Annotated in this window: 47 protein-coding genes (1 of these 47 running past the window's edge); 15 read left to right on the plus strand and 32 right to left on the minus strand. The window is 68.9% G+C overall.

What is annotated here, in order from left to right; translation table 11 throughout:
• The 5 genes in view from EUA94_RS16755 to EUA94_RS16775 are tightly spaced (at most 47 nt apart) and all read right to left on the minus strand, a layout consistent with a single transcriptional unit that may run on beyond the window.
• A protein-coding gene (locus EUA94_RS16755; RefSeq protein WP_129428039.1) for a GMC family oxidoreductase crosses the window boundary here: on the minus strand, nt 1–1,247 show its 5' portion. It extends 394 nt beyond the left edge of the window; 1,247 of the gene's 1,641 nt are visible here — the first part of the coding sequence; it begins with the start codon at nt 1,245–1,247; the stop codon falls past the left edge of the window.
• On the minus strand, nt 1,237–1,914 hold the full coding sequence (locus EUA94_RS16760) for a gluconate 2-dehydrogenase subunit 3 family protein (protein WP_129428040.1): 678 nt from the start codon (nt 1,912–1,914) through the stop codon (nt 1,237–1,239). Before EUA94_RS16760 ends, EUA94_RS16755 begins: the two co-directional genes overlap by 11 nt.
• 47 nt (nt 1,915–1,961) lie before the next feature.
• Complete coding sequence (locus EUA94_RS16765) at nt 1,962–2,882, minus strand: sugar phosphate isomerase/epimerase family protein (RefSeq protein WP_129428041.1); 921 nt, start codon at nt 2,880–2,882, stop codon at nt 1,962–1,964.
• A complete protein-coding gene (locus EUA94_RS16770) occupies nt 2,879–3,976 on the minus strand; it encodes a Gfo/Idh/MocA family protein (protein ID WP_129428042.1) in 1,098 nt (365 codons plus the stop codon). The genes EUA94_RS16765 and EUA94_RS16770 overlap by 4 nt, the downstream gene beginning before the upstream one ends.
• A gap of 2 nt (nt 3,977–3,978) precedes the next feature.
• Entirely contained in the window at nt 3,979–4,806 is an 828-nt protein-coding gene (locus EUA94_RS16775; protein ID WP_129428043.1) for a sugar phosphate isomerase/epimerase family protein, read from the minus strand.
• 381 nt (nt 4,807–5,187) lie between these two features.
• Here EUA94_RS16775 and EUA94_RS16780 point away from each other — a divergent pair, with 381 nt between their 5' ends.
• Together EUA94_RS16780 and eda are read left to right on the plus strand one after the other, a co-directional pair.
• Nucleotides 5,188–6,162: an ROK family protein gene (locus EUA94_RS16780; protein ID WP_207210591.1), complete on the plus strand. Its 975-nt coding sequence runs from the start codon at nt 5,188–5,190 to the stop codon at nt 6,160–6,162.
• Between the two features lie 5 nt (nt 6,163–6,167).
• Entirely contained in the window at nt 6,168–6,803 is a 636-nt protein-coding gene (gene eda / locus EUA94_RS16785) for a bifunctional 4-hydroxy-2-oxoglutarate aldolase/2-dehydro-3-deoxy-phosphogluconate aldolase (RefSeq protein ID WP_129428045.1), read from the plus strand.
• Between the two features lie 15 nt (nt 6,804–6,818).
• On the opposite strand, the gene EUA94_RS16790 is transcribed toward eda, so the two are convergent.
• From EUA94_RS16790 to EUA94_RS16810, 5 genes are read right to left on the minus strand one after another with little or no spacing between them, the layout of a single operon-like run.
• On the minus strand, nt 6,819–8,891 hold the full coding sequence (locus tag EUA94_RS16790) for an oxidoreductase (RefSeq protein WP_129428046.1): 2,073 nt from the start codon (nt 8,889–8,891) through the stop codon (nt 6,819–6,821).
• Nucleotides 8,875–9,660 (minus strand): SDR family NAD(P)-dependent oxidoreductase, encoded by a 786-nt coding sequence (locus EUA94_RS22225; RefSeq protein ID WP_165356943.1) that lies wholly within the window; start codon nt 9,658–9,660, stop codon nt 8,875–8,877. Before EUA94_RS22225 ends, EUA94_RS16790 begins: the two co-directional genes overlap by 17 nt.
• 2 nt (nt 9,661–9,662) lie before the next feature.
• Entirely contained in the window at nt 9,663–10,649 is a 987-nt protein-coding gene (locus tag EUA94_RS16800) for an ABC transporter permease (RefSeq protein WP_129428048.1), read from the minus strand.
• On the minus strand, nt 10,646–12,199 hold the full coding sequence (locus EUA94_RS16805; protein ID WP_129428049.1) for a sugar ABC transporter ATP-binding protein: 1,554 nt from the start codon (nt 12,197–12,199) through the stop codon (nt 10,646–10,648). Before EUA94_RS16805 ends, EUA94_RS16800 begins: the two co-directional genes overlap by 4 nt.
• Before the next feature lie 52 nt (nt 12,200–12,251).
• On the minus strand, nt 12,252–13,310 hold the full coding sequence (locus EUA94_RS16810; protein ID WP_129428050.1) for an SIS domain-containing protein: 1,059 nt from the start codon (nt 13,308–13,310) through the stop codon (nt 12,252–12,254).
• 119 nt (nt 13,311–13,429) lie between these two features.
• On the opposite strand from EUA94_RS16810, the gene EUA94_RS16815 reads away from it, so the two are divergent.
• The 4 genes from EUA94_RS16815 to EUA94_RS16830 are packed head-to-tail and all read left to right on the plus strand — an operon-like array spanning nt 13,430 to nt 17,532.
• The gene (locus EUA94_RS16815) at nt 13,430–14,809 is read left to right on the plus strand and encodes an aminotransferase family protein (RefSeq protein WP_165356944.1); all 1,380 of its coding nucleotides are present in this window, start codon (nt 13,430–13,432) and stop codon (nt 14,807–14,809) included.
• Complete coding sequence (locus EUA94_RS16820) at nt 14,799–16,010, plus strand: aminotransferase class V-fold PLP-dependent enzyme (RefSeq protein ID WP_129428052.1); 1,212 nt, start codon at nt 14,799–14,801, stop codon at nt 16,008–16,010. Before EUA94_RS16815 ends, EUA94_RS16820 begins: the two co-directional genes overlap by 11 nt.
• A 20-nt stretch (nt 16,011–16,030) precedes the next feature.
• The gene (locus EUA94_RS16825) at nt 16,031–16,594 is read left to right on the plus strand and encodes a glucose-6-phosphate isomerase family protein (protein WP_165356945.1); all 564 of its coding nucleotides are present in this window, start codon (nt 16,031–16,033) and stop codon (nt 16,592–16,594) included.
• Nucleotides 16,591–17,532, plus strand: a complete 942-nt coding sequence (locus EUA94_RS16830) for a phosphoglycerate dehydrogenase (RefSeq protein WP_165356946.1) — start codon at nt 16,591–16,593, stop codon at nt 17,530–17,532. Before EUA94_RS16825 ends, EUA94_RS16830 begins: the two co-directional genes overlap by 4 nt.
• Before the next feature lie 85 nt (nt 17,533–17,617).
• Here EUA94_RS16830 and EUA94_RS16835 read toward each other — a convergent pair whose 3' ends face one another.
• Genes EUA94_RS16835 through EUA94_RS16855 form a run of 5 tightly spaced genes read right to left on the minus strand, consistent with a single transcriptional unit; the run spans nt 17,618 to nt 21,110 of the window.
• Nucleotides 17,618–17,896: an HPr family phosphocarrier protein gene (locus EUA94_RS16835; RefSeq protein ID WP_129428055.1), complete on the minus strand. Its 279-nt coding sequence runs from the start codon at nt 17,894–17,896 to the stop codon at nt 17,618–17,620.
• Nucleotides 17,893–19,107 (minus strand): alanine racemase, encoded by a 1,215-nt coding sequence (locus EUA94_RS16840; RefSeq protein ID WP_129428056.1) that lies wholly within the window; start codon nt 19,105–19,107, stop codon nt 17,893–17,895. Before EUA94_RS16840 ends, EUA94_RS16835 begins: the two co-directional genes overlap by 4 nt.
• On the minus strand, nt 19,092–20,297 hold the full coding sequence (locus EUA94_RS16845) for a phosphopentomutase (RefSeq protein ID WP_129428057.1): 1,206 nt from the start codon (nt 20,295–20,297) through the stop codon (nt 19,092–19,094). Before EUA94_RS16845 ends, EUA94_RS16840 begins: the two co-directional genes overlap by 16 nt.
• Complete coding sequence (locus EUA94_RS16850) at nt 20,294–20,713, minus strand: PRD domain-containing protein (RefSeq protein WP_129428058.1); 420 nt, start codon at nt 20,711–20,713, stop codon at nt 20,294–20,296. The genes EUA94_RS16845 and EUA94_RS16850 overlap by 4 nt, the downstream gene beginning before the upstream one ends.
• A gap of 4 nt (nt 20,714–20,717) precedes the next feature.
• The gene (locus tag EUA94_RS16855) at nt 20,718–21,110 is read right to left on the minus strand and encodes a DUF2620 family protein (RefSeq protein WP_165356947.1); all 393 of its coding nucleotides are present in this window, start codon (nt 21,108–21,110) and stop codon (nt 20,718–20,720) included.
• 115 nt (nt 21,111–21,225) lie between these two features.
• On the opposite strand from EUA94_RS16855, the gene EUA94_RS16860 reads away from it, so the two are divergent.
• A complete protein-coding gene (locus EUA94_RS16860) occupies nt 21,226–22,011 on the plus strand; it encodes a GntR family transcriptional regulator (protein WP_242494938.1) in 786 nt (261 codons plus the stop codon).
• 19 nt (nt 22,012–22,030) lie between these two features.
• Here EUA94_RS16860 and EUA94_RS16865 read toward each other — a convergent pair whose 3' ends face one another.
• The gene (locus EUA94_RS16865; RefSeq protein WP_207210592.1) at nt 22,031–22,969 is read right to left on the minus strand and encodes a shikimate dehydrogenase family protein; all 939 of its coding nucleotides are present in this window, start codon (nt 22,967–22,969) and stop codon (nt 22,031–22,033) included.
• A gap of 54 nt (nt 22,970–23,023) precedes the next feature.
• On the opposite strand from EUA94_RS16865, the gene EUA94_RS16870 reads away from it, so the two are divergent.
• Nucleotides 23,024–23,959: a phosphotriesterase family protein gene (locus EUA94_RS16870; RefSeq protein WP_165356948.1), complete on the plus strand. Its 936-nt coding sequence runs from the start codon at nt 23,024–23,026 to the stop codon at nt 23,957–23,959.
• A 52-nt stretch (nt 23,960–24,011) separates the two neighbouring features.
• Here the strand turns inward: EUA94_RS16870 and EUA94_RS16875 are convergent, their stop codons facing one another.
• The 7 genes from EUA94_RS16875 to EUA94_RS16905 form a co-directional block, all read right to left on the minus strand.
• The gene (locus tag EUA94_RS16875; protein ID WP_129428062.1) at nt 24,012–24,473 is read right to left on the minus strand and encodes a hypothetical protein; all 462 of its coding nucleotides are present in this window, start codon (nt 24,471–24,473) and stop codon (nt 24,012–24,014) included.
• Nucleotides 24,470–26,101, minus strand: a complete 1,632-nt coding sequence (locus EUA94_RS16880) for a GMC family oxidoreductase (protein WP_207210593.1) — start codon at nt 26,099–26,101, stop codon at nt 24,470–24,472. Before EUA94_RS16880 ends, EUA94_RS16875 begins: the two co-directional genes overlap by 4 nt.
• Before the next feature lie 39 nt (nt 26,102–26,140).
• Nucleotides 26,141–27,079 (minus strand): electron transfer flavoprotein subunit alpha/FixB family protein, encoded by a 939-nt coding sequence (locus EUA94_RS22775; RefSeq protein ID WP_129428063.1) that lies wholly within the window; start codon nt 27,077–27,079, stop codon nt 26,141–26,143.
• Entirely contained in the window at nt 27,079–27,840 is a 762-nt protein-coding gene (locus tag EUA94_RS16890; RefSeq protein WP_129428064.1) for an electron transfer flavoprotein subunit beta/FixA family protein, read from the minus strand. The genes EUA94_RS22775 and EUA94_RS16890 overlap by 1 nt, the downstream gene beginning before the upstream one ends.
• 164 nt (nt 27,841–28,004) lie before the next feature.
• Entirely contained in the window at nt 28,005–28,601 is a 597-nt protein-coding gene (locus EUA94_RS16895; RefSeq protein ID WP_129428065.1) for a bifunctional 4-hydroxy-2-oxoglutarate aldolase/2-dehydro-3-deoxy-phosphogluconate aldolase, read from the minus strand.
• Nucleotides 28,598–29,341 (minus strand): IclR family transcriptional regulator, encoded by a 744-nt coding sequence (locus tag EUA94_RS16900; RefSeq protein ID WP_129428066.1) that lies wholly within the window; start codon nt 29,339–29,341, stop codon nt 28,598–28,600. Before EUA94_RS16900 ends, EUA94_RS16895 begins: the two co-directional genes overlap by 4 nt.
• Nucleotides 29,338–30,309, minus strand: a complete 972-nt coding sequence (locus EUA94_RS16905) for a sugar kinase (protein ID WP_165356949.1) — start codon at nt 30,307–30,309, stop codon at nt 29,338–29,340. The genes EUA94_RS16900 and EUA94_RS16905 overlap by 4 nt, the downstream gene beginning before the upstream one ends.
• 204 nt (nt 30,310–30,513) lie before the next feature.
• Between EUA94_RS16905 and EUA94_RS16910 the strand changes: the two genes are divergently transcribed.
• The 6 genes from EUA94_RS16910 to EUA94_RS16935 are packed head-to-tail and all read left to right on the plus strand — an operon-like array spanning nt 30,514 to nt 35,233.
• Nucleotides 30,514–30,825 (plus strand): NIPSNAP family protein, encoded by a 312-nt coding sequence (locus EUA94_RS16910; RefSeq protein WP_129428068.1) that lies wholly within the window; start codon nt 30,514–30,516, stop codon nt 30,823–30,825.
• Between the two features lie 14 nt (nt 30,826–30,839).
• Complete coding sequence (locus EUA94_RS16915; RefSeq protein WP_340640866.1) at nt 30,840–31,814, plus strand: aldo/keto reductase; 975 nt, start codon at nt 30,840–30,842, stop codon at nt 31,812–31,814.
• A 17-nt stretch (nt 31,815–31,831) separates the two neighbouring features.
• Entirely contained in the window at nt 31,832–33,463 is a 1,632-nt protein-coding gene (locus EUA94_RS16920; RefSeq protein ID WP_129428070.1) for an AMP-binding protein, read from the plus strand.
• Between the two features lie 5 nt (nt 33,464–33,468).
• The gene (locus EUA94_RS16925; protein ID WP_242494939.1) at nt 33,469–33,888 is read left to right on the plus strand and encodes a MaoC family dehydratase; all 420 of its coding nucleotides are present in this window, start codon (nt 33,469–33,471) and stop codon (nt 33,886–33,888) included.
• 1 nt (nt 33,889) lies between these two features.
• Nucleotides 33,890–34,801 carry a cyclase family protein gene (locus tag EUA94_RS16930; RefSeq protein ID WP_207210594.1) on the plus strand — a complete coding sequence of 304 codons (912 nt, stop codon included), beginning with the start codon at nt 33,890–33,892 and terminating at the stop codon, nt 34,799–34,801.
• 30 nt (nt 34,802–34,831) lie between these two features.
• Nucleotides 34,832–35,233, plus strand: a complete 402-nt coding sequence (locus EUA94_RS16935; RefSeq protein WP_129428073.1) for a thioesterase family protein — start codon at nt 34,832–34,834, stop codon at nt 35,231–35,233.
• Here the strand turns inward: EUA94_RS16935 and EUA94_RS16940 are convergent.
• The 9 genes from EUA94_RS16940 to EUA94_RS16980 form a co-directional block, all read right to left on the minus strand.
• Nucleotides 35,224–35,931, minus strand: a complete 708-nt coding sequence (locus EUA94_RS16940) for an HAD family hydrolase (RefSeq protein ID WP_129428074.1) — start codon at nt 35,929–35,931, stop codon at nt 35,224–35,226. The genes EUA94_RS16935 and EUA94_RS16940 overlap by 10 nt on opposite strands.
• Nucleotides 35,928–37,016 (minus strand): mandelate racemase/muconate lactonizing enzyme family protein, encoded by a 1,089-nt coding sequence (locus EUA94_RS16945; protein ID WP_129428075.1) that lies wholly within the window; start codon nt 37,014–37,016, stop codon nt 35,928–35,930. The genes EUA94_RS16940 and EUA94_RS16945 overlap by 4 nt, the downstream gene beginning before the upstream one ends.
• Nucleotides 37,013–38,113, minus strand: coding sequence for an Ldh family oxidoreductase (locus EUA94_RS16950; protein WP_129428076.1), 1,101 nt, complete (start codon nt 38,111–38,113; stop codon nt 37,013–37,015). The genes EUA94_RS16945 and EUA94_RS16950 overlap by 4 nt, the downstream gene beginning before the upstream one ends.
• Nucleotides 38,110–38,574, minus strand: a complete 465-nt coding sequence (locus EUA94_RS16955) for a hypothetical protein (RefSeq protein ID WP_129428077.1) — start codon at nt 38,572–38,574, stop codon at nt 38,110–38,112. The genes EUA94_RS16950 and EUA94_RS16955 overlap by 4 nt, the downstream gene beginning before the upstream one ends.
• Nucleotides 38,571–40,199, minus strand: a complete 1,629-nt coding sequence (locus EUA94_RS16960; RefSeq protein WP_129428078.1) for a GMC family oxidoreductase — start codon at nt 40,197–40,199, stop codon at nt 38,571–38,573. The genes EUA94_RS16955 and EUA94_RS16960 overlap by 4 nt, the downstream gene beginning before the upstream one ends.
• Nucleotides 40,200–40,308: 109 nt before the next feature.
• Entirely contained in the window at nt 40,309–41,688 is a 1,380-nt protein-coding gene (locus tag EUA94_RS16965) for a YhfT family protein (RefSeq protein WP_165356950.1), read from the minus strand.
• A gap of 82 nt (nt 41,689–41,770) precedes the next feature.
• Complete coding sequence (locus EUA94_RS16970) at nt 41,771–42,496, minus strand: SDR family NAD(P)-dependent oxidoreductase (RefSeq protein ID WP_129428080.1); 726 nt, start codon at nt 42,494–42,496, stop codon at nt 41,771–41,773.
• Between the two features lie 157 nt (nt 42,497–42,653).
• Complete coding sequence (locus EUA94_RS16975; protein ID WP_207210595.1) at nt 42,654–43,865, minus strand: substrate-binding domain-containing protein; 1,212 nt, start codon at nt 43,863–43,865, stop codon at nt 42,654–42,656.
• 174 nt (nt 43,866–44,039) lie between these two features.
• Nucleotides 44,040–44,996, minus strand: coding sequence for an alpha/beta hydrolase (locus EUA94_RS16980; protein WP_129428082.1), 957 nt, complete (start codon nt 44,994–44,996; stop codon nt 44,040–44,042).
• A gap of 112 nt (nt 44,997–45,108) precedes the next feature.
• Here EUA94_RS16980 and EUA94_RS16985 point away from each other — a divergent pair, with 112 nt between their 5' ends.
• Nucleotides 45,109–45,570, plus strand: coding sequence for a hypothetical protein (locus EUA94_RS16985; protein ID WP_129428083.1), 462 nt, complete (start codon nt 45,109–45,111; stop codon nt 45,568–45,570).
• Nucleotides 45,571–47,237 lie beyond the last annotated feature (1,667 nt).

The raw sequence follows: 47,237 nt of genomic DNA on the forward strand, positions 1-47,237 counted from the left end.
CGGTTGTCGTGCTGGGGCATGTCATGGAGCACCATGGCCACGGCCATCGAGTGGCTGAAGTAGTCGCGGTCGATCTGCTTGGCCTCGGCTCCCCAGGTCGGTTTCCCGGGCAGCCCCCAGTTGATGGGCAGCGGGATGCCGACGCCGGCCGCCGCGATGTGACCGCCGCTGACGAACCCGCGGCTCGCGTCGTTCTCGTAGAACTCGAAGCTGCTCGCCGAGACGTATCCACCTCCGGCCCAGGCGTAGATGGGGTCGTCGAAGGTGGCGACCGAGGCGCTGTACTCGTGGAAGGTCACGTTGCGACCCACCAGGTCGTTGGTGTTGGCCAGTCCGGCGGGGAACCGTCCCGACGTCGACATCAACATCAGTCGGGCGGTCTCGACCGCTCCACAGGCGAGCAGGAACACGTCCGCCTTCTGCTCGAAGACGACGCCGTCGGCGTCCTCGTAGACCGCACCCTTGATCCGCCCGCGTTCGTCGAGCACCAGCTCGCGGACGTAGCTGTCTGCCCGTAGCTCGTATCGGCCGGTGGCGAGCGCGTCCGGGATGAACACGTTGAGGGCGCTCGAGCGGGTGCCGGTCGGGTCGCCGTGCTGCTGCGCGAACGCGCTGACCACGGTGGCCGGGCGACCGTTGAACGGCTGTGACAGCGCGGCTTGGGGGGTCGGGAACGAGTTCCACCCCAGCTTCTCGCAACCCTCGTGGAACTTCTGGGCGTATCGGGACTGCGGCATCGGCGGACACGGATAGCCCCGCGTGCGCGGACCCTCGTACGTGTTGGCCCCCGCCTGGCCGGACACGCCAAAAGCCCACTCGACCCGGTCGTAGTACGGCTCGAGGTCGTCGTAGCCAATCGGCCAGTCGGCGAGGGTGGTGCCGGGCAGCTCGCCGGCGATGCTGCGCAGGCGGAAGTCGCTCGGGGTGAACCTGGGCAGCCAGCCCTGCCAGTGGACCGTCCCACCTCCGACCATCTGCGGGACCGGGCAGAACAGGTCCACCTCGGCCTCGTCGGCAGCCGACCTACGCGACGTCCTCGGGTTAAGGATCGGATCTGGCCACAGGTTGTAGCGGTTCACGTTCGCGAGCTCGTCGCCACCGAAGGACTCCTTAGTGCGCCACGGCCCCTTCTCGAGGGCTACCACCCGGAGTCCGCGTTCGGTCAGGACCTTGGCGGCGGCGGCCCCGGAGGCGCCGGCCCCGATGATGACGGCGTCGACCCGTTCGGGCGTACGGCTAGACGTCATGGCTGTCCTCCAGGGGTCGGTGCGTGCGGTTGTCGGCGAAGTACTCGAGGGTGGAGTAGCGGCCGGTGAAGACGTCGGCGAGATTCGCGGGCCCCGGGAAGCCGATCGCCTGCCAGCCCACCTGCCCCCGGTTGCCGCCGTAGATCGGGTCGGCCAGGAAGCCCTGCCGGGTGTGGATGACGAGCAGGTTGAAGAAGTCCAGGTCCGCCTCGGCGCTCGTCTGCTGCAGCGCCGGCTCGACGGGTCCGCCGTAGGCGATGGCCGGGGTGTCGCGCCACGCCTGCTCCGCCTCGGGACTGCCGGCCCGCTCGATGACGCGCAGCATCTCGTCCTGCTGGTCCTCGGTCAGCTCGACGAAGTCGGCGTCGTGGCGCGCCCGGCACAGCCTGTCGAGCTCGACGATCCCGTCGGCGTACTTCGATCGGGCCACGTCGACGCGCACCTGCCAGGCGTCGGCGCGGCGGCCCTCGAGCCTCTCGAAACCGGTGCCGTCCGGCAGGGCATAGATGTATCCGATGCCCGACAGGTAGCGGTCCACGAAGTCGACGGCTCCGGCCTCCCGCGCGCCGGGGGTCTGATCGGTGGGGATGATGCGCGCCATCGCCGCCTCGACCGTCGCACGCTGGTGCGGGTCGAAGAACGTGTCCGGCTGGGCGGTCTCGGTCATGTCAGTCCTCCTGGGTGTGGGCCTGATGACGTGGGTCGGGTGTCGGCTCAGGCGACGATCAGTGGGCGGAGCGTGCGGTGGGCGACCTCCAGGCCGGTCTCGATCCTGGCCTCGCTGCCTCCCCAGACCGGGTCCTCGTGCTCTACGGACAGCACGCCGTCGAAGCCGCCCTCGTAGAGCACATCGACCACGCGTACCCAGTCCACCTGGCCGAGGCCGGGCACGCGGTAGCGCCACCAGCCGACATCCCAGGGGTCCTCGCGACCCACGGCTATTCCGGGCCAGCCGTAGCGGTTGCGCTTCTCCGGGAAGATCTGGATGTCCTTCGCCTGCGCGTGCGCGACCTTGTCCACGTAGGGCCGGACCGCCTCGACCGGGTCGATGCCCATCCAGAGCAGGTGTGAGGGGTCGTAGTTGAGGAAGAGCCCGAGGTCGAACATCCACTCCCACAGCTCTGGGCTGTAGGCGAGGTTCCCGGGGTACCCGTCGGGATGCCAGCCCTCCATCACGCAGTTCTCTATGACGAGCTTCACGCCCCGCTCGCCCGCATGGTCGACCAGCCTCGGGAAGAGCTTCTCGGCGGCGCGCAGGTTCTCGGCCACCGACATCCCGGGGTCCCGGCCGACGAAGGTGCCGACGGTCGGGCAGCCCACCAGCGCTGCCACGTCGATCAACGCCATCACGTGGTCGTTGACGCCACGACGCTCGTCGGGGTCGGGGTGGAGGTTGTTGTCGTAGAACGCCAGGGAGGACAGGGTCAGGTCGTGCTCGTCGAAGAGGCGGCGCACCCGGTCGGCGTCCTCCTCGCCGAAACCCTCCGCCTTGACGTGGGTGGCGGTGAAGGGTCGGTTGCCGAGATCGGGCCAGGCCGCGACCTCCAACGCCTCGAAATGGTGCTGCGACGCCCACCTCACGATCTCTTCGAGTGAACGCCCTGGCAGGCAGGCGGTCAGGAATCCGAGCTTCATGCGGGGACCTCGACCCAGGACTCGTTCTTGGCGGAGACAAGCACCGCTTCGGTGATCATGGCGCTGCGGCGACCGTCGGTGAAGGTGGGCAGGCCGTCGGGGGACTCTCCCGCAACCGCGCCGTAGACGTCGGCCACGAACGCGTTGAAGCAGTCCTGGTAGCCCTGCGGGTGTCCCGCCGGCAGGTAGGAGTACCCGCGTCCCTGAGCGGTGCTCAGGGTGCCCGGGCCACGGGGCACGACCCGGTTCTCGACAACCCCGCCGATCCAGAGCGAGTCCGGCTGCTCCTGGTCGAACACGTACGAGGCGTCCGTGCCGTCGAAGGAGAACCACAGCTTGTTCTTGCGGCCGAGCGAGACCTGGCTGGCGACCAGGCTGCCGGTCGCCCCCTGGTCGGTCTCGAAGATGACGGTGGCTCCGTCCTCGGTGCCGACTGCCTGCATGCCGTCCGCGGTCGCCCGCTGGCTGTACGCGTTCGACATCCGGGCGTGCAGGCGGGTGATGCGATGACCGGTGGTGAACTCCATCAGGTCGCACCAGTGGACTCCGATGTCCCCGAAGGCGCGGGACACGCCACCCTGGCTAGGGTCGACCCGCCAGTTGGTCTGGGAGCTTCCAGCCAACCAGTCCTGCAGGTAGGAGCCGTGGAGGAGCCACAGGCGTCCGGCCTGACCGTCCGCGATGAGCGACCTGGTCTCACGGACAGTCGGGTAGTAGCGGTAGACGAAGGGGACGGCTGTCACGACGCCGGCCCGTTCGGCGGCCGCGACGAGCCGGTCCGCGTCCTCCCACGACGTGGCAAGCGGTTTCTCGCACACGACCGCCTTCCCGGCCGCGATCGCCTGGTCGGCCAGTGCGGCATGGGTGGCATTGGGAGTGCAGATGTGCACGACGTCGACGTCGTCGGCGGCGATGAGGGCCTCTGCCGACTCAGAGGCAGCCTCGGCGCCGAGCCGTCGGGCCGCCTCATCCGCGCGCTGAGGTGTTGAGTCCGAGATCCGGGTGAGCCGTGCTCCAGCGGATCTGATGGCGTGGGCATGCACACCACCGATGAAGCCGGCGCCGATGAGCCCGGCGCGCAGTGGGGTCGACACGGTCACTCTCTCCCGGCGAGGAGGGTGTCCAGGAAGGTCTTGCTCAGCGCTGCCGCGTCTCGGGGATCGCCGTCGTAGGCATCCAGCTCCACGACGATCCACCCGTCGTACCCGGACTCCTCGAGAGCCGACGCGACCTCGACGAAGTCGATCTGGCCCTGCCCGAGCGGGACGAACTGGAACGGGTCCATCCGAACATCCTTGAGGTGGACGTGACGGATGCGGTCGGAGTATCGACGAATCAGCTCGGCAGGATCGCCACCCCCGGCTACGAGATGGCCCGTATCGGGGCAGAATCCGATCCTGGTGTGCGGCATCAGCCTGTCGAGATCGTCGGGACCCTCCACGATGGTGGTCAGGTGGGGGTGGTAGCACGCGTCGAGCCCGTGGGCAGCGGCGATGTCGGTGACAGCGTCCAAGGCGCCGGCGAGGGCGAGATAGTCCGAGTCGCGTGTCCCCGACGCTCGCCTGGCCCCGCCGCCCACCACGAGGCTGCTCGCACCGAACTGCTGCGCGAGCTCCGCTGCCCTGGTCACTCGGTGGAGCTCCTCGGGCAGGATCTCGTCATAGATGAAGCTGCCGCCCGTGTAGACGCTGACCAGCTCGACACCGGCCTCGTCGAGGACGCCCAACAGCTCCTGGGGCCGGTCGGCGAAGTCGGCCACGTTGCCGTCGAACATCTCCACGCCCTCATAGCCCAGTGCGCCGATCTCGCGGATGGCGCGGGCCATCGGGCCGTTCACCCGATAGACGAGGTCCTTCACGCTGGTGACCCCGACGGCGTCGCCGACGACGCCCCCCCAGGTGATCGTGTGATAGCCGAGTCGCATGCGTTTCTCCTGACCGAGGGCGTCGTTTCAGGTTAGGCACGCATCATGCATAAGTCAACACGTATCGTGCGTCAGCACGCATGAAACAGAGATACCATGCGTGGAATGGACGAGGTCAGACCCGGCAGAGAGCCCTCCCCTCCCGCACTGCCAGCCGAGCACGTGGAGTCGCTGGTGCGCGTGCTGGATGTCGTACGAGACACCACCGCGACAACGCGCCCCGATATTGCCCGGCGGACGGGACTGGGTCGCAACGTCGTGAGCGACCGGGTTCGTCAGCTGTCGGCGGTCGGATTACTCACGGAAGGGGACCTCGCGCGCTCGACGGGGGGCCGTTCCCCTCGCCAGGTCCGCTTCCGGGCGGAGGCGGGAGTGGTCCTGGTGGCGGACGTGGGCGCCACCAGCATCGAGGTTGCCCTGTCCGACCTCGCGGGCAACCTGTCGCACACCCATGACGAGATCGCCGACGTGACGGTCGGACCGACCGAGGTCCTCTCCCGCGTAGCCGCCCTCTTCGATGAGTTGATCGCTGCTCTGCCCGACGGCACGAGGGTGTGGGGCGTGGGCCTCGGCCTCCCCGGGCCCGTGGAGTTCGAGACCGGCCGTCCCGTCGCCCCTCCCATCATGCCGGGGTGGGACGGCTACGGCGTGCGCGAGTTCATGGCGGCGCGCTTCGGGGTCCCGGTGTGGATCGACAACGACGTGAACCTCATGGCGCTGGGCGAGCTGCGCGGTGGCCTCGCGGCGGGCCACCGCGACGTGGTGCTGGTGAAGGTCGGCACAGGCATCGGCGCGGGCCTTGTCTCCCACGGGCTGCTGCACCGCGGCGCCCAGGGGTGCGCGGGCGACATCGGTCACACCGCAGTGCGCGGCAGCACGGCTCTGTGCCGATGCGGCCAGCACGGCTGCCTGGAGGCCCTCGCCGGTGGAGCGGCGTTGGCGCGCGACGGTCTCGCGATGGCCATCGCCGGCACCAGCCCCGCCCTGGCGCGCGCCCATGCCGAGGGACATGAGATCTCGGCCGAGACCGTCATCAGGGCCGCCCACCACGGGGACGTGTCATCGCGGGCGCTGGTCATCGACTCGGCGAGGCTGCTGGGCGAGGCACTCGCCCGGGTGGTCAACTTCTTCAACCCCTCGCTGGTGGTGATCGGGGGCGGGGTCGCGGCGGCCGGGGACCTCTATCTCGCCGAGCTGCGGCAGTCCGTCATCGGACGTTCACTTCCCCTTGCGACGAGGACCCTCGACATCATCCTTTCCCCCCTCGCTGACCGGGCCGGGCTGCGTGGGGCGGCCTTCATGGTGGTCGACGAGCTGCTCTCCCCGGCCCGACTCTCCGCGCCGTCCCACGGATAGATCACATGAAAGGCACCGTGAACCACTCCCTGCTCGACCGCACGCCCGTCATCCCGGTCGTCGTCCTCGATGACCCCGCGAAAGCCGTACCGCTGGCCCGTGCGCTGGTTGCCGGTGGCGTCCCCGTCATCGAGCTCACGTTACGGACTGGCTCGGCACTCGAGTGCGTACGCCGTATCGCGGCGGAGGTGCCGGAGATCCTAGTGGGCGCGGGCACCATCGTACGCCCCGGCCAGGCGGCGCAGGCCGCTCGAGCGGGGGCGCAGTTCCTCGTCTCGCCCGGCAGCACTCCAGACCTGCTGGCCGCGATGACGGGCACCGGGCTGCCCCACCTGCCGGGAGTCTCGACGGTCTCCGAGATCCTCGCGCTGCTCGAACGTGGCTACCGGGAGCTGAAGTTCTTCCCGGCCGAGAGCCTGGGCGGAACACCGTTCCTCAGGGCCCTCCACTCCCCCCTGCCCGAGGCCCGGTTCTGCCCGACCGGTGGCATCACCGCCGCCACTTCCGGCAGCTACCTTGCCCTGCCGAACGTCGGGTGCGTCGGCGGCTCGTGGCTCACCCCGACGAGTGCGGTTGCTGCGGCCGACTGGGAGCGCGTCACCGCGCTCGCGGCCGCGTGCGCGGCGCTTCGCGCCACCTGACCAGTCCGCATCCGTTCACATCGATGCCGCGAGCTGGTGGGCCTCCAGCAGCACGGCCTGGATCAGACGGGCTGCCGACGCGTCGCCCACCCTCTCGACGGTCACGTCGCGACCGGACTCTGCGACCAGGTCTACGAGCTGGTGGTAGAGGTCGTCGCGGGACCGGCGTGCGTGCACCGGGACGACGGCATCGGCCGGCAACCATTCCTCGACCTCGGTGACGACGTCGACCACGAGAACTCCCCCGGTCTCGATGCGCCGCACGGCGGTCGACGGTCGCAGCGCGATCTGCTTCTGACCCACGCGCTGCATGAACAGGGCGAGATTCGTGCCTTCGAGCTCTCCCGCGACCACGGGCCTGGCCGAGACGACCGTGACCCGGTTCCCCGCGTCGGCCAGGAACTCCGCCGTGCCCGCCGCCTCCCAGTGACCCTGCGCATCGATGACCACCACCCGGCTGTCGCGGACGACAGGGTCACGCAGCACCTCGTCGACCGCGTAGACGCAGTCGAGCTCCAGCCCCTCGACGTCGGGAAGCACCTGCAGGCCGCGGGCGCGGGCGACCCCGCCGGCATCAGGGTCGGCCCGACTCTGTCGATGACCGGGCGGGAGATTCGGCTGCGAGCCCGTGGCGATGACCACGACATCGGGATCCAGCTCCAGCACGTCGTCCTTGACGGCGTCGACACCGGTCCACACCTCGACCCCCAGGCGGCGGACGGCAGCCTCGAGGTAGTGGGTGACCTCGGCGATCTCGTCGTGGTGGGGTTGGCGGGCCGCGAGACGCACCTGGCCACCGAGGTGCCTGGACCGCTCGAGGAGCGTGACGCTGTGCCCGCGCCTGGCCGCGATCTCGGCGACCTTGAGGCCGGCCGGCCCACCTCCCACGACCACGACGGTGCGAGGTCGGGTGGCCCGCACGAGCAACCGCTCGCTCCAGAACCGCTCCTGTCCCGCCCCGGGGTTCTGCACGCACCGGATCGGCTTCTCCTGGGCCACTGCGTGCAGGCAGCCGTCGTTGCAGCCAATACAGGGCCGCACCTCCGCCGCGCGCCCCTCGCGCAGCTTTCGCGGTGTGGCCGGGTCCGCGATCAGCTGGCGGGCCATGCCGACGAGGTCTGCCTCGCCCAGGGCCAGCATGTGCTCGGCCAGACCCGGCTCCTTGATCCGGCCGAACGCGACGACGGGCAGATCAGACTGCTTCTTCAGGGCCCGGTTGAGCGGCCGGAAGAACCCCTGAGCGACCGCGGCCGGGGGAATCTCCATCCAGAAGCTGGAGAACGAGCCCGCATCGCAGTTGAAGTAGTCGACCAGCCCACTCGTCTCGAGATGCTCGGCCATGCGCAGGCCGTAGTCGAGGTCATAGCCGAACGAGGTGTACTCGTGCAGGCAGAGACGGATCCCCAGTGCCATGTCGTCGCCGAGGTTCTGCCGCACGGCTTCCACGCACTCCAGGGGAAAGCGCATGCGGTTCTCGAAGGAACCGCCGTAGGCATCGGTGCGGTGGTTGAAGAACGGTGACACGAAGCTCCGCAGCAACCCGTCGTGCGCGATCTTGATCTCGACCCCGTCGTACCCTGCCTCGACCAGGTTGCGGGTCGACACCGCGAAGCCGTCGATGGTGCGCAGCATGTCGCGGCGGTCCATGGCCTTCGTGGTGTGCGGCCCCGAAGGCTCCGGCATCTGGGTCGGTGCCCACAGGATCTGAGGCGGGTGCTCCAGGGAGGTGTGCCCACCGTGGTTCAGCTGCGCGAAGATGCGGGCCCCGTGCGCGTGCACGGCGTCGGCGGTCCGACGGTTCAGCTCCACCGAGGCCGGGTCCCACGCCGCAAGGTACTTCCGCGACATCTGCCCCTCGGGCATGACCGCCATCGACCCGTCGATGATGAGGCCGGCACCGCCCCAGGCCCGCTCCTCGTGGTAGGCCGCGTGATCCTCGGTGGGCATGCCGTGGATGTCCGGGAGGGCGTTGAAGTGCGGTTGGAAGACGAAGCGGTTGCGCACCTCGATGCCCCGGATCCGCAGCGGGGAGAACAGGTGCGGGAAGGTGACCTCTCCGGGCGCCGTGGCGTCAGGCGATGGCGCCATGGGTCTGGGACCCCCCGTCCACCAGCATCAGTGTGCCCGTGACGTACGCCGAGTCGGACGACGCGAGGAAGAGCGCAGGGCCCGCTATGTCGTCGGTGGTGCCGAGCCGACCGAGCACGATGGACCCCCTGGCCGCGGAGATCGCCGCCCCCGGCGTCTCGCTGACGAGGGTGTGGTAGCTGTGCATCATCTCGTTGTCGATGTACCCGGGGGCGATGGCGTTGACGCGGATGCCGAAGCAGCCCAGGTCGGCCGCAGTCTGCTGGGTGATCAGGTTCACCGCGCCCTTGGAGCCGGCGTAGACCGCGGACTGGCGCAGGGGCAGCACCCCCTGGATCGACGAGATGTTGATGATGCTGCCACCGCGTCCCGAAACCTTCATCTGGCGTGCGGCGTACTTGGTGCCGAGGAGCACGCCGCCAACGTTGATGTCGATGACTCGGCGGTAGTCGTCCCAGGACAGGTCCGTGATGTGCTCGGCAACGCCCGTGCCGGCGTTGTTGACCAGCACGTCGAGCCGCCCGTACAGATCCAGGGTCCGGCCCACCATGCCAGCCACGCTGTCCTCGTCGGCAACGTCACAGGTCAGGGCCGTGGCCTCGCCGCCCGCGGTGCGGATCGCCGCCTCCGCGGCCTCGCCCTCGTCCCGGCTTCGCTGGGCGAGGACGACGCTTGCTCCCTCGGCGGCGAAACGGGAGGCGATGGCGAATCCGATCTGACGGGCGCCACCGGTGACGATGGCGACCTGGCCCGCGAGGCGAGAGCTCACGGTCACTTCCGCTTGGACAGGGCGACAGCGAGGATGATGATGAGGCCCTTCACTGCGATCTGCCACGATGAGCTGACCCCGATGAGCACCAGCCCGTTGTTGAGGACGCCGATGATGAGGGAGCCGATCAGAGTCCCGACGATGGTTCCGCGACCGCCGAAGAGGCTGGTGCCGCCGAGGATGACGGCCGCGATCACGTCGAGCTCGAGCCCGTCCGCGAAGTCGGGCCGCGAGGCGTGCCCCTGGGCCGCGAAGATCAGCGAGGCCATCGCCGCGAGCACACCGGTAAGCACGAAGCAGCAGATCTTGATCCGCGCCGTGTTGATGCCGCTGTAGCTGGCTGCTGTCGAGTTGCCGCCGGTGGCGTAGACCTTGCGGCCGAACGTCGAGAAGTGCAACAGGAGACCGCCCAGGACGAGGGCCATGATCGACCACAGGATGGGCACCGGGATGCCGGCGATCGACCCCTCGTAGAACACTGCCCAGAAGGTGGTGTTGTCGACGAGCACGGGTGCTGTGTCGGTGACGACGAACGCGAGCCCCTTGGCGATGCCCAGCATCCCCAGGGTCACCAGGAAGCTCGGGATGCCGAGCTTGGTGACCAGGAGGCCGTTGGCGAGGCCGAGGAGGGCTCCGACGGTCAGGCCGACCAGGGCGCCGAGCACCCAGTTGTTCGCGAACTCCGACATGAAGAGCGCCGCGGACACACCGGAGAGCTTCAGGATCGAGGCGACGGACAGGTCGATCTCGGCCGAGATGATGACGAAGGTCATGCCCACGGCCATGATCGTGACGAGCGTCGTCTGGCGGCCGATGTTCGCAAAGTTCGCGCTCGACAAGAACACGTCGGACTTCAGGCTGAAGAAGATTACCAGCGCAATGAGCGCGATGAAGATCCCGTAGGGCTTGTCGCCTCCCAGGAGTTCCCTGACAGCGTGGCGCTTGCTCACTGGCGTGCTGGCCGAGGTGTCTAACGCAACTGTGCTCATCTGGCGGACTCCTGTACGAGGTGGTGAAGGCGCTCTTCGCCTTCGACTTCGGAAATGTGGACGCTGGTAGTGGCGCGGCCGTCGTGGACGACGGTCACGGTGTCGCAGAGGAGCTCGAGCTCGACGAGATCGGACGAGACGACCACGACGGCGCAGCCCTTCTGGGCGAAACGCCGGATGATCCCGTAGATCTCGTCGCGAGCGCCGACGTCGACGCCGACGGTCGGCTCGTCCAGCAGGAGCAGCTTCGGCTCCGGCACGAGCCACTTGCCGAAGACGACCTTCTGCTGGTTTCCCCCGGACAGGTTCTTCAGCCGGGTGTTGATCCCGGGAGCCTTGACGTTGAGGTCGCCGACCGCCCCCTTGGCCCGCCGGGTGGCCTCACCCTTGTTGAACATGCCTGCCCGGGTGAGGTGTGGGAGCTGGGGAAGCGCGGTGTTGGCGGCGATCGTGTCGCCCAGTACGAGCCCCTCGAGGTGCCGGTCCTCGGGCACGAGGGCGACGCCCGCCGTGATCGCGTCGCGCGGGCTTCGCCACGTCACCGGCTTGCCCAGATACAGCACCTCGCCCTGGTCCGCTTGACGTAGCCCGAACATGGTCTCGAGGATCTCGGTGCGGCCGCTTCCGATCATGCCCGCCAGGCCGAGGATCTCCCCGGGCCGCACCTGCAGGTCGACACCTCTGAGCCGCCCGTTCTGTACGCCCTTCAGCTCGATCACGGGCGTGCGGCGGGTCGCTGCTGCAGCGAACTCGTCGCTGATCACCATGCGACGGTCGCCCTCGTCGATGCTCAAGGTCGCCTGCGCCATGCGCTCGTGGCCGGGGCCGACGATCTCGCTCACCAGCTTCTCCATGGTGATGTCTGCGGTGTTGTGGGTCCCGACGTTCAGCCCGTCGCGCAGCACGGTCACTCGGTCACTGATGCGGAACACCTCCTGGAGGCGGTGCGTCACGTAGATGACGCCGACACCACGACTCGTCACCTCCTGGACGGTGTTGAAGAGGATCTCCTCCTCGCCGGCCGACAGCGCCGAGGTCGGCTCGTCCAGCACCAGGATCTTGATGTCACCCATCAGCGCCTTGGCGATCTCGGTCAGCTGGCGGTAGGCGAACGGCAGCGAGGCCACGCCCGCCGAGGCCCGGATCGGAAAGCCCTGCTCGTCGAGGTACGCCTGGGCCGCCTCGACCAGAGGCTTCGAGCGTACGAAGCTGAGCGGCCCGTGGGGCTCACGGCCCAGGAACAAGTTGGCTGCCACGCTCATCGACGGGACGAGGCTGAGGTCCTGGTAGACCATGGCGATGCCGCTGTCACGAGAGTCCTGTGCCGAGCGGAAGTTCGTCTGCCGACCGTGGATGAGCACGCTTCCACCGTCGCGCTCGTTCACGCCCGACAGGACCTTGATCAGGGTCGACTTGCCGGCTCCGTTCTGCCCGAGCAGGGCGTGCACCTCGCCGGGTCTCAGGTCGAAGCTCACGCCTTTCAAGGCCTTGACCACGCCGAAGCTGACGGTGATGTCTTGCATGTCGACGAGCAGGTGGGGCTCGGTCATGAGCAGTCTCCCAGGGGGATGGCGGTCGGGGGGTCGTGGTGCGGGCGTCGCATCAGCCGCCAGCCTCATCGATGCGTGTCACCTTGGTCAGCCCGGCGGGGGTGTCCGGGTCGAGGCCTCGCACCAGTGCGGCGTCGTGGGCTGCGCGCTGCAGGGGCAGAACACCGAGGAACGGTGCCCAGTGGGGTGGCACCGCGGGGATGCGGACGTGGTGGTCCGCCCTCGAGCGATGAGCACTGCTCACCGTGACGGTCCGGGCGCCACGATGTGCGGCGCCCACTGCGGCCTGGTCGGACAGGTGTTCTCCCACAGGGTCCGAGGACGAGAGCAGGACCGCGGTCCCTCGGCGGACCGAGTTGATGCTGCCGTGGAGGAACTCGCTCGTCTCGAACGACGCGACGGGCAGGCTCAGCGTCTCCCGGAGCTTGATCGCACCCTCCTCGCCCACCGCCTGGGCGAACCCCTCACCGGCGCAGACGAAGTCGGTGGCCTCCGAGACGTCGATCCGGGTGCTCTCGTCGTCCAGGACCCGGGCCATCAGTTCCGGTACGGCGGTCGCGGCCTTCGCCAGCAGCTCCGGCCGGGTGGACGCCGCGATGCCGAGCAGGCACGCGAGCGAGGTGGTGAAACTCTTGGTCGCAGGCACGGCGAGCTCCTGGCCGGCCCGGAAGAGCACCCGGTGTTCGTCCACCACCAGCTGGGCCAGGGCCGAGTCGGGTGAGTTGGTCACGACGACGAGGTCGGCGCCGCGACTGCGAGCGGCGCGTGCAGCAGCCAGGATCTCCGTGCTCTCGCCCGACTGCGAGACGGCCACGACAAGCGCTCCGTGCAGGTCCGTCGAGATGGACCAGGCCAGGTGGGCCGGCGAGATCGTTGCGGCAGGAGTCGCGGCGAGCGACCGGAATGCCTCGACGGCGTAGGTCGACGCCGAGCGCGACGAGCCGCGTCCGAGCAGCAGGATGTGTCGGGCCGCGCCGACGAGGTGGCCGAGGCCATCGGCCTTTGCGACGACTCCGGCGAAGGCAGCGGCCACGCGCTGGGGCTGCTCGGCCATCTCGCGCCTCATGAGGTGGCCGGGGGCCGGCGCGACCCTGGCGGCAGTGACGCTCACGGGACCTCGTCTCGGTGGGGCGGTGGGCCAGACCCGGAGTCGGGGCTGGTTGTCAGAAGCAGCGAAGCGCCCCTAAGGTGGTAATGATGTTACGACAAGTCACTGGAGATCAAGACCCTGTGGACAACAAAATTAACCAATCCCCCGATTACGCCCGGATCGTCCACGACTCGATCCAGTACGTGTGGCGCCACGGAGTCAGCGTCGACACCACCCGTGCCGAGCGCGGGCCGATCGCGGTCTCGGCGAGTGGCGTCCGGGTCACCGATGCCGACGGCACCGTGTTCCTCGACGCCCTGGCCGGGGGCTCGGCCGCCGCGACGCTCGGGCACGCCCGGGTCGACGTGGCGGACGCGGTCCACGCGCAGATGACCAAGCTGCACTGGGTCTCGCTGCGCACGTTCATCAACGAACCGTCCGTCGAGCTCGCCAGGCGCATCGCCGGGCTCACCGAGGCCGGACTGCAGACAAGCTTCTTCGTGTCGTCCGGCTCCGAGGCGGTCGAGAGCGCCACCCAGCTGGCCAAGAGCTACCACCGCGCGCGCGGCAACCCCGAACGCACGAAGTTCCTCTACCGGAAGACCGGCTACCACGGCACCTCGCTGGTGGGCGCCAGCGCGAGCGACAACAAGGAGTTCCGCACTTGGTTCGCTCCCCTGGCGCCCGGCTTTGTCGAGCTTGACGCCTGCTACCCCTACCGGCGACCGGCGGGCATGACCGAGGACGAGTACGGAGTGTCGGTCGCGGACGCCATGGAGGCGACGATCATCGCCGAAGGGCCCGAGACCATCGCCGCGATCCTTGCCGAGTCGATCCCCGCCGCACTGGTGCTGGTGCCGCCTGCGAGCTACATGCGGCGGCTCCGTGAGATCTGCGACCGCTACGACATCTTGTGGATCGATGACGAGGTGTTCATCGGCTTCGGACGTACCGGTCGATGGTTCGGATTCGAGCACTACGACGTCACCCCCGACATCGTGACCGTGTCCAAGGGCATCACGGGCGGATACATCCCCCTCGGCGCCGCGATCGCGACGTCCCGCGTGATGGAGACGATATTCGGCGACGGAGCCACCACCCAGGCCAAGGTCTCGGGCCACACCTACGCGGCGCACCCGACCGCCTGTGCCGCCGGCCTGGCCGTGCTTGACGCAATCGAGAAGGAGCACCTGCTCGAGTCGACCGCCTCCGTCGGCGACTGGATGATCGATGAGTTCCGGCGTCGTTACGACGGCCACCCCCACGTGGGAGACATCCGCGGCAAGGGTTTCCTCATCGGCATCGAGCTGGTGCAGGACCTCGCGACCAAGGATCGCTTCGCCTCCCAGCTCTCAGTGGGCAGACGGATCATGGCCCGGGCCATGGAGCAGCAGTTCATGCTGCGCGCCACCGGCGACGTCGTCACCCTCTTCCCGGCGCTGGTGACGACCCAGCAGGACGGTGAGGCCATGGTCGAGGCCACCTGCCGTGCGATCGACGAGGTCATCGATGAGATCTGAGGGGAGCGACCCGTCCCGGATGCTCGACGGCTTCCGGGACCAGCTCGCCGCAACAGTCGTCCGTGAACACGTCTCCCTCGAGGACGCCATCACCCTCCAGCACGGTCTGGTCGATGTCGCACAGCAGGTGATGGGGTCCGACGAGGTGTTCGTCGAGGACTACGGCCAGGTGCGCGAGCTGGCGACCGTCGGCTTCGGGGGCGGTGGGCGGCCGCGTGCCACGGCACGGGTGGAGGAGGTCCTGGCTCGCTTCTTCGAGGTGGAGGACGCCGTACTGGTGCACGGCGCCGGCACCGGCTCGATCCGCGCCATGCTCAACGGCCTGGTCACGCCGGGTTCGCGCATCCTGCTGCACCACGCCCATCCCTACAAGACGACCCTCCCCGCCATGCGGCACATGGGTCTCGACGTCGACCATGTCAACCTCGACGATCCCTCCGCCCTCGAACGAAGCCTCCGTGACAACCCGCCCGACGCGGTCTTCTTCCAGCACGTCCCCCAACAGCTGGGCGACCGCCATGACCTGGAGGAGACCATCAGTCTGGTCCGCTCGGTGCGCGGCGCCGAGACGCGGCTCCTCGTGGACGACAACTACGCGGTGATGCGCTCGCCGCGTATCGGCGTACAGCTCGGGGCGGACGCCTCAGCCCTGTCGCTGTTCAAGCTGCTCTCACCGCACCCGATCGGCGCCGTGCTCGCCGACAGCGAGTCGGTGGGCCGGATCCGGCGCGACCTGTCGTCGGCCGGCTGTCAGATCCAGGGCCCCCAAGCGATGGCTGCGCTTCGCGCACTGGTCTTCGCCCCGGTCGCTCTCGCGGTGCAGAACCGGACCGTCCTCGCCGCTACCGCGGCAGTCAACGTGGGCCTCGGGACCGACGACTACGCCTACGTCGCCGAGGCCTTTGCCGCCCAGCCGGGGATCCGCTGCATGGTCCTTCTCTTCGACCGACCCGTCGCTGAACACTTCCTCCGTTCGGCGTGGCGCAACGGCTCGCCGAGCCAGTCGGTGGGCGAGGAGGCGCAGTTCGAGTTCCTCCCCCTGTTCACCTACCTCACCAGCACGTTCCTCAAGGCGTCCCCCGGCCTCGAGCAGTACGCCGTTCGCGTCAATCCCATGCGCGGGGGCCCGGACACCGTCCTGCGTGTCCTCCGCGCGACCTTGGCCGACCCGGAGTTCCGGGCCGCCGCCGCATCCGCCTGAGACCACTCCGGAGTGATCACTTGACCCCCCACCTGCTCGAGCCATTCTCCGTCCACATCGACTTCGAATCGGGGCTGCTGAGCCCCGACCCCGTCGTTCTGGTGCGTCGCCTCTCCTCCCTCGCTGGCTACTTCCTGCAGAACGCTGACACGGACTCCGAGGTGTACTCCGTCCACGAGATCCGGGTTCCGGCCGAGCGCGACCACCTGCTCTCGTCCACGACGATCGTGCTCCCGGGGAAGGTGGGGGACGAGTACTACATGACCAAGGGACACTTCCACGCCAACCGGGACCGCTCGGAGATCTACCTGACCCTGTCGGGCGAGGGGCTCCTGGTGATGGCGCTCGAGAACGGCACCACCGTCACCAAGGAGATGCGTCCCGGCGTCGTCAACTACGTGCCGGGACACTGGGCCCACCGGTCGGTGAACACCGGGAGCGAGCCGCTCGTGTTCTACGCCGTCTACATCGGTGACGCCGGCTACGACTACGCCACCATCGCGGAGCGGGGCTTCCCCGTTGTCGTGGTGGACCGCGACGGTGGTCCGTCGGTCGTCCCCAATCCCCGATACCTCGCCCCGTGACGCTGGTCGCGGTCACCCCTCGCGGCTTCCGCCAGTCACCCGGCCGTCATCGCGAGCTCCTGGAGTCGACCGGCTTCGAGGTGCGATACCCGACGCAGGAGCGTCCGCTGCGGGCCCCAGAGCTCCGGGAGCTCCTCGCCGGATGCGAGGGTGTGATCCTGGGCGTCGACGACGCCTCCGCCGAGGTCCTCCTCGGGAGCGCCCTCCGGGTGGTGGTCCGCTTCGGCATCGGCGTCGACAACGTCGACCTGCCGGCCGCCCGCCAGCAGGGCATCAGAGTGTCGCGAACACTCGGCGCGACAACCACGTCCGTTGCCGAGCTCACCATCGGCCTGATGCTCGCCTCCGCGCGCGGGATCCCGCAGATGGACAGGGCGGTCCGGGGCGGGTCCTGGAGCCGTCCCACGGGGCTCGAGCTCGCTGGCCGGACCCTGGGCCTGGTGGGCACCGGGCGGATCGGCCGGCAGGTGGCAGATCGGGCGTCGGCGCTCGGTATGGACGTCATCGGGCACGACCCCCTGGCCGCCGGTGGCGACCTACCCCTGGTCGGCTTCGACGAGCTCATCGCACGTTCCGACGTGGTGTCGATCCACGCCCCGCTCACCACCTCGACGCGGCACCTGTTCGACGCCGCGGTGCTGTCCCGGATGCGCCCCTCGAGCATCCTGGTCAACACGGCCCGTGGGGGAATCATCGACGAGGTCGCACTCGCTGCCGCGCTGACGCACGGCCCTCTGCACGCCGCCGCGCTGGACAGCTTCGAGGAGGAACCCCTGCGCGACAGCCCGCTGCTGGGGCTGCCCAACGTCATTCTCACGCCGCACAGCGGCGCGTCCACCGTCGAGGGCGTTGAACGGGCCGGAGTGATCGCCGTCGAGGAGCTCTGTCGAGGACTGGCCGGTGAGCCGCTCCTGTACGACGTCGAGGCCGGTCGCTAGGCCCGTACGACGCCACCGGCGGCTCGGCCGCGTCGGTCCCGCCGAGCACGGACCATGCCTCCTGAGGCTCCGATCCCACGGAGGGTCACGGCGTCGTCGTGTCCTCGCCGTGCGAGGCGAGCAACGACGTGAGCGCCGCCAGGGCCGCCTCCTCGTCGGGACCCGTGGCGGTGATCGTGACCGTCGTGCCCTGGGTGACACCCAGCGTCAGCACGGACAGGAGGCTCTTGCAGTTTGCGTGCTTGGTCTCGGTGGCGAGGCTGAGCTCGGCGTCGAAACCACGAGCTGCGGTGACGAACTCGGACGCGGGCCGGGCGTGCAGACCATGGGGGTCGGCGATCACGGCGTTTCCAGAGACGCTCACTGTGCGGTCCTTCCGTGTTGACCGCCGATGGGGAGCAGGTCCTCCCCCAGGCGGAATCCTGTGCTGGTGAAGATGCCCTCGACGGTGGGCTCGGCCCCGACCCCGCTGACCACCGCGACGAAGCACTTGCTCACGAAGGCCTGGGCGCGGAACGCGTAGACGACCGTGCTGCCGATTCGGAGGGACCTCGGATCGTCGAGGCGCAGCGTTCCGTAGTAGTCGATGGCCTCGGCCGGGTCGAGCTCGACCCGGACCACGCGCGGCTCGGCACCCGCCGCGTCGTACACGAGCGCTGTCCGGGCTCTCGATCGCGGGTAGAGCCCGCCGGCGACGCTGTAAGCGGCGTCCGTGGTGGTGTGGGAGATCTCGGAGACGTAGACCATCGCGGGCAGCTCCGGCTCGTCGCTCACTGCGTGCAACGGCGTCTGGCCGGTGAGGCAGCTGCCCGGCTCGACGTGCGTGGAACCGGCCCCCGCCTTGAGGCCGAAGGTCGCCGAGCAGCACGCGCTCGGCGTGTTGCGCGCCGGGGCGTCGACCCCGGCGTCGTTGATGGCCTCGGAGGCTGAGCGCAGAGTGCTGAGGTTGTTCGTCGCGCCGAACGCGCCGAGCGCCTCGTCCCACAGCACCACGGGAAAGCTGGTCACCCCGCGCAACCGGACGCCGGGCAGCGCATCGATCTGGCGGGCGACTCCCACGCACTCGTCGAGCGGAACTCCCCCGCGCTGGGCGGGGTAGAAGGTGTCGCCCGGACCGACCACCCTGAGCAACACGTCCTGGTGTCGCTCACGGCCCGCCATGGCCCGGCTGATCCGCTCGGCCTGGTCGAACCCGAAGACGGTGATGAAGTCGGACTCCATGTCGACCGCCCTGGCGATCTCGTGCTGGGGCACCTGGACGAGGTGTCCCACATTGCCCATCCGCAGACCCTCCGCACGGAGCAGACGGGCCTCCTCGAAGTCGACGGCGACGACCCGCTCGATGCCCGCGACGGCCACGGCTCGCGCCACCACGGCGTTGCGGCCGAACTGCTTGGTCATCTGATAGGCCGTGAGGCCATGTGAGGCCGCCGCAGCGGCGACGACTCCCGCATTGTGGGACACGGTGTCGAGGTCGATGACGTAGCAGTTCGACGGCAGGCGACCGGACTGGTGGAGCTCGACGGCGACGTCGATGAGCCGGGGATTGCGCCGGCGGGTCACGTCGATGAACACAGGATCTCCTTCGCGAACGACGTACCGGAGTCGAGAGCCCCGAGACCGTGGAGGTCCGCGACGGTCGCACCGACGTCGGCCAGGGTGGACCGGACGCCGAGGTCAACGGGGACGAAGGACGGGCTGTACGCCAGGATCGGGACGAGCTCCCGGGTATGCCTGCTGCTCCCCGACGTGGGGTCGTTCCCGTGGTCGGCGGTGACGAAGAGGGCATCCTCGGGGCCGATCCGCTCCAGGAAGCGAGCCAGGTGCGAGTCGACGAGCTCGAGCACCCGTGCGTACCGCTCCCGGTCCTGCTCGTGACCGGCCAGATCGGTCTCCTGCACGTTCGCCACGATGAGGCCCCGCTCCATCGAGTCGAGGTGGCGCACTGCCGCGTCCAGGACCTCGGCCGTGGCCACGAGGTTCTCCAGCGCGGCGCCCTCGCACCGAACGACGTCGGCGGCCTTGCCCAGTAGGACGACCCTGCCGCCCGCCTGATGCATCCGCGTCGGCAGCTGCCGCTCGATCGGGAAGTCGAGGCCGAGGTGTCGGACCCGGTAGTCCGGCGTGTACACACCGAGGCCCGGAGTGTCCACGCCGATGTGCCCGTCCCCCCGGTCGACGACGTGCGCCCTGATGTCGTCCACGTCAAAGCCGCGACTGCCCACCACGATGACGCGGGACACGTTGATGGCTCGCCGGACGACGGACCCGACCTCGGTGAGCCTGTCGAAGCCCACATCGTCCAGGGAGGCGGTGACGTTGACGTTGAGGCGGGCCCGCGCCTCGATGTTGTCGTGGACGACTATGGTCCCGTCGACGAGAAGCATCGACTCACCCGCCACCAGCGGCTCGACCCGGTGACCGGCCGCCACCAGAGCCTCGGTGAGAACCTCACCCAGTTCGTCCATGAGCTTGAGCTCCACCATGGCGAGCCCGCCGCCCATGAGCTCCTGGTGACCCAGGTAGGTGTCAGCTCCCGGGTGCACGGGCGCCAGCCGACCGTACGCCGCTAGGGGAGCACCATGCGGGGGCACCGCGCCGGGCGCGAGCCGGCCAAGGCCCAGCGATGCCAGCTCCGGGAGGTTCAGGACGCGCTCCCCGGCCACGTGCCGGAGCGTGTGCATGTCCGCTTCGCTCGGCGTGCAGTCCGGTGCTGCTCCGACCCCGAATCCGTCCAGGACGAGCACCACGGCGCGCCCGATCATGCGCTGGGTGACTGCACGTCGACGATGCCGCACAGGTGCACGACCATGTAGGAGATCTCGGACTCGGGCACGTCGCGGTCGAGGAGACGGCCACAGTCGCCCATCACCCGGGTCACCGCCTCCCGTTCGCGTGTGCGCTCGGCGATCTCCTCCTCGGCCACGAGCGACGGCTCGATCGGCACCTCTCCCCGGTTGATCCGCGTGAGCGCGATCGCCAGGTGGGTCACGAACTGCGCTGAGTCGTCCTCGGTGAACGTGAGGCCCAGCGCGGTGGCGAGGTCGGCCAGCGACAGCTCGGTCAGCCGGCGCGCCAGCATCGTCACCTGGTCGGAGTCCTGCAGCATGTCCAGCCGATCGGCGAACTCCTCGGCGACCCGCGCCAGCACGGCTGGGTCGGCGCCTGTCTCTTCGCTCACTGCTTCACCCTGCTTGCGCGTCACGGTGGGCCAGGATCGCCTTGATGATGAGCGGGATGGCCGTCGCCGTCTGCTCGTAGGCGAAGCCGAACGCGATGCGCCCCTCACCGACCATCGTGCGGACCCGCTCCTCGGTCACGACCATTCCGGGAGTGCCCACGATGCCGACCTGCTTGGCGCCGAGGATCGCGGTCGCAGCAGCGAGCGCGCCACCTCCTCCCGACCAGCAGGTACCGAGGTAGAAGTCGGCCTGACCCTTCTTCACCAGGCGGGCACCCTGCATGTCTCCGAGCGCGGCCGCCTCGACGCGGCCGCCCCCGGCGTCCTGCGCGAGCTGGGCCATGAGGGACGCATCGACGCCCGCGGCAACGACGCGGATCGCTTTGTTGTCGGTCATCAGGGGACCTTTCGGGAGTGGGGTGTAGTGGCAGGGCAGCATGTCCGGCTGGCCTTGCGACAGCTGATCATCCTGTCATCACCTGACCACCCTGAGTGATACGTTCCTGTGCGTGATGGACACGGGCATCGAGCGTGAGGCACGCCTTCCGTACTACGAGCAGCTCAAGCAGCTCCTCTTGGCGGAGATCGCGCACAACGACCTGAAGCCCGGGCATCTGATGCCGTCCGAGGCCGAGATGTGCGCGCGGTACGGCGTGTCCCGGACGGTCGTACGCCAAGCCGTGGGCGAGCTCGTGTCGGAGGGCATTCTGCAGCGCATGCGAGGCAAGGGGACCTTCGTGGCGAGGCCGAAGCTCTCCGAGCAGTTCATGGAGAGCACCGTCGGCTTCTTCGAGGACATGACCGGCCATGGGCACTCGGTCACGAGCACCGTTCTCTCGGTCGACCGCATCGAGGTTCCCGACCTCGTCCGCGAACGCACGGGCAACACCACGGCGACGCACTGCACTGAGATCGTCCGCCTCCGGGCGGTGGACCACGAGGTCGTGGCGTTCACCAAGTCGTACCTGAACAACGACGACCCGGCTCTCCTCGAGCACCTGCGGTCCGTCGACCTCACGAGCGCCTCGCTCTACCAGATCCTTGAGGACTCCTTCGGCCTGCGGATCGAAAGCGGCCACCGGTCCATCGAGGCGACCGCCGCCTCCAGCATGATGGCCAAGCTGCTGGACGTGCGGCCCGGGGAGCCGCTGCTCTACATCGAGTCCGTCGGCCAGACAGCGCAGGGCACGGTCGCCGAGTTCTTCCGGGCCTGGCACCGGGCGGACCGCCTGAAGATCGAGATGGACGTCGTGCGCAGCAAGCGCGGCCCGGCCCGGCTCCCGCCTACTCTGGCCTGAGCTTCTCCCTGCTCGTCGCCTATCCACGAGGGGCTCCGGTCTCGGCGATCTCGGACCGGCCGGTGAGCCCGGCCGCGAGATCGGCGAGGGTGGCGAAGGTTCTCGCGTCGATGGGGATCTCGAAGACTTCGGCGATGACCTCGGTCCAGCCATGCAGGAAGTAGCGCCAGCCGTCCGCCACGGTCAGACCACGGGCGTCCTCCTGGCGTCGCGCCTGGTCGAGGAACTGCAGGTCGCCCCGGTAGTTCATGTCCCAGATGACGCCACGGTCCGGGAACGCGCAGGCGTCGTCCAGCGGCGAACCCGGTCGGTCCTTTCCCAGTCCGGTCGCGTTCACGACCAGCGATCCGGGCGCCGCCTCAGTGACAAGTCGGTCGACGTCGGCGCCGGCGAGCTGGTAGTCCACGACCGCCCGGCCGGGCAGGCGGCCGAGGACGTCCCGTGCGATGTCGAGCCGACTGGGATCGCTGTCGGTCAGCACGAGTCGGCGGGGCTGGTGACGCTCGCTGAGCACCGCCGTGGCGAGTGCGAGGCCGGCACCACCGGCACCCAGGCACACGACGTCGGTGGAGGAGTCGCGCCACGGATCCGCCCCGAGCAGCGCGGTGTACGCCTGCCGCGAGGTGATGGGGTCCTTAGCCCAGCCGAGCACCCGGTCCGGGCGGAAGGCGATGCACGACACCTCGCGGCACATCAGGGCCCAGTCATCGAGCTCGTCGAGCAGGTCACGCCCGTGGTCGTACACGGCCGCCTTGTGCGTGGTCACCAGTGCACCAGCGACGTCCTGATCGGCTCGAAGTGCGGCGAGGGCGTCACGGACGCGACCGGCAGGGGCGTCGACCGGTAGGTCGATGCCCCTGATCTCGGCGTCCAGCCCGAGCGCAGCGGCGAAGGCGGGGAAGATCGTCATGATGCTCGATCCCGCGGTCGAGACCCCCACGAAGTACAGCCGACGCATGGGTACCCCTTCCCGCACCGAACATCATCTTGTCATAATGTTATGATAACTATCATGAGTGGTCAAGGAACGGTCCACACCGTGCTGGGTGAGGTCGAACCCGGTTCGCTGGGACTCACGCTGTGCCACGAGCACCTCGTGACCGCTCCCCGGTCGAGGGACGGGGACGACCTGGTCCTCGATGACGCCGAGCGCGCCCTCGCAGAGCTGGCCATCTTTCGACAGGCGGGCGGCGGCGCCCTCGTCGAGCTGACCGTCAGGGAGCTGGGGCGCGACGTGACCAGCCTGCGGGACCTCTCGGCGCGGAGTGGCGTGCATGTCGTCTCTGCGACCGGCCACGTCTCCGTTGACCACTGGCACGGCGTGACGGACGTCGATGCGCTGACCGTCGACCAGCTCGTCGACGAGATGACCGGTGACCTGACCATGGGCGTCGACGGCACCGACGTCCGCGCCGGGATCATCAAGGCCGGCAGCTCCCGCGACGAGGTGACGGCCGCCGAACGCCGGGTGCTCACCGCCGCAGGCCAGTCGCAGCGGATCACCGGGGCGCCGATCACGACACACACCACGGCCGGCACGATGGCGCCGGAGCAGGCCCACATCCTGCTGGCTGCTGGCGCGGACCCCCGCCGCGTGTGCCTCGGACACCTCGATCGACGACTGTCCTACGAGGAGCACCGAGCGCTCGCACGCGACGGATTCTTCCTCGGTTACGACTGCATCTCCAAGGACTGGTACGAGCCCGACTCCAAGCGTGTGGAAACGATCCTGCGGCTGGTGGACGACGGTTTCGGGGAGCACGTGCTGCTGTCCGGCGACCTGGCCAGGCGCAGCTCGTGGGTGTCATGGGGAGGCGGGCCGGGGTACAGCTACATCCCGTGGCGGTTCATCCCCTGGCTGCGCCGGGAGGGGCTCGACGATGCGGCGATCGGCCGCCTCACGGTGGAAAATCCCGCGCGGCTCCTCACCTGGAGCGCGCCTGGCTGAGGGAGGAACGGGCCGCGGGCCCCGCACCCGTCATCCCTCGGGGAGGGTCCGGTCAGATGCCCGGGGTGGGTCGGTAGATGGGTCCCCGTGCGATCACGACGTCCAGGATCCCGTCCTCGAGATAGGCCTCGGCCTCACCCGGCAACGCAGGGCTCTTCATCGGCGCCGGCCCCGGATACCCGAGCTCACGCCGCACCCGCGGATTGATGAGATACGCCCCCGCCACCGCGAACGCGAAACCCGAGAACAGCTCCGGATCCCCCGCCCGCACACCCGCCAGGACCTCATCGGGATCGCCCTCCAGCACCAGCACCCGCGACACCGCCTCGGCCAGGTCAGCGCGCACCGCGATCACCCGGTCGATCCACTGCGTGTGCACCTCGGCACCACTCGCCGACGGCATCCCCGCACCACCAGCGACCACCACGTCCGCCAGCAGCGCCAACCGCTCACGCTGCGCAGCACTCAACACCACACCGCCGAACGGCTCCAGCCTCACCTCCACCGCACTCATGCTGTCGACACCTCCTGCTCACGCCGCGTCTCGACGATGTGCGTTGCGGCCCGCTTCGCCAACGCACAGATCGTCGCCGTGGGGTTCACTCCCGTCGCCGTGGGGAAGACGCTGCCGTCGATGACGTACAGGTTCGGCACGTCGTGGCTGCGACCCCACCTGTCGACCACCGACGTCTCCGGGTCGTCACCCATCTTCGCCGTCCCCATGTTGTGCCAGGACGGGTTGTTGCGACTGGTGATCCACGCCTTCGAGGCGCCGGCTGCCTCGTGGGCCTCCAGGCTGCGCTGCAGGTTCCAGTCAACGAGCCGCTTGGTGTTGTCGCCAGTCGTGTAGGCGACCTTCGCCGCTGGCAGGCCGTCGGAATCAGTCATGGAAGGGTCCAGGGTGATGCGGTTGTGTTCCTCGGGCAGGTCCTCGGGCATGATCATCCACTCGATCAGGTGCCCCACCGACGACTTCATCCGGTCGGTGAAGGCAGGGCCCCAGAAGGGTTCCTCGGCGACGCCACCCTCCCCGAGGGTGAAGCGGTTGATCATGCCGAGAGGTCGTCCCGCCGAGGGGATGATGTGCCACTTGCTGCCGCGGACGAACCCACGCGACGCATCCGTCTCGTAGAACTGCATCGACTCGATCGCCTCCCCGGTCGGTCCCACCCAGTCCTCGAGGTCGTTCTCGTAGAGGCCGACGGAGGTCCCGAACGGGTGCGTCATGAAGCGCTTGCCGACGAGCCCGGAGCTGTTGGCCAGGCCGGTCGGAAAACGCGCCGACTCCGACATGAGGAGCAGCCGCGGCGTCCCGATGCCGTTCGCCCCCACCATGACCAGCTTGGCGGCCTGGAACTTCTCCTCGCCATCCTGGAAGTAGACCGCACCGTTGGCCAGACCGTTCTCGTCCAGCGTGATGCGCGCGACCCGCGCACCCGTCTCGATGCGCGCACCGCGCGCGAGCGCGTCCGGGAACAACGCCACGTCGACCGATCCCTTGGCACCCTGGGGGCAGCCGTACATGCAGACGCCGTAGCGCTCGCACTTCTTCTGGTGCAGGTGGTCCTGGGAGGCGATCGAGTTGTAGCCGGGCCACCAGTGCCATCCGAGCTTGTTCATCCCCTCGGCCATCACCCTGCCCGCCATGTTGATCGGCAGGCTCGGCAGCGGGGGTGCATACCCCGGGGGGTACGCCGGGTTACCGGCCTGACCGGAGACCCCGAGGTCGTACTCGACCTGTCGGTAGTACGGCTCCAGCTCTTCATAGCTCACGGGCCAGTCGTCGGCCACGCCGTCCAGCGTGCGCACCCGGAAGTCCGACGGCTTGGCACGGCACCAGCAGCTGGCGTACAGCACCGTGCTGCCGCCCACCCCGTTGAACATGCCGATGACGGCCGAGGAGTCGTCCAGGTTGAGGGGGTAGTCCTCGGGACGCTGACGCACGTTGGGGTTGGGGTGCCAGGGGCCGCCGCCGAGCAGCTCGTACTCCGGCCTCAGTCCCGGCAGGTCGCTCTGGTTCACCCAGTCGCCCTGTTCCAGGACGACGACGCTGAATCCCTGCTCGGCAAGGTGCTTGGCGGCGACGCCGCCCGACGCGCCCGCGCCCACGATGAGAACGTCCGGCACGTCCTTGCTGCTCACAATTTCCCTCTCGACGGTTGGAACGAACGACTGGTGGCGCTAGAGAAGCGCCTGCATCTGCTCGGCAACCTGATGGATGTCCGCGACGGCACCGACGTCGGCGAAACCGAAGATCGGAGCGTCCTGGTCGATGTTCACGGCCACGATGGTCTTGCTGTTCTGCATCCCGGCGAGGTGGTGCAGCGCGCCGGAGATGCCGAGGGCGACGTACACCCGGGGCTTCACGGTGACGCCGGTCTGCCCGACCTGGTGCGCGGACGGGAGCCAGCCGGAGTCGATGATCGGGCGTGAGGCGCCGAGCGCCGCACCCAGGCGCCGGGCGATGTCGGCGAACACGGCGATGTTCTCCTCCGAGCCCACGCCGCGCCCCACCGAGATGACCACGTCCGAGCTCGTGAGGTCCACGTCGGCGGAGGGCGGTCGGAACTCCACGGATCGCACTCGCGACTGGGTCAGCACCACGTCGAGCGCTCGGGTCTCGGGGGTGGCGCCCAGCTCGGCCGCCGTCCAGACGGAGGGCCTCAGCAGGGCCAGGACTGGCCGTCCAGCCGCGAAGGCGAAGCCGGCGTGCACCCGACCGTCGTAGATCGACCGGGTCACGCTCACCCCGTCGGTCCCGCGGGCGATCGCCACCACGTCCGACGCGAACCCCATGTCAGCCTGGTGAGCCGCCGCCGCCGCCCAGGCCGTCGAGCGGATGGTGAAGCCGGCGAGGACGAGGTCGGGTGCGACGTCAGCGACAAGCGCGCAGACCACCTGAGCCATCTGTTCGTGGTCCCGGTCACTGCCCGGAACCGTGACGGTGACGATCGAGTCGACACCCTGGTAGGACAGCAGAGCCGCCTCGGCGGCCGTGTCCGGGCCGGCCACCGCAACGATGACCTCGCCGCCCAGCGAGACTGCCGCAGCGACGGCCTCTGCGGTGGCGGCCGAGACCCGGCCGTCGATGACTTCCGCCACGACCAACGTGCGGGGCATCACTGTGCCTCTCGGATCAGCGTGATGATGGTGGCCGCGATGTCGGCCGGACCACCCTCGATCATCCGGACCGATCGCGCGGAGTCGCCGGGGGACCTCACCATCGTCGTCAGGGCCGAGCGTACGGGGGGGAGATCCACCGGTTCCAGCAAGGGAATCTCCGCCTTCTTCGCACGCATCTTCTCCTTGAATGTTCCGTAGCGCGGCTCGTTGGCACCGACCTGCACGGTCACCACTGCAGGCAGGTCGACCTGCACGATTTCGGTCACCCCCGCCTCGAACTCCCGTGTGGCGGTGAGGGTGCCTCCGACCACATGCAGGTCGCGGGCCACCGGCACACACGGCACCCCCCAGGCGGCAGCAAGGGCCGGGCCGGTCGACTGGCCTCCGGTGTCGGAGACCTGTACCCCCGCCAGCACCAGGTCGGGCTCTTCCACCCGCATGGCGTGCGCGAGCGCGGCACCGAGGGATCCGGGGTCTGACACGACGAGACCATCGGACCAGACCCGGACCGCCCGCTGCGGCCCCATCGTCAGCCCCGAGCGGAGCGCCTGGTCGGCTTCGTCCGCGCCGACACTGACGAGCACGACCTCGCCCCCGCCGGCCTCGTCGCACAGGGCGAGGCCCGCCTCGATGGCGTTCTCGTCGGCCCCGTTGAGCATGACGGTCGCGAAGGCCGGGTCGACGCTCGTCCCGTCCGCAGTGAACTCGAGGTACGGCGACACGTCCAGCACCTGGGTCACGCAGACGACGACCTTCACGGCAAGACCTCGATGGAGGCCGGTCCGAACCCGGGGCCCGTCTGTGCAATATATGCAATGTATAAGCGCATATCGCAGATATTATGTCCCGTGCTCACGGGTCGTCAATAGTCAGGACATGATTACGTCACGACAGCCAGCCGTTGAGTATCGAAGTCGGGCGGTCAGCGGGGCGGGCGGATGAGACCGTGGAGCCCGGCCACCACATCGGCGGGATCCTCGGTCTCCAGGAGCTCGACGACCGAGCCGCCGAAGCCGACGCCCACTGCGCCGGCTCGGAGGTAGTCCGCGGCGTTGCCGATGCCGATGCCGCCGACGGCGACCACCCCGACTCCCGGGAACGGCCCCGAGAGCGCCGAGATCCAAGCGGGGCCGACGACGGACGCAGGGAACAGCTTGACCGCGCCGACGCCGTGCTGCACGGCGACGCTCACGTCGGAGGGGGTCATCACGCCGGGCAGCGCGACCACGCCCCGTGATGCGGCAAGTTCCAGGATGATCGGATCGGTTCCCGGACTGATGAGGACACTGGCCCCCAAGTCGATCGCATGCTTCGCGTCGTCCGTGCTCAGGACCGTCCCCGCTCCGAAGGCCCGTCCGGCAGCGGCATCGGCAACGGCCTCCAACGAGGACCACCCGGCCTCGCCCTGGACCGGGACCTCCACCAGATCCATCCCCGCAGCCCAGCACCTCTCTGCGTACGTGCGGGACCGTTCCGGACCGAAGTCGCGCAGGATGGCGATCGTGCGCAGGTCGATCACCCGCGCCAGCCCAGCTGGCGCGAGGTCTCGTGAGCAGCCTCGATCAGCGCCGGTGCGTAGCTCAGCAGAGTGTCGCGGTCCACGCGGATCACGGGCGCAGAGATGCTCAGTGCCGCGATGACCACGCCCTCCCCCGAGTGGACCGGCGCCGACACACAGTGGATTCCCGGCTCGTTCTCCTCGTCGTCCAACGCGTAGCCCCGTTCCCGGCTCGCCGCGAAGTCGGCTTCCAGAGCCTCCCGCTCGACGAGGGTGTGCTCGGTCCTCCGCACCATGTCGTAGCCGGCGAGCAGGCGGTCCCGCTCCGTCAGGGGCAGGAACGCCACGATGCCCTTGGCCACGCCAGTGCAGTGGAGGCGGGCGACTGCTCCGATCCGGGAATGCATCCGGATCGGGTGGCTGGCCTCCACCTTCTCGATGTACAGCACGGTGCCGTCCTCCAACGAACCGAGGTGGACGGTCTCCCCGGTCAGGAGGTTGAGACGCTCCATCGCCGGCCTGGCGAGCGAGCGGAGCTCGATGCCCTCCAGTGACTGGAAGCCCAGGCGGAACATGGCCGAACCCAGGCGGTAGCTGTGGCCCGGCAGCTCCTGCACGAACCCGTGCTTGCGCAGGGTGTGGAGAAAGCGCAGTGCCGTCGAGTGATGGACGCCGAGAAACTCTGCGATCTCTCCGATGCGTCGAGGCTTGTCGCCAACGTACTCGAGGATCTGAAGCGCACGATCCAAGGTCTGACTCATCGTTGTAGTGCTCCCATCATCTTCGGAACTATCTCCCCAGTCTCGTGTGCCACCTCAGCAACATCCGCACGCGTGAGGCCGGATGCGACATCGCCTGCGACTCCCACGACCCGTGAGGCCAGCCGGTGGCCCAGGCGGAGGCGACCGCGCGCCGACCAGCCCCACAATCGTCCCACAAGGAAGCCCGCGGCGAACGCATCCCCGGCGCCGGTCAGGTCGACCACCTCGACCTCGAGGGCGGGTTCGGTGATCGCGTCCCGGCCTCGCACCAGGAGGCTGGCGGCGCCGCCGCCACGCTTGAGCACCAGCTCCTGGTCGGGACGTCGGAGCAGTGCCGCGGCGATCTCCTCGGGCTCGTCGGTCCCCAGCAGGCACCGCGCCTCGTCGTCCCCGACGAGGACCACGTCCGCGAGGCGCGCGAGCGGAAGCAGGGCACGCGCAGCAGCCTCCGCGTCGGGCCAGAGCTGAGCGCGATAGTTGATGTCGAAGCTGGTGCTGCCGACATCCCCCCTGTCACGGAGCAGTCCGTCCACGAGCTCCGCGTTCTCGGACGAGAGTGCGGGCGTGATTCCCGTGAGATGCAGGTGCGCCACGCCGCGCAACGATGCGAGGTCGAGGCGGTCCAACCGGCGGGCCGCGCTGGTGCTGCGGTAGTAACGCATCCGGGACTGGTGGGGCTTGACCTCCTTCACACAGGAGCCGGTGGGCAGCACGTCGTCCCACTCGACCGTGGTCGTAGGACCATGGCGCTCGACGAAATCGTGGACGAAGTGCCCGAGATCGTCGTCGCCCAGGCAGGAGAGCCAGCGAGCGGGCACGCCGAGCTGGGCCGCCCCGATGGCCACATTGCTCTCGGCTCCCGCGGCGGTGAGCCGGTATCGATCGAGGGACTGACCGGGCTCCCGGATGAAGACGGCCATCGTCTCGCCCACAGTCACCAGGCCTGGAGCGGCAGCGACGGTGTTCACGATGCCATCCGCCATCCTCATCTGCGCGCGGCAGGTGGTGCCTGCCGGGGTGGTGTGACGGCGGGTGCCTTGACGGCCGTCGTAGACCACACTAGTCTGCGTAATGCGTTATGCGCAACACGCTTGCACATGTTGCAGCACCCTTGAAGACAGGTTTCCCGCACGACGATCCGCTTCGAACCGGATCCCATCGGAGGATATGACGTGGTTTTCCAGTTGCGGACCTACCAGATCAAGCCGGGCGGCATGGACGAGTGGCTCGAGCTGTTCCACGGCGCGGTGGTGCCCCTTCACGAGAAGTACGGCCTGCCCGTGCGGGCCGCCTGGTTCGACCGCGAGGGCTCGACCTTCACCTGGGTCCGTGAACTCATCGGTGAAGGGACCGCGGAGGAGCAGGAGGCGCGGTACCGGGAGACCGAGGAACGCACTCGGGTGCTCGGCGACCGGCCGAAGACCTTCATCGACTCGATGAAGGTCCGCGAGGTCGAACGAGCCTTCCCTGCGGACGGGAGCTGACCGGCGCCATGCAGATGCGACGACTCGGCCCCGACCTCGAGGTTTCCGCTGTTGGCCTCGGGTGCATGTCCATGTCCGGCACCTACGGGAGCACGTTCGACGACGTCGAGTCCCGGGCAACGCTGCTTCGCGCCGTCGAGCTGGGCATCACCCTGTTCGACACCGCCGATGTCTACGGGCCCTTCGCCAACGAATCGCTGGTGGGTCACGGCCTCGCGGCGGTTCGGGACCGCGTCGTGCTCTCGACCAAGTTCGGGTTCGTGCGCGACTCCCGCGGCGAGAATCTCGGCGTCTGCGGCCGACCCGACTACGTGCGTCAGTCGTGCGACCTGTCGTTGCAACGTCTCGGCACCGACCACATCGACATCTACTGGCAGCACCGCGTCGACCCGGCCGTTCCGATCGAGGAGACGGTGGGCGCGATGGCGGAGCTGGTGGCGGCCGGAAAGGTCCGTCACATCGGTCTCTCCGAGGCAGGTCCGGACACGCTGCGTCGCGCGCACGCTGTCCACGCCGTCGCAGCCGTCCAGAGCGAGTACTCGCTCCAGAGCCGGGACGTGGAGACCGACGTGCTCGGCGTCTGTCGCGAGCTCGGCATCGGCTTCGTGGCGTACAGCCCCCTCGGACGCGGGTTGCTGACCGGGGCCATCGCCTCCGCGACCGAGCTCCCGGCCGACGACTGGCGACGCACCTCGCCCCGGTTCCAGGGAGCCGCGTTCGACCACAACCTCGCTCTCGTCACCGCGTGCCAGGAGGTGGCGGCCGAGCTCGACTGCACCCTGGCCCAGCTTGCCCTGGCGTGGGTCCTGGCGCAGGGGGACGACATCGTCCCCATCCCGGGCACGAGGAAGCGGCACAACCTGGAGGCCAACGCCGAGGCGGCCGACCTGGTGCTCTCCGCCGCGCACCTCGCCCGGCTCGAGGAGCTCGTCCCGCGCGACGCCGTCCAGGGCGACCGGTACTCGGACATGTCCGCCATCAGCCGCTGACCACAGGAGACTCGCCCATGGAGGCACTTCTCGACGCCCTGCTCCCGCAACTGCTCAGGGAGCGGGCCGCCCGCGACGGAGACCGCGAATTCTTCCGCACCGTGGACGGAGTCGTGGTGACGTACGCCGAGGCCTACGCGCGGGCATGCGCGGTGGCCAACGGCATGACCGAGCTCGGCATCAAGCCGGGTGAATGCGTCGTGATCATGGCCGACAACACCCCCAGCTCCATCTGCACCTGGCTGGCCACGTCGCTCGCGGCTGCGGTCGAGGTCGCGGTCAACACCGGCTACCGGGGCCGGTCCCTCGAGCACGTCCTGCAGAACTCGCAAGCGCGGGTGATGTACGTCGAGGAGGCGCACCTGCCCCGGATCCTCGAGGTGCGCGAGGCCCTCACCCACCTCGAGAAGGTCATCGTCTACCGCGAACCGGGCGCGACAGCACCCCTGGTGGTGCCCGGTTGCACCGTCCTCGACTTCGACGACGTGCTCGGGGACGACGCGGTTGCGCCCGACCGCACGGTCGGCCCGCAGGACATCGCGTCCGTCGTCTACACGTCGGGCACGACCGGCCCGGCGAAGGGGGTCCGGATGCCGCACGGCCAGGTCCGCCTCTTCTCGAGGCTGGGCGTCGAGGGCGCCCGCCTCACCGCTGACGACGCCTTCTACTGCTTCATCCCGCTCTTCCACGTCGCCGGCAAGTTCATCGGCATCATGGGCTCGATGATGGCCGGAGGGCGCGTGGTGCTGGACACCCGGTTCTCGGTCGAGGCGTTCCTGCCACGGGTGCGCGAGCACGGGTGCACCGTCGCGCTGCTTCACGGGCCCCTGGTCGAGATGGTCCACCAGCTGCCTCCCGCTGCCGACGACGCCGACAACCCGATGACGCGTATCATGGCGTCGCCCTTCCCCGCCCACATCGCGCTCGACTTCCAGGCACGGTTCGGCATCCGGGGCATCGAGACCTGGGGGATGACCGAGGTCACCATCCCGATCTGGCAGCCCTTCGACGAACCGCTGAGGGTGGGATCGTGCGGCCGCCTGCGCGAGGAGCACTTCGAGCTCCGCATCGTCGACCCTGACACCGACGAGGAGCAGGGCGTGGGCCGGCCGGGTGAGATGGTGCTGCGTCCACGCAACCCGTTCACGATGATGCAGGGCTACCTCCACATGCCCGACGTCACCGTCGAGACCTGGCGCAACCTCTGGTTCCACACCGGGGACATCGGCTACGTCGCTGAGGACGGCTACGTGTACTTCGTCGACCGGGTCAAGGAGCGCATCCGCCGGCGGGCGGAGAACATCTCCTCCTTCGAGATCGAGGCGGCGGCGCTCACGCACGCAGCAGTGCTGGAGTGCGCGGCCGTCGGTGTCCCCTCGGAGTTCGAGGGCGACGACGACGTGTTGCTCTGCGTCGTCCTTGTCGCGGAGGCGGAGCCCGACCCCCAGTCTCTCCTTGCCCACCTGGCCGCCGAACTGCCCCACTTCATGGTCCCGCGCTACCTGAACTACCTCGACGTGCTGCCGCGTACCCCCACCGGCAAACCCCAGAAGGTCAAGCTCCGCGATGCCGGGGTAGGACCCTCGACCTGGGACCGCAAGGCATCAGGAGTCTCGTTACGACAGCTGGCCCAGGAGGCCACGCAGTGAAGCAGATGACGGTCCAGGACGTGAACATCGGCGACCGGGAGGTGTGGACCCGCACCATCACCGACGCCGACGTCGTGATGTACGCCGGACTCATCGGCGACCGGGGGCCACTGCACCTCGACGAGCAGTTCGCGGCGACGACCCGCTTCGGTGGACGGATCGCCTACGGGATGCAGTGTGGCGGCTACATCGGTGCCACTCTCGCGCAGCTGCTGGGCGTGGGAAGTGCCTACGTCGCGCAGAACATGCGCTTCAAGGGTCCGGTGCACATCGGCGACCGCATCCGGGTCGAGTGCGTGGTCACCGGGAAGAACGAGGAGCGCCGACGCGTCTTCGTCGACACGACGGTCACGAAGAACGACGACGAGGTCGTCGTCACCGGTGACGCCGAGCTGGTCATGTTCGACGTGGAATGGAACCCCTGAGGTGGACGCCGACACCTTCGAGGCGCTGTTCCAGCGCGTCCGCAACTGGGGACGCTGGGGCGAGGACGATCAGCGCGGCACACTGAACCTCCTCGACGACGCTGCACGGGCCGCCGCCGCGCTCGTGGTCAGGTCGGGTCGCACGGTGAGCCTGTCCCACGACCTCGACACGTTGGCTGGACCGGACAATGGCCGCCCTGCCCTGCACTACATGACCCAGCAGTGCGACGTGGCGCTCGGCGAGCCCCGCGTGAACACGGACTTCATCGGGGTGGACTTCCACGGGAAGTCAGTCACGCACGTCGATGCCCTGTGCCACTGCAGCTTCCGGGGAAGGCTCTACAACGGCATCGACTCGAGCCACAGTGTCGACAGCACCGGTGGCAGCGTGGGCACGGTCGAGCAGATGCGCGACGGCGTCGTGGGGCGGGGGGTCCTCGTCGACCTACCCCGGGCCCGCGGGGCCGAGTGGGTCGAGCCGGGAGCCGGCGTGGGTCCCGACGAGCTCGTGGAGACACTGGCAGCACAGGGAACCGCACGTCTGTCGGGCGACATCGTTCTGGTTCGCACGGGTCACCGCCGGCGCCGCGAGGTCCTCGGAGCGTGGGACCCGTCCCACCACAGTGCCGGTCTGGCGCCGGAGTCGATGGAGTGGCTGCACGCGAGCGACGCCGCCCTGCTCGGCGGCGACGGGGACAGCGACTCCCGACCGAGCTCCGTGGACGGGGTGGACAGCCCCATCCACGCCCTCGCCCTGGCGGCCATGGGCCTGCCCCTGATCGACAACATGAATCTCGAGGACCTCGCCCAGGCGTGCAGTGCCGAAGGCCGGTGGGACTTCTTGTTCGTCATGGCACCCCTGCGTGTTCCCGGCGGGACCGGTTCGCCGGTCAACCCACTCGCAGTTCTCTGACCACGACCCCCAGCACACGAAGGACACGACATGCTCGAAGACATCACCGTTGGCACCGCCGGCACGCTGGAGCGCCTCGTCACCGACGACTACTGCACCACGAGGGGTGAGTACCAGATCTTCTCCACGCCCGACCTCGTCCTACTCCTCGAGGCAGCCGCCATCGAGGCCCTGGCGCCCCACCTAACGCCGGAGCAGGACAGTGTAGGGACGACCATCGACATCGCCCACCAGGCGGCCACCCTCAAGGGTCAGACGGTGACCTGCACCGCAACAGTCACCGAGGTCGAGCGGCGACGCATTCGTTTCGAGATCACCGCAACCGATGAGTTCGACACGGTGTGCACCGGGTCGCACGAGCGATTCGTCATCGACCTCGAGAAGTTCGGTTCCCGCCTGGCGGAGAAGGCGGAGCGGATCGCTCAGTCCTGATCCGACGACCGGCACTCGCCGGCGAGCAGGTCCAGCAGCACATCCTCGGCGTCGGCCAGGTCGGACAGCACCAAGGCGTGCTGGGCCTCCTCGAGCTGGTCGACGCTGTAGACACCGGTGGCCACGCCGACGAAGGTGATGCCGGCAGCAGCGGCCGCATCAGCGTCCGCCACCGTGTCGCCGACGAGCACCGGCACCAGGTCGTGTTCCGCGGCCCAGGCAGCGGCCGACGTCGCGAGTGCCGGTCGTGACGGCGTGTGTCCACCGAAGAAGCTGCGGTCGAGGTCGAACTGCGACGCCTCGAGCCCGGCGGACCTCAGCTTGAGCTCGGCCCGCTCACGCCCGTTGCCGGTGAGGAGCGCGTTGACGTGACCAGCGGCAGCGAGCTCCGCCAGGACCCGCGCGACCCCGGGCAGCGCAATCCTCTCGCCCGGCTCCGAGAAGTGCGCCCGCGAGGCGACGACGAGCGCCTGCATTCCTTCGGGGACGTCGTCGGCCGATCCCCCGTTGCCGAGGACGTACTCGGTGACCTGCTGGAGGTCGGTCTTTCCGTGCCGATAGGGGTGGACGACCTCGGGCCGGGGCCCGAGAACGCTCTCCAGGGCAGCGACGAAGAGACCTTCGTCGCTGTCGTTGTTGGAGACCAGGGTGCCGTCGATGTCCCACAGGACCAGTCGCGGAACGGGGCCGGAGGTCATCGGCGATGCTGCTCGAGCGCTTGCCAATCGAGCTCGATCCCGTGGCCCGGGCGCTCAGGGGCGGTGGTGAAGCCGTCGGCGACGATCATCGGATGGGCCAGGTAGGCATCGAGGGAGAAGCCGTGCGACTCCATGTAGGTGCGGTTGGGAGCTGCAGCCAGCAGGTGCACGGTCAGGTCGTGCACACCATGGGACGTGAGGGGGAGGTTGTGCGCCTCGGCCAGGGCGCCGATCTTGCGGAAGATCGTCATCCCGCCGCAGTTGGTGACGTCCGGCTCGGGGTAGGTGAGCCCTCCCGCGGCCATCAGCGTGTGGAACTCGTACAGGGTGTGCATGTTCTCGCCGGTGGCGACCGGCGTGCCGCCTTCGCGTACGACGCGTACGTGCCCGGCGACGTCGTCCGGGATGGTGGGCTCCTCGATCCAGAGTAGGTTGAACTCCTCGAGGGAGCGGGCCGCCCGGACCGCCTGGTCCGCGCTCCACTTCATGTTGGCGTCGACCATGAGGGGAAAGTCGTCGCCCAGGTGCTCACGCATCCGGCGGACTCGTTCGACGTCCTCACGGAGGTGCGGGCGCCCGACCTTCATCTTGATCGCGCGGAATCCCTCGTCCTGGAAACGGTCGGCTTGCTCCAGCAGCTGTTCCACGGGGAAGTCGAGATCGATGCCGCCGGCGTAGACGGGCACCTGTGGGTCGAATCCGCCGAAGAACCGCCACAGCGGAAGCCCGGCTCGTTTGGCTCGGAGGTCCCAGATCGCGATGTCGACGGCCGAGATGGCGGAGGTGGCGTGGCCGCCGCGGCCGGAGTAGTGGACGGCCCACCACATGTCATGCCAGATCTTCTCACTCAGGTCGGGGTCCTGGCCGATGACGACCGGGGCCAGATTGTGCTCGATGAGGGAGTGGAAGGCCCGGGCACCGGAGTTGACCGCATAGGTGTACCCGACACCTTCGGCGCCGTCGGAGTCCGTGACCCTGACGGTCACCAGCTCGAAGTGCGGGATGCTCCCGTGGGTGCTGTCGCTGAGGACGGTCTCCAGCGGGATCAGGTGATAGTCGGTCCGGACTGAGGCGATCGTTGTCACGGGGTTCCGCCTTGCTGCGCGCGGGCGTCGGGTAGGGCCGGCGCTGATGCGCCGGACGGGGGAATCGGGAAGGGGATGCCCACGGCTGCCGCGAGCAGGCGCAGCTCGCCCAGGACGTGGGGGGACAGCTCGATGAGGCCGTTGGCCGTCTGCTCACGCCCGAGCTCGGGCTCTCCCGGGACGAGGGGCGCGGGGACGTCCAGGTCGCCGGCGCTCCCGTGCACGGCCGACACCAGGTCCTCGATGTCGCGCCGGTAGTCGTCGAGGGACCCGGTCGCGTCGGCCCGTACGGCGAGGAACAGGTGGCCGAGACCCTGGGCGAGGGACGGGTCCCCGGACAGGGGGAGCACGTGGGTGCTGGTGGATGCCCCGCCGAGCGCCAGGAGTGCGTCGACGGCGAACGCGAGGCCGAAGCCCTTCGGTCCTCCGACCGGCAGCAAGGCCCCGGCGAGACCGGCCTGCGCGGAGGTGGTGGGGCGGCCGAGGGTGTCCACGGCCCATCCGGTCGGAATGTCCTCCCCGGCGTGCAGCGCCAGGATGAGCCGTCCCTGGCTCGTGACCGTCGTCGCCATGTCCAGCTGCGGCCGGCGGTCGTACGGAAGGGGCACCGCCACCGCGATGGGATTCGTCCCGAGCACCGGCGTGCCGCCGAACGGGGCACACATGACCGGCTCGGTGTTGCAGGCCGCAAGTCCCACCATGCCAGCGTCGGCCATGCGGTTCGTGAAGTAGGCACTCGCGCCGAAGTGGTTGGCGTTGCGAGCGATCACGCAGCCGATCCCGTGCAGTCGCGCGCGCTCGATGGCGAGGTCGGCGGCCTCGACCCCCGTGCTGGCGCCAGGCCCGGCGTCCGCGTCGAGCACGACGAGGGCCCCGAGGTCGGAGACGACGCGCACGCGTGCCCGAGCGTTGATGCCACCCGCCCGCAGTCGTTCCACGTAGGTGGGGAGCCGGAGCATCCCGTGCGTGCTGACCCCGCGCAGGTCGGCGAAGATCAGGCTCTCGGTCACTGCTGCCGCCGCGTCCACGGGCACGCCCACCGCACACAGCACGCGGGTCCCCCAGTCCCGGACCTGGCCGACCTCGGTCGCCGTCATCGGGCATCGGGGGTAGGTCGGTAGATGGGTCCCCGTGCGATCACGACGTCCAGGATCCCGTCCTCGAGATAGGCCTCGGCCTCACCCGGCAACGCAGGGCTCTTCATCGGCGCCGGCCCCGGATACCCGAGCTCACGCCGCACCCGCGGATTGATGAGATACGCCCCCGCCACCGCGAACGCGAAACCCGAGAACAGCTCCGGATCCCCCGCCCGCACACCCGCCAGGACCTCATCGGGATCGCCCTCCAGCACCAGCACCCGCGACACCGCCTCGGCCAGGTCAGCGCGCACCGCGATCACCCGGTCGATCCACTGCGTGTGCACCTCGGCACCACTCGCCGACGGCATCCCCGCACCACCAGCGACCACCACGTCCGCCAGCAGCGCCAACCGCTCACGCTGCGCAGCACTCAACACCACACCGCCGAACGGCTCCAGCCTCACCTCCACCGCACTCATGCTGTCGACACCTCCTGCTCACGCCGTGTCTCCACGATGTGGGTCGCGGCCCGCTTCGCCAACGCACAGATCGTCGAGGTCGGATTGGTGGCCGTCGACGTCGGGAAGACGCTGCCGTCGATGACGTACAGGTTCGGCACGTCGTGGCTGCGACCCCACTTGTCGACCACCGACGTCTCGGGGTCGTCACCCATCTTCGCCGTCCCGAGATTGTGTCCCGAGGAGAAGTTCCGGAAGGTGACCCACGCCTTCGAGGCGCCGGCCGCCTCGTGGGCCTCTAGGGCCCTATTGAGCCCGAAGTCGAGGATCTTGTGCGTGTTCTCCGACGTGGTGTACGTGATCTTGGCGCCGGGGAGCCCGTCGGAGTCAGCGATGGTGGGGTCCAGCGTGACCCGGTTGTGTTCCTCCGGCAGGTCCTCGGCATGCACGATCCAGTCGATGGAGTGCCCGATGGACTGCTTCATCCTGGCCGTGAACTCCGCTCCCCAGAAGGGCTCCTCCGAGACCCCTTCGCCGATGTGCCACCGAGTAGCCATCTCCAGGGGGCCACCGGTGCCCATGACGTGCCATTTGCTGCCTCGGACGAACCCGCGCGACGGGTCGCTCTCGTAGAACTCCATGCACTCGATCTGCGTCCCGGCAGGCCCCACCCAGTCCTCGAGGTCGTCCTCGTAGAGACCGACGGCGGAGCCGAAGGGATGGAGCATGAGGCGTCGACCCACCATGTCGGACGTATTGGCCAGGCCGTTCGGGAAGCGCGCCGAATCCGACATGAGCAGCAGCCGCGGCGTCCCGATGCCGTTCGCCCCCAGCATCACCAGCTTGGCCGGCTGGAACTTCTCCTCGCCGTCCTGGAAGTAGACCGCGCCGCTCGCCAACCCGTTCTCGTCCAGCGTGATGCGCGCCACCCGCGCACCCGTCTCGATGCGCGCACCGTGGCGAAGCGCGTCGGGCAGGAGCGTGACGTCGGCCGATCCCTTGGCTCCGACCACGCAGCCGGTGCGGCACACACCCAGGCGGACGCACTGCGTCTGGTGGCCGTGGGCGCGGGACGGGATCGCCGAGTAACCCGGCCACCAGTGCCACCCGAGTCGATTCAGCCCCTCGGCCATCCGCAGGCCGGTCAGGTGGATCGGGTGAGCCGGAAGCGGCGGCGGTGCGCCGGGCGGGTAGGCCGGGTTGCCGGCAAGGCCGGACACTCCCATGTCGCGGTCGGTGGCGTCGAAGTGCGGCTGCAGGTCCTCGTAGCTTATCGGCCAGTCGTCGGCCACCCCGTCGAAGGTCCGCACGCGGAAGTCCGACGGAAGCGGACGGCTCCAGACGGCCGCGAAGAAGACGGTGCTGCCCCCCGCGCCGTTGTACATGTAGACCGGCTGCTCGGAGTCGTCGAGGTTGGTCGGGTAGTCCTCCGGGCGCGATCGCATGTTGGGGTCCGGGTGCCACAGGTGGTTGCCCCACAGCAGCTCGTACTCCGGGTGGTTCCCGGGCAGGTCGCTCGGGCTCGTCCAGTGGCCCTGGTCCAGGACCACGACACTGAACCCCTGCTCGGCGAGATGCTTGGCGGCGGTCGCTCCCGACGCGCCGGCCCCCACGATGAGGACATCCGCAGTGGACGCTTGGGTCATCAGCTCACCCTTCCTCTGATGCAATATGTGCAGTATGAACGCGTATGTTGCATATCGTACGGGCGACTGCTCACGGGTGTCAATGAGTCCACCTGTGGCCCGGTCAAGGTCAGAGCGTCAGGCCCACGAGCGCCATGACGTTCACGACGACCCCGACACCGAGTGCCGCGATGGCACCCAGGGACATCGGCATCACCGGCGACTTGGCCCGGATGTTGAGGAACCAGGCAGCCACCACCGCCGCAACCCCCCACTCTCCGGCCCAAGCGGCCGCCGCCAGTGCTCCTCCCACGAGGAACCCGATCTCCATGGTCTGGAAGATGGCGGTGCGCATGACGTCGGCCACCTCGCGAATGCTCGGCCAGCGCTCGATCCATCCGATCACTGCGAGAAGGGCAAAGACCTCCACGACGCGCAGCACCCCGACGCCGATCGCGGCCGTCCACGGGCTCGGCAGCAGGAGCGCCACGACGGGTTCGAGGAAGGTGCCGGTGGCCATGGTGCCGGTCACGACCGCCGTGGTGAACTTCATGGGAATGAACGCAAACGCCCACATGAGCATCACGGCGGCGGCGGGCACGGCCAGCCCGATCGCGTAGAGGTGGGCGCTGTAAGGATCCATGGCCAGGAAGCCCCAGTTGTACGCGGCACCGTTGAGCGCGGCCAGCACGACGATCAACGGCAGGTTGCCCTTGATCCGGCGGACGTTCTCGCGGAACACGGTGTCCTCGTCGTCCTCCTCCTCGACCGCCCAGGAGGGGGAGGCGGCATCGGACCGGTCGTCCTCCATCCAGCTCGTGGGCACCTGCGCCGCCCCGGCCCCGGCCGTCCGCGACTCGCGCACGAGGAGCACGAGCATGACGAGGAGCCCGGCACCGAACGCCCACATCGACGGCAGCTCGAGTCCGGCGCCGCTCGATCCGAACCAAGCGAGGGTGCTGAGACCGAATGCCCAGAAGCCGGCCCTCATCCCGTAGTGGTAGGCGACGGTGAGCACGGGGAAGAGGAAGAAGGCCTGGACGACCGGCTGGGTGAACAGCGAGGTCCCCTCGGCGAGCGGCACGGGCAGGTTGTCCATGCCGACCGCGACGTAGTGGAGCACGAGCGCGAGGCCAGCGCCCCAGGCAGCGCCGAGCGCCACCGAGCCGCCCACCCCGGCGAGGTTGGTCCGGCCCTGCCACCACCGCCGCCCGAGGTCCGCCGGCAGCGAGACGCCGATCCAGTCCGTGGCGATGTACACCAGGTAGACCAGGGGGATCACGAAACCCAGTGAGTACGGCAGACCAAAGGCCCAGATGAAGGCCAACGCCAGCGAGAAGGAGACCTTCGAGACCTGCTTGCGGGTCATCTCGCCGGAGCGCAGCGAGGGCATGATGGGTCGGAGCCCGTCGTGGAACACGCTGACGTTGCGGTTCACGAGCACCGTCGACAGCGCGCCCATGGCCGCGAAGAGCGGCACGGCGGGGATGAGTGGAAGGGGCAGTGTCACGTCGGATCCCAGCACGGCGGCGTCTCCTGTTTTCGGTCGATGGCCGGTCCGGCAGGGCCGGCCCGGTGGAGGCTCCTCAAGGTCACATGTGGCTGCCGCCATTGACGTTGAGCTGAGCTCCGGTCATAAAGGAGGAAGCGCTTGTCGCGAGGAAGATCACGCTGTCGGCGATCTCGGCCGGTGAGCCCAGCCTGCCGAGCGCGGCCTGGCCAGGCATCGAGGCGCGGACCTCGGGAGCGAAGTGGTCGAGCATGGCCGTCTCGATGCAGCCCGGGTTGATGACGTTGGCGCGGATCCCCTGGGGGGCCGCGAACTTCGCCAGCGACTTGGTGAAGCAGATCACGGCCGCCTTCGAGGCGGCGTAGCTGGCGCCACTGGTCGTGCCGCCGACCAGGCCGGCACGAGACCCGATGTTGACGATCGACCCACCTCGAGGCATGTGCGGAATCGAGGCGTTGCACATCAGCCAGGTGCCGCGCACGTTCACGTCGAAGACCCGGCTCCACGCCTCCGGCTCGATCTCGTCCATCCGACGTGGATCGACGATCCCGGCAAAGTTGACGAGGACGTCGATCGAGGTTCGCTCACGGGCGAAAGCGTCCACCACGCGGGTGACGTCCTCGGGCGACGTCACGTCCAGAACGAGCGGCGTACCACCCACCTCGTCGGCGAGTGCCCTCACCGCCGCCTCGCCGAGGTCGGCCACACCGACATGCGCTCCCTCCGCGGCGAGGGCCCGCACGCTGGCGGCTCCGAGCCCACCCGTGGCTCCGGTCACCAGGATCGATCGTCCCGTCAAGCGCTCCATGTCGTCTTCTCCCACGATGATCGTCTGGTGCTGTTCCCGACTCGACGGAGGTCCGTCGGGAAGTTCCTGCGCGCGGAACCCCGCGCACCGGCGGGCAAACAGACACCGCCGAAGCCCCCGCGAGGGCCCCGGCCGGTGTCGTTCGCCCGGCGGGTGACTACCCGCAGGCCGGCTCCGCCTTGGCGCAGGCGTCCTCGATGGTCGCCGGGAGCGGCTTCTTCCACGCGTCGTCGTAGGCCTGGCGCAGGCCGTTCTGCACGACGGCCAGCGACGGGACGCCGATCCAGTCCGGAACGTCCGTGCCGATCAGCGACAGCATCATGGCGTCGGCTTCCGCGACACCCTGGTCGTAGGGGCGCTGGGCCCCGACGCCCTTGAGGTACTCGCCCGTGGCGATGTCGGTGGCTGCCTGGTCGCCGAGGTCGATCGTGGTGACCGGAATGTCGCGACCCTGGGCGCGCAGTGCCGCGATGACACCCGCCGCGGGTCCGTCCCAGACCGCAAAGACGCCCTGGACGTCCGGGTTCGCGGTCAGGAAGTTCGCCGCCACGTCACCGGCCTGGTTAGGGTCGGTGAAGGCAGCTTCCTTGATCGTCACGTCGGGCCGGTTCTCTGCGAACCAGTCCTTGACGCCCTTGGTGCGCTGGTTGGTCACGAAGAAGGTGATCCCGAAGTCGATGATGCCGATCGTGCCGCCCTCGGGGATGTAGCAGGCGAGCTTGGCGGCGGCGATCTGGCCATTGCCCTGGCTGTCGGCAGAGATCACCGACTGGTAGTCCTTGCCGGGCTCGAGGCCCTGGGCAGCGTTGTCCATGAAGACGAGCTTGATGCCCGCTGCGGCCACCTTCTTGTAGGCCGGGGCCGTGGCCACGTCGTCGACCGGAATGCTGATGATGCCGTCGGGGGCCAGCTGGATCGCGTTCTGGATGTTCGCGATCTGCTTGTCGACCTTGAAGTTCGCCTCGGTGTTGCTGACGATCTTGACGCCGTACTTGCCGAACTCGTCCGTGAGGCCGCGAGTCTGGCCGTTGGGCCAGTCACCGGCGAACTGGAACACGAGCGCCACCTCGAAGTTGCCCGCCTTGATCTCTTCTCCGTCCGCCGCGGAGATGGCGATGTCGTCGGGCGAGGCCGCAGCCTCGCCGTTGGGGCCCTGGCCGACGATGCCGTCGGGCTCCAGTGCCGGGCCGGCGATGCTGGCGTCGTCCGAGCACTCCGGCTTGTCGGCGGAGCCGTCCGCCACTGCGTCGGCCCCGGAGGAACTGTCTCCCGAAGACCCGCTGCTGCAGGCCGCGGCGAGCAGGAACAGGGCGACCGTGGGTACCACGATGATCTTCGCGCGCAGGGTGCGCCTTGAACGACTTCTCACAGAACTTCCTTTGGTTGGCCCCGGCATCTGGGGGCGAGTGACCCGAGGCATCGCCCAGTCGATAGGAGGGCGACAACTTCATCATTTGCAATGGCACTGCACTATATACACAGTTTCGCCCTCTGTGCCGCTCGTCACAGAAATAAGTTCGACGTCCGATCGGACTTCGGCCCGTCACGGGCCGATCCCGACGAAGGCGTGGAGCGCCCGGCGCCTGTCGACCATCGCCCGCCGTGAGACCGCCGCCCGCGGGGCGAACAGCTCGAACGCGTGGGGCGCGCCGGGATGCAGGTGCATCTCCAGGCGCACGCCGGCCTGGAGGAGGCGCAGGGCGAACGCCACGTTCTCCTGCCTGAAGACATCGAGCTCCCCGCACTCGAGGTAGGTCGGGGGCAGGCCCCTGAGGTCGTCGGCCCGGAGCGGCGCGGCGGCGCGGCGGCTTGCCACTCCGGCGCCCAGGTAGCACGACCAGGCGGTGACGTGATCCTCGTAGCTCCACACCGCCACCCGCTCGAGGGCCTCGTCCTTGACGTAGGTCCGGTCGTCGAGCATGGGGTACAGGAGCAGCTGACCCACCGGTCGAGGACCGCCCTCGTCCCCGGCGCGCAACGCGACGGCGGCCGCAAGCCCTCCGCCAGCGCTCTCCCCTCCGATGACGACGCGGGCCGGGTCGAGGCCGAGACGGACGCCGCCGGTGGCGATCCAGCCCAGTGCCGCGACACAGTCGTCCACCGGAGCCGGGAACGGGTGCTCGGGGGCACGTCGGTAGTCGACCGCCACCACCGCGAGACCGGTGTCCGAGGCGTAGGTCCGGCACACGCCGTCGTGCGTCTCCAGGTCGCCCATGATCATCCCCCCGCCGTGTAGGTACAGCAGCACTGCCCCTTCCTCCTGCCCGCGCTTGCGGTACACACGGACGGTCATCGGCTGACCAGACCCCCCGGCAATCACGACGTCCTCGGTCGCCACGTCGACAGGCGGTGGACGCAACCGCCACATCTCCGCGAACATGGCGTGGGTGGCCGCGCGACGTGCGCGCCAGTCGCCGCGCGCCAGCGGGAGACCGGGGTCGACCCCGAAGATCTCGGCGAGCCCCTCTGCCACCTCGGGATCCACGTCGTACACAGGCATACCGTCCCTTGTGCAAGTGTTGCATTATTGGTGCGCGGCTTGCAGAGTACTCCTACGGAGTCGCGAGCATCGGCCCACGGGCTCGGCCCCACCCATCATCAGGAAGGTCACCATGGAGTTCATCGGCATCGACGAGCACGACGGCCAGCGCCTGCTCGGCACCCTCGGCACAGAGGTCCACTGGATCGACGGCGACAGCGCCCGCGAGGCGGAGCTGGTCGACGCGGCCCTGCCGGAGGGTGAGCGCCACCTGCGCGGGGTCTTCGACGCCACCGCACCCGCGCCGGGTGAGGAACACTCCGCCCACTGCGCCTGGCACACGAACGGCGTCACCGAGGCGCACAGCATCATGTCGGGCCGCGGCATGTTCCAGTTCTGGACCGACGAGGGCCCGGTGACCCTGGTGCTCACCGCCGACGACCTCCTCGTCAACCGCGGCGCTGAGCACCGCTACCAGCCGTTGGGCGACCAGCAGCTGCGGTTGCGCCACTCCGGCGAAACCGACGGGGACTTCGCGTACGTCGACACCGGCCGGAGTCCGATGCCCTGGCCGAGGGTGCCGCACGCGGGATAGTGGGCGACCCCAGCCTCGTGGCGCCTGTGTGATGAGCCCCACCCCCACGACTTGGTGCATCACCCGGCGTGTCCGAAGGCGAGTGGGTGATCGCCGCCCCGAGCGCGCTGCGCCGTCACGGCGACGGCCTACGCGCCGCCGCCATGCCCGCGTTGTTCACTGCAAACGGAGCCCTCCACGAGGGAGACGATCCATTCGCGCAGTGCCTTGAGCTGGACCTTGCCGGCAACAGCGAATTCGTAAGCCATTGCTGTCTCGCTGCTCCCTCTCGATCCCGAAGGTGCGGGTCATGCGGTCTGCAAGCACCGCGTTCTAGTGCGCCGACAGCGCGACACAAGCTGCATGAAGCGGTTGGCCGTCCAAACTGCGCCGCCGCCCGGCCTCAGCGGTCTTGACCTTGTTGGAGATGACGCGGGCGACGTCGGGCGAGCAGCTGCTCAGGCGTCACCCCTTATCGCCGAACCGCTCCGCTCGCTACTCGCTAAGCGGCGCGATCGACCCGCGATCGCTCCCCCAGCGCCATCGTCCGCATCTAGCAGATCGCCTTCCCGCCCGTCCGCCGCCGCGCCATTCCGGCAGTCTGGTTGCCGCTCACCATGTACCTCGCACCTCATGTATCGTCGGAGGTAGGCGCCGGGCGACGTCCGGGATCGTCTGGTCATGACGGTCTCGATGGCGCTTGAACACTCATCAGATGGGTCGCGACGCCCCACGTGGCGACCAGGCTCTCGAGCAGTTCATCACGACGCCTGGCCGCCGCATCATCCGCATCGAGACAGGTGTCGGTGAATCACCTCCCTGGCATGCAGGTGTCTAGGTGGTTCCGTAGGTCGACCAATCACGGCGTCTACAGCCCGCCGGCCCACTGAACCCCCCTCGTTCTGCAAGAGGTGTATGTCGAAATGGGTTCAGGACGGGCGGGAGGGCCTTGGACACCTACAAGATGCGTGGAGGCTCAGGACGCAGGGTGCGTGAAAGAGGACTGAGGGTGCAGCGCAGCGTGCATGCGGTCGTTGCAGTAGCGGACCGGGCGGTGGTCACTTCTCGACGCGCGGTCTCCCCCCATGAAGGCGAATTCCTGGACCCCGTCCACCGAGCGGTCTGACGGCGAGCCGGTCAACGGACACATCGTCTCCGCCTCAAGGCAGTTCAGGACGACTGCTCGCGCCAACCCCGCCTGGCCGACCGCCAGCTCGAGATCGCAGGACCGGTCCTCGGGACTGCGCAGCTGACATCCCGTGCGTAGGCCAGTCAGCGTTCAAGTACCCCGTGCTCGGCACGCAAGAAATCGACTGCATGGTCACCGGTTCGCAGGTCGCGCCTCTACTGGAGCCCGCCATCATCAGGCCTGTCAAGGATCGCGGCAATCCATCGGATCGACATCGGCATGTTAAAGGACGGGCGGCTTTGGTCGACGCGAACGCCGCGCACCCTCCCCCGCCCGTCCTGGGACGGGCGAACCTCGGGCGGGCGCGAAATGGTGCTTCCTTCGTTCACAGTGGAGACATGAAGACGTCACTTGGGCTAGGCGCCGGATGTGTCGCCGATTCGAACTGATAGAGCCCTCGAACGACAAGAACGCAGGTCAGACGGGACTGTGGATTTAACGGTGTTTCCGGCCTGACGCGCTGACGAGTGTCAGCGGGGAAGGTGCCGTGATGACCACG

It is taken from the genome of Nocardioides zhouii (genome assembly GCF_004137345.1).
Classification (GTDB): Bacteria; Actinomycetota; Actinomycetes; order Propionibacteriales; family Nocardioidaceae; genus Nocardioides; species Nocardioides zhouii.

Excerpts from the sequence above, each read along its gene's own strand:
- EUA94_RS16760 (WP_129428040.1), bottom strand. The coding sequence starts at position 1,914 with ATGACCGAGACCGCCCAGCCGGACACGTTCTTCGACCCGCACCAGCGT.
- EUA94_RS16765 (WP_129428041.1), bottom strand. The coding sequence starts at position 2,882 with ATGAAGCTCGGATTCCTGACCGCCTGCCTGCCAGGGCGTTCACTCGAA.
- EUA94_RS16775 (WP_129428043.1), bottom strand. The coding sequence starts at position 4,806 with ATGCGACTCGGCTATCACACGATCACCTGGGGGGGCGTCGTCGGCGAC.
- eda (WP_129428045.1), top strand. The coding sequence starts at position 6,168 with ATGAAAGGCACCGTGAACCACTCCCTGCTCGACCGCACGCCCGTCATC.
- EUA94_RS16790 (WP_129428046.1), bottom strand. The coding sequence starts at position 8,891 with ATGGCGCCATCGCCTGACGCCACGGCGCCCGGAGAGGTCACCTTCCCG.
- EUA94_RS16800 (WP_129428048.1), bottom strand. The coding sequence starts at position 10,649 with ATGAGCACAGTTGCGTTAGACACCTCGGCCAGCACGCCAGTGAGCAAG.
- EUA94_RS16805 (WP_129428049.1), bottom strand. The coding sequence starts at position 12,199 with ATGACCGAGCCCCACCTGCTCGTCGACATGCAAGACATCACCGTCAGC.
- EUA94_RS16820 (WP_129428052.1), top strand. The coding sequence starts at position 14,799 with ATGAGATCTGAGGGGAGCGACCCGTCCCGGATGCTCGACGGCTTCCGG.
- EUA94_RS16845 (WP_129428057.1), bottom strand. The coding sequence starts at position 20,297 with ATGATCGGGCGCGCCGTGGTGCTCGTCCTGGACGGATTCGGGGTCGGA.
- EUA94_RS16855 (WP_165356947.1), bottom strand. The coding sequence starts at position 21,110 with ATGACCGACAACAAAGCGATCCGCGTCGTTGCCGCGGGCGTCGATGCG.
- EUA94_RS16860 (WP_242494938.1), top strand. The coding sequence starts at position 21,226 with ATGGACACGGGCATCGAGCGTGAGGCACGCCTTCCGTACTACGAGCAG.
- EUA94_RS16865 (WP_207210592.1), bottom strand. The coding sequence starts at position 22,969 with ATGCGTCGGCTGTACTTCGTGGGGGTCTCGACCGCGGGATCGAGCATC.
- EUA94_RS16870 (WP_165356948.1), top strand. The coding sequence starts at position 23,024 with ATGAGTGGTCAAGGAACGGTCCACACCGTGCTGGGTGAGGTCGAACCC.
- EUA94_RS16875 (WP_129428062.1), bottom strand. The coding sequence starts at position 24,473 with ATGAGTGCGGTGGAGGTGAGGCTGGAGCCGTTCGGCGGTGTGGTGTTG.
- EUA94_RS22775 (WP_129428063.1), bottom strand. The coding sequence starts at position 27,079 with ATGCCCCGCACGTTGGTCGTGGCGGAAGTCATCGACGGCCGGGTCTCG.
- EUA94_RS16900 (WP_129428066.1), bottom strand. The coding sequence starts at position 29,341 with ATGAGTCAGACCTTGGATCGTGCGCTTCAGATCCTCGAGTACGTTGGC.
- EUA94_RS16915 (WP_340640866.1), top strand. The coding sequence starts at position 30,840 with ATGCGACGACTCGGCCCCGACCTCGAGGTTTCCGCTGTTGGCCTCGGG.
- EUA94_RS16920 (WP_129428070.1), top strand. The coding sequence starts at position 31,832 with ATGGAGGCACTTCTCGACGCCCTGCTCCCGCAACTGCTCAGGGAGCGG.
- EUA94_RS16925 (WP_242494939.1), top strand. The coding sequence starts at position 33,469 with ATGACGGTCCAGGACGTGAACATCGGCGACCGGGAGGTGTGGACCCGC.
- EUA94_RS16935 (WP_129428073.1), top strand. The coding sequence starts at position 34,832 with ATGCTCGAAGACATCACCGTTGGCACCGCCGGCACGCTGGAGCGCCTC.
- EUA94_RS16940 (WP_129428074.1), bottom strand. The coding sequence starts at position 35,931 with ATGACCTCCGGCCCCGTTCCGCGACTGGTCCTGTGGGACATCGACGGC.
- EUA94_RS16950 (WP_129428076.1), bottom strand. The coding sequence starts at position 38,113 with ATGACGGCGACCGAGGTCGGCCAGGTCCGGGACTGGGGGACCCGCGTG.
- EUA94_RS16955 (WP_129428077.1), bottom strand. The coding sequence starts at position 38,574 with ATGAGTGCGGTGGAGGTGAGGCTGGAGCCGTTCGGCGGTGTGGTGTTG.
- EUA94_RS16960 (WP_129428078.1), bottom strand. The coding sequence starts at position 40,199 with ATGACCCAAGCGTCCACTGCGGATGTCCTCATCGTGGGGGCCGGCGCG.
- EUA94_RS16970 (WP_129428080.1), bottom strand. The coding sequence starts at position 42,496 with ATGGAGCGCTTGACGGGACGATCGATCCTGGTGACCGGAGCCACGGGT.
- EUA94_RS16980 (WP_129428082.1), bottom strand. The coding sequence starts at position 44,996 with ATGCCTGTGTACGACGTGGATCCCGAGGTGGCAGAGGGGCTCGCCGAG.
- EUA94_RS16985 (WP_129428083.1), top strand. The coding sequence starts at position 45,109 with ATGGAGTTCATCGGCATCGACGAGCACGACGGCCAGCGCCTGCTCGGC.